The 57,671-nt window shown below is 40.9% G+C and carries 59 protein-coding genes, 1 tRNA gene, 1 pseudogene and 1 other annotated feature (2 of these 62 cut by a window edge); of the genes and pseudogenes, 43 read left to right on the forward strand and 18 right to left on the reverse strand.

The features are described 5' to 3' along the window. From R2B77_RS02625 to R2B77_RS02635, 3 genes are all read left to right on the forward strand, one after another. Nucleotides 1–314: the 3' portion of a YisL family protein gene (locus R2B77_RS02625; protein WP_322555630.1), read on the forward strand. It extends 70 nt beyond the left edge of the window; the window shows 314 of its 384 coding nt (coding positions 71–384); its start codon lies off the left edge, out of view; its stop codon occupies nucleotides 312–314. Between the two features lie 19 nt (nucleotides 315–333). Next, nucleotides 334–462: a hypothetical protein gene (locus tag R2B77_RS02630; protein ID WP_322555631.1), complete on the forward strand. Its 129-nt coding sequence runs from the start codon at nucleotides 334–336 to the stop codon at nucleotides 460–462. A gap of 159 nt (nucleotides 463–621) precedes the next feature. Continuing rightward, entirely contained in the window at nucleotides 622–2,070 is a 1,449-nt protein-coding gene (locus R2B77_RS02635; RefSeq protein WP_203245990.1) for an alpha-amylase family glycosyl hydrolase, read from the forward strand. Nucleotides 2,071–2,127: 57 nt separating this feature from the next. Here R2B77_RS02635 and R2B77_RS02640 read toward each other — a convergent pair whose 3' ends face one another. Next, complete coding sequence (locus R2B77_RS02640; protein WP_203245991.1) at nucleotides 2,128–2,979, reverse strand: DegV family protein; 852 nt, start codon at nucleotides 2,977–2,979, stop codon at nucleotides 2,128–2,130. A 27-nt stretch (nucleotides 2,980–3,006) separates the two neighbouring features. Beyond that, on the reverse strand, nucleotides 3,007–3,816 hold the full coding sequence (locus R2B77_RS02645; RefSeq protein ID WP_203245992.1) for a Cof-type HAD-IIB family hydrolase: 810 nt from the start codon (nucleotides 3,814–3,816) through the stop codon (nucleotides 3,007–3,009). Between the two features lie 145 nt (nucleotides 3,817–3,961). Between R2B77_RS02645 and R2B77_RS02650 the strand changes: the two genes are divergently transcribed. From R2B77_RS02650 to R2B77_RS02660, 3 genes are all read left to right on the forward strand, one after another. Next, nucleotides 3,962–4,732, forward strand: coding sequence for a prolyl oligopeptidase family serine peptidase (locus R2B77_RS02650; RefSeq protein WP_203245993.1), 771 nt, complete (start codon nucleotides 3,962–3,964; stop codon nucleotides 4,730–4,732). Nucleotides 4,733–4,822: 90 nt separating this feature from the next. Then, nucleotides 4,823–5,131 (forward strand): metal-sulfur cluster assembly factor, encoded by a 309-nt coding sequence (locus tag R2B77_RS02655; protein WP_203245994.1) that lies wholly within the window; start codon nucleotides 4,823–4,825, stop codon nucleotides 5,129–5,131. Nucleotides 5,132–5,283: 152 nt separating this feature from the next. After that, a complete protein-coding gene (locus R2B77_RS02660; protein ID WP_203245995.1) occupies nucleotides 5,284–7,032 on the forward strand; it encodes a methyl-accepting chemotaxis protein in 1,749 nt (582 codons plus the stop codon). Nucleotides 7,033–7,137: 105 nt separating this feature from the next. Here R2B77_RS02660 and R2B77_RS02665 read toward each other — a convergent pair whose 3' ends face one another. After that, a complete protein-coding gene (locus R2B77_RS02665; protein WP_203245996.1) occupies nucleotides 7,138–7,323 on the reverse strand; it encodes a YjzD family protein in 186 nt (61 codons plus the stop codon). Between the two features lie 186 nt (nucleotides 7,324–7,509). Between R2B77_RS02665 and R2B77_RS02670 the strand changes: the two genes are divergently transcribed. Continuing rightward, nucleotides 7,510–8,442: a beta-ketoacyl-ACP synthase III gene (locus tag R2B77_RS02670; protein WP_203245997.1), complete on the forward strand. Its 933-nt coding sequence runs from the start codon at nucleotides 7,510–7,512 to the stop codon at nucleotides 8,440–8,442. A gap of 61 nt (nucleotides 8,443–8,503) precedes the next feature. Beyond that, entirely contained in the window at nucleotides 8,504–9,739 is a 1,236-nt protein-coding gene (gene fabF, locus R2B77_RS02675) for a beta-ketoacyl-ACP synthase II (protein ID WP_203245998.1), read from the forward strand. A gap of 1,513 nt (nucleotides 9,740–11,252) precedes the next feature. Here the strand turns inward: fabF and trpS are convergent. Together trpS and R2B77_RS02685 are read right to left on the reverse strand one after the other, a co-directional pair. Further along, the gene (gene trpS / locus R2B77_RS02680; protein WP_203245999.1) at nucleotides 11,253–12,239 is read right to left on the reverse strand and encodes a tryptophan--tRNA ligase; all 987 of its coding nucleotides are present in this window, start codon (nucleotides 12,237–12,239) and stop codon (nucleotides 11,253–11,255) included. Nucleotides 12,240–12,389: 150 nt separating this feature from the next. Beyond that, nucleotides 12,390–12,601: a binding site (T-box leader), on the reverse strand. A 64-nt stretch (nucleotides 12,602–12,665) separates the two neighbouring features. Next, nucleotides 12,666–13,010 carry a DUF3899 domain-containing protein gene (locus tag R2B77_RS02685; RefSeq protein WP_203246000.1) on the reverse strand — a complete coding sequence of 115 codons (345 nt, stop codon included), beginning with the start codon at nucleotides 13,008–13,010 and terminating at the stop codon, nucleotides 12,666–12,668. A 239-nt stretch (nucleotides 13,011–13,249) separates the two neighbouring features. On the opposite strand from R2B77_RS02685, the gene R2B77_RS02690 reads away from it, so the two are divergent. The 11 genes from R2B77_RS02690 to R2B77_RS02740 all read left to right on the forward strand — a co-directional run bounded on the left by R2B77_RS02690 (nucleotide 13,250) and on the right by R2B77_RS02740 (nucleotide 27,278). Continuing rightward, complete coding sequence (locus tag R2B77_RS02690) at nucleotides 13,250–14,956, forward strand: peptide ABC transporter substrate-binding protein (RefSeq protein ID WP_203246001.1); 1,707 nt, start codon at nucleotides 13,250–13,252, stop codon at nucleotides 14,954–14,956. 343 nt (nucleotides 14,957–15,299) lie between these two features. Next, entirely contained in the window at nucleotides 15,300–16,229 is a 930-nt protein-coding gene (gene opp3b / locus R2B77_RS02695; RefSeq protein ID WP_203246002.1) for an oligopeptide ABC transporter permease, read from the forward strand. Continuing rightward, nucleotides 16,229–17,248 (forward strand): oligopeptide ABC transporter permease, encoded by a 1,020-nt coding sequence (gene opp3C, locus R2B77_RS02700; RefSeq protein WP_212391056.1) that lies wholly within the window; start codon nucleotides 16,229–16,231, stop codon nucleotides 17,246–17,248. Before opp3b ends, opp3C begins: the two co-directional genes overlap by 1 nt. Before the next feature lie 14 nt (nucleotides 17,249–17,262). Then, nucleotides 17,263–18,327, forward strand: a complete 1,065-nt coding sequence (locus R2B77_RS02705; protein ID WP_203246003.1) for an ABC transporter ATP-binding protein — start codon at nucleotides 17,263–17,265, stop codon at nucleotides 18,325–18,327. Then, nucleotides 18,327–19,247 (forward strand): ABC transporter ATP-binding protein, encoded by a 921-nt coding sequence (locus tag R2B77_RS02710; RefSeq protein WP_203246004.1) that lies wholly within the window; start codon nucleotides 18,327–18,329, stop codon nucleotides 19,245–19,247. The genes R2B77_RS02705 and R2B77_RS02710 overlap by 1 nt, the downstream gene beginning before the upstream one ends. 304 nt (nucleotides 19,248–19,551) lie before the next feature. Further along, entirely contained in the window at nucleotides 19,552–20,757 is a 1,206-nt protein-coding gene (locus R2B77_RS02715) for a putative glycoside hydrolase (protein WP_212391131.1), read from the forward strand. Nucleotides 20,758–21,162: 405 nt separating this feature from the next. Beyond that, the gene (gene spxA, locus R2B77_RS02720; RefSeq protein ID WP_203246566.1) at nucleotides 21,163–21,558 is read left to right on the forward strand and encodes a transcriptional regulator SpxA; all 396 of its coding nucleotides are present in this window, start codon (nucleotides 21,163–21,165) and stop codon (nucleotides 21,556–21,558) included. Nucleotides 21,559–22,074: 516 nt separating this feature from the next. Then, on the forward strand, nucleotides 22,075–22,737 hold the full coding sequence (gene mecA, locus R2B77_RS02725; RefSeq protein WP_203246007.1) for an adaptor protein MecA: 663 nt from the start codon (nucleotides 22,075–22,077) through the stop codon (nucleotides 22,735–22,737). Between the two features lie 41 nt (nucleotides 22,738–22,778). Further along, a complete protein-coding gene (locus R2B77_RS02730) occupies nucleotides 22,779–23,975 on the forward strand; it encodes a competence protein CoiA (RefSeq protein ID WP_203246008.1) in 1,197 nt (398 codons plus the stop codon). A gap of 51 nt (nucleotides 23,976–24,026) precedes the next feature. Next, nucleotides 24,027–25,847 (forward strand): oligoendopeptidase F, encoded by a 1,821-nt coding sequence (gene pepF, locus R2B77_RS02735; RefSeq protein ID WP_203246009.1) that lies wholly within the window; start codon nucleotides 24,027–24,029, stop codon nucleotides 25,845–25,847. A gap of 552 nt (nucleotides 25,848–26,399) precedes the next feature. Further along, on the forward strand, nucleotides 26,400–27,278 hold the full coding sequence (locus tag R2B77_RS02740) for a nuclease-related domain-containing protein (RefSeq protein ID WP_203246010.1): 879 nt from the start codon (nucleotides 26,400–26,402) through the stop codon (nucleotides 27,276–27,278). Between the two features lie 2,172 nt (nucleotides 27,279–29,450). Here R2B77_RS02740 and R2B77_RS02745 read toward each other — a convergent pair. The 3 genes from R2B77_RS02745 to R2B77_RS02755 form a co-directional block, all read right to left on the reverse strand. Beyond that, nucleotides 29,451–30,257 (reverse strand): DsbA family protein, encoded by an 807-nt coding sequence (locus R2B77_RS02745; protein WP_203246011.1) that lies wholly within the window; start codon nucleotides 30,255–30,257, stop codon nucleotides 29,451–29,453. Beyond that, nucleotides 30,254–30,646: a globin domain-containing protein gene (locus R2B77_RS02750; RefSeq protein ID WP_212391058.1), complete on the reverse strand. Its 393-nt coding sequence runs from the start codon at nucleotides 30,644–30,646 to the stop codon at nucleotides 30,254–30,256. Before R2B77_RS02750 ends, R2B77_RS02745 begins: the two co-directional genes overlap by 4 nt. Before the next feature lie 104 nt (nucleotides 30,647–30,750). Next, the gene (locus R2B77_RS02755; RefSeq protein WP_212391060.1) at nucleotides 30,751–31,428 is read right to left on the reverse strand and encodes a lytic transglycosylase domain-containing protein; all 678 of its coding nucleotides are present in this window, start codon (nucleotides 31,426–31,428) and stop codon (nucleotides 30,751–30,753) included. A gap of 157 nt (nucleotides 31,429–31,585) precedes the next feature. Between R2B77_RS02755 and R2B77_RS02760 the strand changes: the two genes are divergently transcribed. The 4 genes from R2B77_RS02760 to R2B77_RS02775 are packed head-to-tail and all read left to right on the forward strand — an operon-like array spanning nucleotide 31,586 to nucleotide 34,375. Further along, entirely contained in the window at nucleotides 31,586–31,975 is a 390-nt protein-coding gene (locus R2B77_RS02760) for a UPF0738 family protein (protein WP_203246012.1), read from the forward strand. A gap of 18 nt (nucleotides 31,976–31,993) precedes the next feature. Further along, complete coding sequence (locus R2B77_RS02765) at nucleotides 31,994–32,656, forward strand: GTP pyrophosphokinase (protein WP_203246013.1); 663 nt, start codon at nucleotides 31,994–31,996, stop codon at nucleotides 32,654–32,656. 5 nt (nucleotides 32,657–32,661) lie between these two features. Further along, entirely contained in the window at nucleotides 32,662–33,462 is an 801-nt protein-coding gene (locus R2B77_RS02770; protein ID WP_203246014.1) for an NAD kinase, read from the forward strand. 1 nt (nucleotide 33,463) lies between these two features. After that, complete coding sequence (locus tag R2B77_RS02775) at nucleotides 33,464–34,375, forward strand: RluA family pseudouridine synthase (RefSeq protein ID WP_203246015.1); 912 nt, start codon at nucleotides 33,464–33,466, stop codon at nucleotides 34,373–34,375. Here R2B77_RS02775 and prpE read toward each other — a convergent pair. After that, nucleotides 34,359–35,099, reverse strand: coding sequence for a bis(5'-nucleosyl)-tetraphosphatase PrpE (gene prpE / locus R2B77_RS02780; RefSeq protein WP_203246016.1), 741 nt, complete (start codon nucleotides 35,097–35,099; stop codon nucleotides 34,359–34,361). The genes R2B77_RS02775 and prpE overlap by 17 nt on opposite strands. 84 nt (nucleotides 35,100–35,183) lie before the next feature. Between prpE and mgtE the strand changes: the two genes are divergently transcribed. Next, the gene (gene mgtE, locus R2B77_RS02785; RefSeq protein WP_203246017.1) at nucleotides 35,184–36,557 is read left to right on the forward strand and encodes a magnesium transporter; all 1,374 of its coding nucleotides are present in this window, start codon (nucleotides 35,184–35,186) and stop codon (nucleotides 36,555–36,557) included. A gap of 95 nt (nucleotides 36,558–36,652) precedes the next feature. Then, nucleotides 36,653–37,066: a hypothetical protein gene (locus tag R2B77_RS02790; protein WP_203246018.1), complete on the forward strand. Its 414-nt coding sequence runs from the start codon at nucleotides 36,653–36,655 to the stop codon at nucleotides 37,064–37,066. Between the two features lie 258 nt (nucleotides 37,067–37,324). On the opposite strand, the gene R2B77_RS02795 is transcribed toward R2B77_RS02790, so the two are convergent. Then, nucleotides 37,325–37,885 (reverse strand): CotY/CotZ family spore coat protein, encoded by a 561-nt coding sequence (locus tag R2B77_RS02795; RefSeq protein ID WP_203246019.1) that lies wholly within the window; start codon nucleotides 37,883–37,885, stop codon nucleotides 37,325–37,327. Between the two features lie 75 nt (nucleotides 37,886–37,960). Between R2B77_RS02795 and R2B77_RS02800 the strand changes: the two genes are divergently transcribed. From R2B77_RS02800 to R2B77_RS02830, 7 genes are all read left to right on the forward strand, one after another. Continuing rightward, complete coding sequence (locus R2B77_RS02800; RefSeq protein WP_203246020.1) at nucleotides 37,961–38,407, forward strand: hypothetical protein; 447 nt, start codon at nucleotides 37,961–37,963, stop codon at nucleotides 38,405–38,407. Beyond that, nucleotides 38,407–38,862 carry a stage V sporulation protein AC gene (gene spoVAC, locus R2B77_RS02805; RefSeq protein ID WP_203246021.1) on the forward strand — a complete coding sequence of 152 codons (456 nt, stop codon included), beginning with the start codon at nucleotides 38,407–38,409 and terminating at the stop codon, nucleotides 38,860–38,862. The genes R2B77_RS02800 and spoVAC overlap by 1 nt, the downstream gene beginning before the upstream one ends. Then, a complete protein-coding gene (locus R2B77_RS02810) occupies nucleotides 38,856–39,857 on the forward strand; it encodes a hypothetical protein (protein ID WP_203246022.1) in 1,002 nt (333 codons plus the stop codon). Before spoVAC ends, R2B77_RS02810 begins: the two co-directional genes overlap by 7 nt. 9 nt (nucleotides 39,858–39,866) lie before the next feature. Continuing rightward, nucleotides 39,867–40,229, forward strand: coding sequence for a stage V sporulation protein AE (gene spoVAE / locus R2B77_RS02815; RefSeq protein ID WP_203246023.1), 363 nt, complete (start codon nucleotides 39,867–39,869; stop codon nucleotides 40,227–40,229). Between the two features lie 67 nt (nucleotides 40,230–40,296). Next, nucleotides 40,297–40,443, forward strand: coding sequence for a YjcZ family sporulation protein (locus R2B77_RS02820; protein ID WP_203246024.1), 147 nt, complete (start codon nucleotides 40,297–40,299; stop codon nucleotides 40,441–40,443). A gap of 16 nt (nucleotides 40,444–40,459) precedes the next feature. Continuing rightward, on the forward strand, nucleotides 40,460–40,714 hold the full coding sequence (locus tag R2B77_RS02825) for a stage VI sporulation protein F (RefSeq protein ID WP_203246025.1): 255 nt from the start codon (nucleotides 40,460–40,462) through the stop codon (nucleotides 40,712–40,714). A gap of 88 nt (nucleotides 40,715–40,802) precedes the next feature. Next, nucleotides 40,803–41,111 (forward strand): hypothetical protein, encoded by a 309-nt coding sequence (locus R2B77_RS02830; protein ID WP_203246026.1) that lies wholly within the window; start codon nucleotides 40,803–40,805, stop codon nucleotides 41,109–41,111. A 151-nt stretch (nucleotides 41,112–41,262) separates the two neighbouring features. Here the strand turns inward: R2B77_RS02830 and R2B77_RS02835 are convergent, their stop codons facing one another. From R2B77_RS02835 to R2B77_RS02845, 3 genes are all read right to left on the reverse strand, one after another. After that, nucleotides 41,263–41,697, reverse strand: a complete 435-nt coding sequence (locus tag R2B77_RS02835; RefSeq protein WP_203246027.1) for a GNAT family N-acetyltransferase — start codon at nucleotides 41,695–41,697, stop codon at nucleotides 41,263–41,265. Between the two features lie 3 nt (nucleotides 41,698–41,700). Continuing rightward, complete coding sequence (locus tag R2B77_RS02840; RefSeq protein ID WP_203246028.1) at nucleotides 41,701–42,216, reverse strand: YjcG family protein; 516 nt, start codon at nucleotides 42,214–42,216, stop codon at nucleotides 41,701–41,703. Between the two features lie 270 nt (nucleotides 42,217–42,486). Continuing rightward, the gene (locus R2B77_RS02845) at nucleotides 42,487–43,215 is read right to left on the reverse strand and encodes an esterase family protein (RefSeq protein WP_203246029.1); all 729 of its coding nucleotides are present in this window, start codon (nucleotides 43,213–43,215) and stop codon (nucleotides 42,487–42,489) included. Between the two features lie 111 nt (nucleotides 43,216–43,326). On the opposite strand from R2B77_RS02845, the gene R2B77_RS02850 reads away from it, so the two are divergent. The 7 genes from R2B77_RS02850 (at nucleotide 43,327) to R2B77_RS02880 (ending at nucleotide 50,808) form a co-directional block, all read left to right on the forward strand. Then, on the forward strand, nucleotides 43,327–43,911 hold the full coding sequence (locus R2B77_RS02850; protein ID WP_212391062.1) for a phosphatidylglycerophosphatase A family protein: 585 nt from the start codon (nucleotides 43,327–43,329) through the stop codon (nucleotides 43,909–43,911). Between the two features lie 188 nt (nucleotides 43,912–44,099). Continuing rightward, on the forward strand, nucleotides 44,100–45,092 hold the full coding sequence (locus R2B77_RS02855; protein ID WP_203246030.1) for a TAXI family TRAP transporter solute-binding subunit: 993 nt from the start codon (nucleotides 44,100–44,102) through the stop codon (nucleotides 45,090–45,092). Nucleotides 45,093–45,190: 98 nt separating this feature from the next. Beyond that, nucleotides 45,191–45,718: a DUF1850 domain-containing protein gene (locus tag R2B77_RS02860; RefSeq protein ID WP_203246031.1), complete on the forward strand. Its 528-nt coding sequence runs from the start codon at nucleotides 45,191–45,193 to the stop codon at nucleotides 45,716–45,718. Between the two features lie 37 nt (nucleotides 45,719–45,755). Then, entirely contained in the window at nucleotides 45,756–47,735 is a 1,980-nt protein-coding gene (locus R2B77_RS02865; protein ID WP_404830732.1) for a TRAP transporter permease, read from the forward strand. A gap of 327 nt (nucleotides 47,736–48,062) precedes the next feature. Then, nucleotides 48,063–49,409, forward strand: a complete 1,347-nt coding sequence (locus R2B77_RS02870) for a methyl-accepting chemotaxis protein (protein ID WP_203246033.1) — start codon at nucleotides 48,063–48,065, stop codon at nucleotides 49,407–49,409. A gap of 188 nt (nucleotides 49,410–49,597) precedes the next feature. Next, on the forward strand, nucleotides 49,598–50,302 hold the full coding sequence (locus tag R2B77_RS02875; RefSeq protein WP_203246034.1) for a peptidoglycan recognition protein family protein: 705 nt from the start codon (nucleotides 49,598–49,600) through the stop codon (nucleotides 50,300–50,302). A gap of 137 nt (nucleotides 50,303–50,439) precedes the next feature. Further along, nucleotides 50,440–50,808, forward strand: a complete 369-nt coding sequence (locus tag R2B77_RS02880) for a hypothetical protein (protein WP_203246035.1) — start codon at nucleotides 50,440–50,442, stop codon at nucleotides 50,806–50,808. A gap of 101 nt (nucleotides 50,809–50,909) precedes the next feature. Here R2B77_RS02880 and R2B77_RS02885 read toward each other — a convergent pair whose 3' ends face one another. From R2B77_RS02885 to R2B77_RS02895, 3 genes and pseudogenes are all read right to left on the reverse strand, one after another. Further along, nucleotides 50,910–51,158, reverse strand: coding sequence for a GlsB/YeaQ/YmgE family stress response membrane protein (locus tag R2B77_RS02885; protein WP_203246036.1), 249 nt, complete (start codon nucleotides 51,156–51,158; stop codon nucleotides 50,910–50,912). Between the two features lie 365 nt (nucleotides 51,159–51,523). Beyond that, a pseudogene (locus R2B77_RS02890) lies at nucleotides 51,524–51,709 on the reverse strand (ATP-binding protein); the annotation flags it as partial. A 128-nt stretch (nucleotides 51,710–51,837) separates the two neighbouring features. Continuing rightward, nucleotides 51,838–51,910 (reverse strand) — tRNA-Val (locus tag R2B77_RS02895). 109 nt (nucleotides 51,911–52,019) lie between these two features. On the opposite strand from R2B77_RS02895, the gene R2B77_RS02900 reads away from it, so the two are divergent. After that, on the forward strand, nucleotides 52,020–52,880 hold the full coding sequence (locus tag R2B77_RS02900) for a DNA-3-methyladenine glycosylase family protein (protein ID WP_203246037.1): 861 nt from the start codon (nucleotides 52,020–52,022) through the stop codon (nucleotides 52,878–52,880). A gap of 163 nt (nucleotides 52,881–53,043) precedes the next feature. Here the strand turns inward: R2B77_RS02900 and R2B77_RS02905 are convergent, their stop codons facing one another. Then, the gene (locus R2B77_RS02905) at nucleotides 53,044–53,187 is read right to left on the reverse strand and encodes a hypothetical protein (protein WP_203246038.1); all 144 of its coding nucleotides are present in this window, start codon (nucleotides 53,185–53,187) and stop codon (nucleotides 53,044–53,046) included. A gap of 267 nt (nucleotides 53,188–53,454) precedes the next feature. Here R2B77_RS02905 and R2B77_RS02910 point away from each other — a divergent pair, with 267 nt between their 5' ends. Together R2B77_RS02910 and R2B77_RS02915 are read left to right on the forward strand one after the other, a co-directional pair. After that, nucleotides 53,455–54,396 (forward strand): Gfo/Idh/MocA family protein, encoded by a 942-nt coding sequence (locus R2B77_RS02910; RefSeq protein WP_203246039.1) that lies wholly within the window; start codon nucleotides 53,455–53,457, stop codon nucleotides 54,394–54,396. Between the two features lie 24 nt (nucleotides 54,397–54,420). Next, entirely contained in the window at nucleotides 54,421–55,809 is a 1,389-nt protein-coding gene (locus R2B77_RS02915) for an aldehyde dehydrogenase (RefSeq protein WP_203246040.1), read from the forward strand. A 15-nt stretch (nucleotides 55,810–55,824) separates the two neighbouring features. Here R2B77_RS02915 and R2B77_RS02920 read toward each other — a convergent pair whose 3' ends face one another. Then, on the reverse strand, nucleotides 55,825–57,393 hold the full coding sequence (locus R2B77_RS02920; RefSeq protein ID WP_203246041.1) for a PAS domain S-box protein: 1,569 nt from the start codon (nucleotides 57,391–57,393) through the stop codon (nucleotides 55,825–55,827). 103 nt (nucleotides 57,394–57,496) lie between these two features. Between R2B77_RS02920 and R2B77_RS02925 the strand changes: the two genes are divergently transcribed. Further along, nucleotides 57,497–57,671, forward strand: partial view of a M42 family metallopeptidase gene (locus R2B77_RS02925; protein ID WP_203246571.1) — the start only. The gene runs 878 nt beyond the window's last position; only the first 175 of its 1,053 coding nucleotides appear in the window; its start codon is at nucleotides 57,497–57,499; the stop codon falls past the right edge of the window.

The following is a 57,671-nucleotide window of genomic DNA, read 5'->3' on the forward strand; positions in this document are numbered from 1 at the left end:
TTTTCATTGTAACAGCAGGCTTGGAAAAGGGAACAAAAGGTAAGAAAATTGGACATATGATTGCACGCTTGTTTTACGTCTTAATTCTATTTTCAGGTTTTATGTTGTTTATGGAGTACTCTAGTATCGATGCAGCTCTTTACGGCGTTAAGTTCTTACTTGGACTTCTCACAATCGGTATGATGGAAATGGTTCTTGTCCGTTCTGCAAAAGAAAAAAGCGTCAAAGTTTTTTGGATTCTGTTTTTCGTTTTCATGTTAGCAACACTATTCCTTGGATTTGGAATAGGCATTGGGGTTAGTTTCTTATCGTAATAAATAAGGAGGTATGGGGATGGAAACAAGTATCGGACCAATTTTACTTATAGTTGTGTTGATGCTGATGGCACTCTTTGCAATCTCCGTCTTCGTTCTTTCGAGAAGAAATACGCCCATTCAAGATGACGATATGTATGATGAATGAAAAACCTGCTGGCCAATCGTGCCAGTAGGTTTTTCATTTATTCACAATATAGACCTATTTCAAGGGTTAGATTTTCAATTTTAAATTGAAATCATGGTAGTCCTGTGTTTGGTTTGGTAAAGTGAAACGAGAAGGACTTTTTTTGAGGAGGATTTTTTGGTGAGAGTGAAGAAATGGTTTGGACTAGTTGCAACTTCGCTGCTTCTTGTATCTACCCTCTATCCAGCGGGAGTTTTCGCAGAGGAAGATCGAACAATAGATGACGAAAGTATATATGATTTACTCGTTGACCGTTTTAATAATGGGGATGGGCGCAATGATTTTGACGTCAATACGCAAGATCTCAATGCTTTCAATGGTGGAGATTTCACTGGAATTAGCACAAGATTGGAGCATATTGCGGGAATGGGCTTTACAATGATTTCACTAGGCCCGATATTTGCAACGGAATCCTATGATGGAAGTAAAGTGCTCGATTATACAAAGCTCGAGCCGCATTTTGGAACGGAACCTGAATTTAATGACATGATGAATGCTATTCATAAAAGAGAAATCGCTGTTATTGCAGATTTTCCATTTGCGGGCGTTAGCGCTAACCATGTGTGGGCAAAAGAAGGTAAATTTCAAGCGATTCCAGCATCAGATGGAGCAATCGACTGGGATCATTCGAATAAAGCCGTACAACAAGCGCTGAAGGAAGCAGTCGTTAATTTTGTAGAAACGTATAAATTAGATGGTATCCGTTTAACAAAAATCACAAAATACGACACTGCTTTCGTCAATGAAGTCATTGCAGCTGTTAAGGCAGTCAATCCAAAAGCCTATGTATTAACGAATGAAGAAAGTGCTGCAAACTTTGACGCTATGCCAAGTATGGACAAGATGAATGCGTTAAGAAAATCGTTTGTCGTAACGGATGCAGATGTTTCACCTTTATCTTTATTTGCTAATGGAACTGGTAATGGCTTGGTCCAATTCGATGATTTAACGGGACCACGTTACACATATGATATTGTAGAGGCAAGAATGTTCCCTCCGACAAGATGGAAACTGGCGGCCGTAGCGCTGTTTAGTATGCCGGGGACACCTATTATGCCTTATGGAACTGAAATTGCAGTGAATGGTAAGGCGGCTCCAGAAAATCATCAGCTTATGAATTATAAGATTGAACAGGAGTTAATGGAGTATATCGCTGATCTGAATACATTACGTAACCAATCCGAAACGTTCCGAAAGGGAGATTTCGAAATCTTACACAATGAAGATGGCTTTTCAGTTTTTAAACGTTCATCTGATAAAGAAACATGGATTATCGCTATCAATAATACAACGCATACGTCTGATTTTGCCATTCCTAAAGAAATCATTGGAGACAATAAGAAACTACGTGGTGTGTTGGATGGCGATTTAGTGCGAGAAGCTAAAGATGGTGTGTTCCGCGTCGTGCTTGATCGTGAAGTTGCTGAAATTTATATTGCGGATGAGGATAAAGGGTTTAATATACCTTACCTAATCGCATCGATTTTAATTTATGTATTTTTCTTAGGGTTCCTCTTTACCGTTTGGAAAAAAGGGAAGCAAGGTAGAAAAAATAATACAGAGGTATAATATAGAAAACTCCAAGAACGGCAAATTTGCCATTCTTGGAGTTTTTCATTTACTGTTTCACTTTAATTTATTCAAGAAAAAGATAGAGACTGTACCAGAGCCAGTATGGGCACCAATTGTAGAGCCAATCATATGCACTTCAATTTTTTTGGGACGGAATAATTCATCCACTAAACCTTGCAGCTCAAGGGCAATATTTTCATCATCGGCATGGCTAATAGCGATTGTCTGCTCAGATAGATGATCGCCGCGTTCTGCCATTAGCTCCGTCATACGGCGTAGTACTTTCTTACGTCCACGATGTTTTTCAATTGGTACGAGTTTACCAGCTTCGACATGAAGAAGTGGTTTAATATTTAATAATCCGCCGATGAACGCACTTGCTTTCGACACACGTCCACCACGTGCCATATAATCCAAATCTTCTACTGTGAACAAATGCTCCATATGCTCGGCCATAAAACGAACTCTATCTTCAATCGCCTGCAAATTTTCTCCAGCATCACGCAACCGAACGGCTTCTTGTACGAGCAAACCATAACCAAGTGAGGCGCATTTCGAGTCGATGATGACTAGATTCATCGCTGGATTTGTTTCTTGCACTTGATTACGAATCATGACAGCTGTATCATGCGTACCCGATAATTCAGAAGAAAAGGCGATGTACATGCCTTCTTCTCCAGACGCTGCAAGCTCCTCCCACCTTTTCAAAAATAGTTCAGGAGAAACTTGTGATGTTTTTGGATGCTTGCCTTCTCGAATGGCATCGTATACTTCTTTAGGATGAATACCTAAAACATCTTCATATTCATTATCATCAATGAGGACATGCAATGGAAAAAGCGTGACATCGTTTTCTTCGAAAAATGATTTTGGTAAATCACAAGCGCTATCAGCAAAAATTCTCATAAAAATCCCTCCAATGGAAACTTGTTGTTAGTTCAAGTGTAACCTCTCACTAAGCACCTGCGCAATACCATCTTCGTTATTGGTAGCTGTTACCTCATCGGCAATCGACTTTAAACGATCTATTGCGTTGCCCATTGCGACACCAACACCTGCATAATCAATCATTTCAAGATCATTATCTTCGTCACCAAATGCAATAATGCGTTCTTGTGGAATATCCATCCATTTAGCAACATGTGAAATACCGACTGCTTTATGTAAGCCATGTCGAATCACTTCAATGACATGCCAAGGGGCGCCCCAACGTCGATGATCAATCACTTCGGCATGTACTTCGCCAAGGTGGCGGCGAATGGCATCGACGGATTGTTCCTCCGCTTGAATGAGTAAGCTCGTTGGATCCACCTGTAAATGATTGCGGATATCCCCCTCTGTAATCTGTGGATTTCCAAAGTTGAAAATATCGAGTAGCTTTTCATCATGGTAATGCATGTAGACATCATCCATCACTTCTGCCACGATATTTTGAACAGGAAATTGCTGTAGGGCATCTACAACTTCATTGACGACGGGCAAGGAAATTGTTTCATGAATCGTTTTCCAAGATGGATTGTCAGGATGGTGGACGAACGCCCCATTGAAATTAACAATCGGTGTTTGAAGACCAAGCTGGCGGTAATACACTTCACTTGCACGATACGGCCGACCTGTTGCAATCATGACATGGTGACCATGTTCTTCCGCTTTTTTTAGTGTGCGTGCAGTTTTATCGGATATCACTTTCTCGTCTGTTAGCAATGTCCCATCGAGATCAAGGACAATTAGATGTGGTTTCAACAAAACGCCTCCTTCTATATAAAATAGTCTATCGTTAGTTAAGGTTCTAAGTCAAAAAATTCTGTTGAATAAAAACAACCTTTTTGTTTTTTTAGAAAAACTTTGATACGCTTAATAGACTAAATTGAAGTAGGGTGGGTTGCTTGTGTTTGTTCGTGAAGAAAAATGGGGTCATATCCCTTTATTGCATATAGTTGAGGAAGGGCTGCAAGACAAGCAGGTGCCTATTGTCATTTTCCTGCACGGTTTTACGAGTGCGAAAGAGCATAATTTGCATTATGCACATAATATCGCAAAAAAAGGTTTTCGTGTCTTGCTACCAGATGCGCATCTACATGGTGTCCGAGATGAAAGCTTAGATGAGGTCCAACAAAGCCTACGTTTTTGGGAAATTGTTTTGACTTCGATTGAGGAAGTAGGTTTCCTTCGAGAGGAGCTTATGAGACGTAAACTTATCGGAACGGAGAAAATTGGATTAGGTGGTACGTCGATGGGAGGCATTACAACACTTGGTTGTCTGACGGTGTATGACTGGGTTGACGTAGCTTCCGTTATGATGGGGGCACCTAATTTTGTGGAACTATCGACAGCGCAAATGGCTCAATTTGAACGTGGTGGCTTTAAGCTACCAATCACAGATGAGGAAAAGCAAGGATTACTGGATACCTTATCAACATTTGATTTGGCAATACATTCTTCCGCATTGAACAATCGCCCTGTTTATTTTTGGCATGGCAAACAGGATACAGTGGTGCCTTATGAACCAACACGAAAGTTTTATGAGGCTGTGAAAAAAGACTATACAGCGAATCCAGAACGTTTTGTGTTTGTATCGGACGACACGGCGGGGCATGCAGTATCGAGAAAGGGTATGCTTCAAGCAACAGAATGGTTTGCTTCCTATTTGAAAGGTTGAAGCGAACTCTGTTATGATGAAGGTATTAACTTGATGTAGCAGGAAATCTAAATTTCTTGCGTAATTGATTAAACGGAAAGAGGGATAAAGATGGATGAGGCGATGAAAGAGAGCATGATGGGTGCTTTAGAAAACGTCATTGACCCAGAATTAGGTGTAGATATCGTAAACCTAGGTCTCGTTTATGATGTTGAGTTGGACGAGGAAGGTACGTCAAAAGTAACGATGACACTGACGTCTTTAGGCTGTCCAATGGGACCGCAAATCGTTGCGAATATTAAACAAGAACTGATGGAGCTTCCAGAAGTGAAAGATGTGGATGTCAATGTCATTTGGAATCCACCGTGGTCAAGAGATATGATGTCACGCTACGCGAAAATGGCGTTAGGTGTTCGATAAGTAAATAGTAAGATTTAAGCTGTATGACTGATTTTAGGTCGTACAGCTTTTTTATATTCATAAATAAAATTAGAATACTTGACTGGGAGTAAACTATTTTTTTGAGGGTATAACAATAGAAACAACTATTCTATGAACAGGGGTGTAAAATGATGAGAGGAAAGTCCTCACTAAGCCGGCAAATTACTCTCTACATAGCAGGGGCGATGATTGCTGTATTAATTGCGGTCGGAGTAATCTTATATTTAAATACATCTAAAACAGTTACCAAGTCGATCAGTTTACAGGGAGTCAGCACAGCGCAACATATTGCGTCGTTGCTTGATGCAAAAGAGTATGAACAAGTGGCGAGTACGATGACTGAATCTGAATTATATTGGAAACTTCGTGCCGAATTATTGGATCTACAGATAAAAAGTGGAGTACTATTTCTTTATACAATGACAGTCCCAGCATCTTCGGAGGAACCGATACAATTTTTAATTGATGCTGCGGCCCCTGAAGCAACGGACGCGATTGGCATTGGAGAATCACATGAATTCACGACGTACAAAACCGTTGAAGGGGCAGTACAAGGCGAAGGTAACGCAGCGGATATTATCGACGACCCCGATTATGGAAGTTATCTTTCTGCATTCGCTCCAGTCTATAACGATCAGGGGGAAAAGATTGCGATTGTCGGTGTAGACATTGCGGCCGATTCAGTAGGTACGGTTCGTTCTGAAATATTAAAAGCAAACTTGCCGATTTATATTGGTATTATTTTGGTGATTGTTGCAATTGCCATGTTCATCATGCATCGATTTGTCGGACGTGCGCTTTATCCGTTAAATGGAATGGAGCAAGCTGCATTGGAGTTTGCAGAAGGTAATTTGACACAAGCCGAACAGTCGTTAAGGGCTGTCCAAACGATGGGGAAAAATGAAATCACTTCATTTAAAGAATCTTTCACGCGGTCGGTGCTTCAAATGAAACAGATGATGACTAACATGAACAAAACTGCATTCTCGCTTATTGAAGTGAATGGCGAATTGACACAAGTTGTCAATAATGTCCGAGGGTCAACTAGTGAAATTACGAACAGTATTTCCCAAATTGCATTGACTAGCGAGGTGCAAGAAACGAATAATCGTGAGGTGCTAACAGCTGTGGAGGAAATGGCAGTTGGGATACATCGGATTGCACAGTCATCCTCCAGTGTGGCAGAGGCTTCGGACATAATGGAAAACCTTGTTGCATCCAGTGTTACAGATGCACAGCATGTTGTCGGTCAAATTCAGGAAGTAGGGCACTCCGTCCAAAAATCAGAATCGATTATGCATGATCTAGGATCCAACTTTAATTCTATAGAAGAAATGGTTGGTATCATTACAAGCATTGCGGAACAAACAAATCTTCTTGCATTTAATGCAGCAATCGAAGCAGCTCGTGCGGGAGAGGCAGGCAAAGGTTTTGCAGTTGTTGCAGGTGAGGTTCGAAAACTCGCGGAAATGTCACGTCATTCTGCCGAGCAAATTCGAGATGAAATTACTTCATTCCAATCATTGAGCTCTAATGCAATTGCGATGATGGGAACAAGCTCTACAGGTATGGTGGAAGGATTAAAAGCAGTGACAAAAATTGGCAATGATTTAACAACAGTGTTAGATGCTGTGCAGAATGTTAATAATGAAATTCAAGATGTATCGGCCGTGACGGAAGAAATGTCTGCCGGTTCCGAAGAAGTACTCGCTTCAATGGAGGAAGTCATGTCCCTTGCATCGGAAAATGCAGGTCGAACGCAAGCCGTCGCAGCTGCCTCCGATATACAAAATGAATCGATTGAGTCGCTTGTTCATACAATTGAAATGCTGAACAGTTCATCAGCCAATCTTCAAGAAGCGCTTGAAAAGTTCAAGTGAAATAAATCAAACTGAATCGAATTGCTGTTATAGATTCATCCACGAATTCTGCCGAATCAAATAAAAAACCATCTCCGCTTATTGGGAGATGGTTTTTATTGTTGATTAATGGTCTGCAACTTCGCCTTCTGGCAAAGCTTCACCAATGAAGATGACTAATAGCGCGGCAATAACCGCAACGATTAAACCACCTGTAAAATCGAACACAGGAATATTCGCAATTGACCCAGCTACGTAGTTTAACATTGAAACTAAAGCGATTGACCAAAAGAATGTCATGATATATCTCATTGAATTCACCTCTACAATAGTATTTCATCCTTCATCATATCATAGCAAACCGATTGTAGAAACAAATATCCGTGTAAATAGTCACTTTATTTGGCTAAAAAGTGTCGGTGGGTTGTAAAATGAGCGCATTTCTTTTATGATTGATACCAGGTACTAATAATAGATGATAAGAACGGAGATGTTGGCATGAATGCGGGGCTAATAGGCATCGGTAAATTCGTACCGCCACATATTGTGACGAATGCGGATCTTGAAAAGCGTATGGATACGTCGGATGAATGGATTCGGACAATGACGGGTATAGAAGAGCGACATATTGCGGATGATTCAACTGATACATCTGATATGGCATACAATGCAGCACTAGATGCGATTCAAAGTGCAGGTATTAAACCAGAGGAAATCGGTTTAATACTTGTTGCGACAGTTACACCAGATCGACCATTTCCATCTGTGTCGACGATGATACAAGAACGTTTAGGAGCAAAGAATGCCGCGGCAATGGATATTTCTGCAGCGTGTGCGGGCTTTATGTATGGTGTTGTGACGGCGAAGCAGTTTGTCGAGTCGGGTGTCTATGATTATGTACTTGTCGTAGGCGTTGAGAAATTATCGAAAATTACGGACTGGGAAGATCGTAATACAGCTGTTTTGTTTGGTGATGGTGCTGGAGCTGCAATCGTCGGTAAGGTAAGCGAAGGTCGAGGGATCCTGTCATTTGAACTTGGCGCGGATGGCAGTGGCGGTAAACATCTGTACCAAGATAAGTATTTGCATATGAATGGTCGAGAAGTGTTTAAATTCGCTGTTCGCCAAATGGGTGAATCGGCTGTTAACGTTATTGAAAAAGCAGGACTGGCGAAGGAAGATGTCGATTTCTTAATTCCTCATCAGGCAAATATTCGTATTATGGAAGCTTCACGTGAACGACTTGGTTTGCCGGTCGAAAAAATGTCGAAAACGGTTCATAAATATGGCAATACTTCGGCAGCGTCGATTCCAATTTCGCTTGTCGATGATCTTGCTGATGGTAAAGTGAAAGATGATGATATACTTGTTCTTGTTGGATTCGGTGGCGGACTTACATGGGGTGCTCTGTGCATTAAATGGGGAAGATAATAATATGAAGTGAAAAACAGGGAATGGGTTCATTAACTAGATAGAAGGGAAGTATTGTCACATGGGAAAAAGACGTGTAGTCATAACAGGAATCGGAGCAATTTCTCCGGTCGGAAATTCGGCTGAGGAGTCATGGCAGTCGGTTTTAGCAGGGAAATCTGGTGTTGGGCCATTAACTAGGCTCGATAGCGACCAGTTTCCAGTAAAAGTAGCAGCGGAAGTAAAGGATTTTGACATAGAGGAGTATATCCCACGGAAAGACGCACGTAAAATGGACCGTTTCACGCATTACGCGTTAGCAGCTTCTGTCATGGCGATGAAAGATGCAAACCTTGAATTAGAAGGGGAATTGGCACTTCGGACAGGTGTGTGGATTGGTTCTGGAATCGGGGGGATGGAAACGCATGAGCAGCAATTTAAGACATTCCTTGAAAAAGGGTATCGTCGTGTGAGTCCATTTTTCGTTCCGATGATGATTCCTGATATGGCATCAGGTCAAGTATCGATTCATCTTGGTGCAAAAGGCATTAACTCTTGTACGGTAACGGCTTGTGCATCTGGTACAAATTCGATTGGGGATGCATTTGAAGTGATTCGTCGCGGGGATGCAGATGTGATGATTACGGGCGGGGCTGAAGCGCCGATTACAACGATGTCGGTTGCTGGTTTTTGTGCCAATACGGCGTTGTCATTAAATCCAGATCCAGCAACAGCTTCACGTCCGTTCGATGCAGAACGGGATGGCTTTGTTATTGGTGAAGGAGCAGGTATCCTAATTCTTGAAGAGTATGAACATGCGATAGCGCGTGGTGCAAAAATTTACGCTGAGCTAGTTGGCTATGGTTCAACGGGGGATGCACATCATATTACGGCACCAGCTCCGGGTGGAGAAGGCGGCGCACGCGCAATGGCTCAGGCGATTGAACAAAGCGGCATCGCTCCGGATCAAATCGACTACATTAATGCACATGGAACGAGCACGCCGTATAATGATTTATTCGAAACGATGGCAGCTAAAACCGTTTTCGGTGAACATGCGTATAAGCTTGCGATGAGTTCAACGAAATCAATGACTGGTCATTTATTAGGTGCGGCAGGTGGATTGGAAGCTATTTTCACAGTAAAGGCTTTGCAGGAAGGTATTTTGCCACCGACAACTAATTTTGTCAATGCGGATCCTGAATGTGACCTTGATTATGTGACGGAGGGTGCGCGTAAGGCGGAGATCGAGTACGCAATGAGCAACTCACTTGGCTTCGGCGGACATAACGCTTCGCTTGTTTTTAAGAAAATTTAAGATGTATTGGGCGTCCCAGTTAAATGGGGCGTCTTTTTTGATTTGAGTGAGGAGTGGGGTGTTTGTCATTACAGTTCGACATTTTATCCTTACAGTTTGTGCGTTTACACTGACAGTTCTGCGTTTTACTCTTACAGTTTACCTGTTTACACTGACAGTTCCGATTTACTCTTACAGTTCGCTCGCCTACTCTAACAGTTCTCCGTTTTACTCTTACAGAATGCCCGTTTACACTGACAGTTCTGCGTTTTACTCTAACAGTTTACCTGTTTACACTGACAGTTCTGCGTTTTACTCTAACAGTTTACCTGTTTACACTGACAGTTCTGCGTTTTACTCTAACAGTTTACCTGTTTACACTGACAGTTCTGCGTTTTACTCTAACAGTTTACCTGTTTACACTGACAGTTCTGCGTTTTACTCTAACAGTTTACCTGTTTACACTGACAGTTCTGCGTTTTACTCTAACAGTTTACCTGTTTACACTGACAGTTCCGTTTTACTCTTACATTTTACCTGCCTACTCTAACAGTTCTCCGTTTTAATCTTACAGCTTGCACGTTTACACTGACAGTTCCGATTACCTCTTACAGTTTGCCTCCCTACTCTAACAGTTCTGCGTATTCCTCTTACAGTTTGTCCGTTTACTCTGAGAGTTCCGTTTTACTCTTGCAGTTCGCCTGTATAACCTGACAGTTCTCAGTTTTACTCTTACAGTTTGCCTGCCTACTCTAACAGTTCAGCGTTTTCCTCTTACAGTTTGTCCGTTTACTCTGAGAGTTCCGTTTTACTCTTGCAGTTCGCCTGTTTACACTGACAGTTCCGATTTCCTCTTACAGTTTGCCTGCCTACTCTAACAGTTCTGCGTTTTCCTCTTACAGTTTGTCCGTTTACTCTGACAGTTCCGTTTTACTCTTGCAGTTCGCCTGTTTACACTGACAGTTCTCCGTTTTACTCTTACAGTTTGCCTGTTTACACTGACAGTTCCGATTTCCTCTTGCAGTTCGCCTGTTTACACTGACAGTTCCCATTTACTCTTAAAGTTTGCCCGTTTACTCTGACAGTTCCGTTTTACTCTTACAGTTTACCCGTTTACACTGACAGTTCCGATTTACTCTTACAGTTTACCCGTTTACACTGACAGTTCCGTTTTACTCTTACAGTTTACCCGTTTACACTGACAGTTCCCATTTTTCCTCTTAAAGTTCGCCAACCTACACTGACAGTCCATCAATTCACCATAATAGTTCCACCAGTCCTTCAATAATAAAAGCCCCCTTCGTCTAAAAGGGGGCCATGCAGTCATATAATTAAAGAAAATTCAAAGGAAGATGTACAATGACACGCCTATTCCTGTTTCTTATCAGTTATGGACTAATTGTTGTTACCGTATCGAATATGATTTTTTATTTTAATTATCGAGCACTTGGATATGAATGGCAACAGATTTTCTACTATATTTTGCATACTGCCGACTTCATGCTCTTTGTACTAGCCGTGTTGGTACTTATTCTTACCGTCTACGTCCGAGTCCCATCGCGGCTTCCATCTTCCCGAGGGTAACAGATGCAATGGCATGTGCTTTCTCGGCACCTTTGTCTAGAATATCGTCAAGTGCAGGCGATTCGAGCAACTCGTAATATTTATCTTGGATTGGAGAAAGGTGGTTAATGACTGTTTCAGCAACGCCAGCTTTGAATGCTCCGTAGCCAAGACCTTCATATTTAATAACTAAATCGTCGATAGATATGCCGCTTAGTGCTGATTCAATTGTTAACAGGTTGGATACGCCAGGTTTATTTTCCACATCATAAGCCACAACACCGTCTGAATCAGTTACTGCGCTCTTGATTTTTTTCTCGATTTCCTTCGGTGTATCTAGAAGTGAGATCGTTCCTTTTTTATTCGGATCAGATTTACTCATTTTTTTCAAAGGTTCTTGAAGCGATTTAATGCGCGCACCATTTTTAGGGATGCGAATTTCTGGAATTGTCAGTACATCGCCGTAGCGTTTATTAAAGCGCTCAGCCAAATCACGTGTCAATTCAACATGCTGCTTCTGGTCATCACCGACTGGAACGATATCCGTGTTATATAGAAGGATATCGGCAGCCATTAATGGTGGGTATGTCAAAAGTGCGGATGAGACACCTTCTTTACCATCTGATTTATCTTTGAACTGTGTCATGCGCTCTAGTTCTCCGATATACGAAATACATTGCATAATCCATCCAGCTTGTGCGTGCGCTGGAACTTCGGATTGGATGAACAATACCGCTTTTTCTGGATCAATCCCAGTTGCTACATACAGTGCAGCGAGCGAACGAATCGCTTTTGCCAATTCTGTTGGGTCTTGTTGAATAGTGATTGCATGCTGATCAACAATGCAAAATAGGCATTGCTGTTCGTGTTGCAACTCCGTAAATTGTCGGAACGCCCCGATATAGTTGCCAAGCGTCACAATTCCAGTAGGCTGTACACCTGAAAAAATAGTTTTCATAAAAAAATCTCCTCCAATTCTGATAATTGCCGCGGCTAAAGTGCGCGGTATCCTGTCGCAAATGAAGGCAACCAAAGAACGCCGCGTCCTGCGGAAATGGTTGCACACCCACGTCCTGTAGACGAATAAAAAACATCAGCCGTCCCCTGTAAAAGGGACGACTGATGTTTATCAACCGTGGTACCACCCGAATTGCCCGAAGGCCACTCAAATACCCTTAACGCGGGGGACGTGACAAGCTACATAAAATTTCACTTGTCAGGCTCAGGAACCCATTCATTCAATGCCGTTTACCTGTTTGCACCAACCACAGGCTCTCTAGAAAACGACGACTGGACTACTATTTCCCTCATGGCCATTCGCTCAATTGTTTTCAAAATTATAATACAACACTGATTGGTTTGCAATAGACACGCTTCGTTTTACTTAGAAATAATAAATAACAAGCCCAATCCCCATGACGATTAAAATAAGGGCGCCAGTTCCTAAAAATGGGGAAACGGGTGCTGAAAAAATTTCAGAGGGCGTTCGCATGGACATAACATCCTCCATTCGTCTCTTCGGTGTAAGCATTTTTCGCATTGTAACAGTGAATACATCAAAAAAACCAGTAGAAAATACAAAAATAACTAAACCAATAAACGTAATCGTCCCTCCGATAAGAAAAGATGAATTTATATAGGAGAGTAATGTCAGTTCTTTAAAATAGGCAAGCATAATCAAGACAATTACTAGATGTGCAATGAAGAAATTTCGAATCACTTTTTTCATATTCTCACCTCAATTCTGAATAATAATATAGGATTACTACTAAAAAATCAATAAACTGCAGTTTATTCCGAAATCAGAAATATTGGAATATAACGTTATAAACGCTGATACAATCAGTTTTTCAATAAAATATCTGTCGTAGAACACGATGAAATAGAAAAAAGGGATGTACAACTAGAAGAATCATTGTATAATAATATTGTAAGTAGTTTTCAGACAATTTTGAGGAGGTCATTGATTTGAAAAACCACAAATTTATGTGGCTTGTAAGCATTTTGCTTGTACTAAGCGCGTTCCTTGCGGCGTGTGGCGACAAAACAGAAGATGCAGGCACTAAAGATCCAGTCAAAGAAGAAGACAAACCGGTTGCTGAGACTCCGGAAGCAGAACTACCACAAGTATTGAACCTGATTGAATCTGCGGAAATTCCATCCATTGACTCATCAGTTTCAGAAGATGCTGTTGGTTTTAACGTACTAAACAACATCATGGAAGGGCTTTACCGTTTAGACGCAGATAGCCTTCCAACACCTGGTATGGCTGATGGTGAGCCAGAAATTAGTGAAGACGGCTTAACGTATACGTTCAAACTTCGTGATGCACAATGGTCTAACGGTACACCTGTTACTGCACATGACTTCGTCTATGCTTGGCAACGTGCAATCGATCCAGCTACTGGTTCTCCTTATGGACCATACTTGATGGCTGGTATGATTAAAAATGCAACTGAAATCGGCGAAGGTACTGCAGAAATTGCAGATCTTGGTATTACAGCACAAGACGATAAAACACTTGTTGTTGAACTTGAACGTCCGGTTGCTTATTTCTTATCATTAATGTCTTTCGGAACATTCTATCCACTTAACGAAGAATTTGTAACTGCTCAAGGCGATGCATATGCATCTAATTCTGACAGCATGATCTATAACGGCCCATTCTCATTAACTGACTGGGATGGTACGGGTAACTGGAAATATGTTAAAAACGAAAAGTACTGGGATGCTGCAACAGTACAACTTGAAGAGATCGTTGTTGACGTTGTGAAAGAAACTTCAACAGCTGTTCAACTATATGAACAAGGTAAAAAAGACCGTGTAACACTATCTGCTGAATATGCAATGCAATATCAAGATGATCCAAACATCATCAATGAGCTAGAAACAGCAGTATTCTATTTCAAATTGAATCAAGAACGTAATGGTGAAGCTACACCACTTGCAAATGCAGATATTCGTAAAGCGCTTGCACGTGCATTCAATAAAGAAGAAATGGCAGAAGCAGTACTTGCAAACGGTTCTATTGCTGCTAACTTCCTAGTTGCATCAGACTTCACGTTTGATGAAAACGGTAAAGACTTCCGTGATTATAGCGGAGAGCACACTTCTTATAACCCAGAAGAAGCACTTGAATACTGGGAAAAAGGTCTCGCTACACTTGGCGTAGACAGCTTAGAAATTGAAATTCTTGGTGGAGACACTGAAAACGCTAAGAAACAACAAGAATGGTTCAAATCAGAATTCGAAAGAAACCTTCCAGGTTTGACAATCAAACTAAAAGAAGTACCTTTCGCAGTTCGTCTTGAGCTTGATGACACTAGTGATTACGATATTCAATCAGCTGGATGGGGACCTGACTTCCAGGATCCAATCTCATTCATCGAATTGTTTGTAACAACTAGCCCGCAAAACAAAATGAATTACTCTAACCCTGCATATGATGCGCTTGTAGAATCTACAAAAACAACACTTGCGAATGATCCAGTCGCACGTTTTGAAGCATTTGCAGAAGCTGAGAAATTACTTCTAGATGAAGATACAGCTGTTATTCCACAGTACCAACGTGGAAGAATGGTTCTTATGAATCCTAATGTACAAGGTCTTGCTACACACCCATTCGGTGGAGACTACAGCTACAAATGGACATATATGGCTCCAGAAGCGAAGTAAGAATTTGAAAGTTTGAAATCTCATAGAAAAGAGAGTATATGGCCATTGCTGTCCATGTACTCTCTTTTTCACTGAAATCAAACTGTCTCAAAATTCATTGTATTATCCTCGTTCAGCAGAAAACTTCCACTTCTATAAGTGGTGGGGTGAATGTAGTTTGGTCTACTGTTCATCGGTTATCCTGAACGATGATAAAATCTCCGATGGATGTCACGGATTTTTAAGGGAGCTTTTCGAGCGTGTTCGAAAAAATCCGGACGCAATTACGCTTTTGCGTAATTGATTAGACTGTGAGAATTGAAAGTTTTATAGAGTGTATTGAAGATATTCAGGAGGTGCAAACATGGCAAAATATATTACTAAACGTGTAGTTTATATGTTCCTATCACTATTTCTCATAGCGTCATTTACATTTGTGCTTATGAAACTGCTTCCAGGTTCCCCGTTAGCTTCCGCAGCAAAATTATCCATTGAGCAAAGGGAAGTTGTCTATGAAAAGTATGGCTTGAATGATCCAATTCCAGTGCAATATGTTCGGTATATGGGGAACCTAGCTAAAGGCGACTTCGGTGTATCATTCCAATATAAGAGTGCCGATGTAAAGGATTTAATTGTGAAAAAATTGAAATACTCAGCTCTATTAGGTAGCCAAGCACTTATTTTCGGGACGTTAATCGGAATTGTTCTTGGAATGATTGCAGCATTAAAACAAAATACAGTTTGGGATTACGGTAGTACAATTATTGCAATTATTGGTATATCCGTTCCCTCATTTGTTTTCGCAGTACTTTTACAATATGTCTTTGCAGTATGGCTCGAATGGCTGCCTGTAGGATTATGGGAAGGATGGAAGTCAAGTATTCTACCATCTATCGCATTAGCTATGGGACCAGTTGCAATTGCTGCGAGGTTTATCCGTACGGAAATGATCGAGGTATTAAGTTCGGATTATATTTTGTTAGCAAGAGCGAAGGGCGCGAATGGCTTTGAAATCGCTTTCAAACATGCGTTTCGTAACGCGTTGATTCCGCTTATTACGATACTTGGCCCAGTTGCCGCAGGACTATTGACAGGTTCTCTCGTTGTTGAGCAGATTTTCGCAGTACCGGGTATCGGTGAGCAGTTCGTAAAATCTATTAACTCGAATGACTTTGCCGTCATTATGGGGACGACGATATTCTTCTCCATTTTCTTAATTGTGATTATTTTAATCGTGGATATTTTATATGGGGTTATTGACCCGCGTATCCGTTTGTCTGGAGGTTCCAAGTAATGACGAATAATATGGAGAAATTACCGAAAGATTCATTTGAACAGATTACAGTCGATAGTTCACAAGCAGAAAAAATTTCAAAGCCAAGTTTAAGCTTTTGGCAGGATGCTTGGTTACGTATTCGTAAAAATAAAGCTGCGATTGTTAGTATGTTTATCCTCATTTTTATCGTGTTCATGGCTTTCGTTGGACCGTTTATGGTTGAGCATGATCCAGAGAATGTAAGAGTAACACATGCTAATTTACCACCAAAAGTGCCAGGTCTTGAAAAGTTAGGGATTTTTGATGGAGAGGGAAAACTTGGTTCAAAAACACTAGATCTTTATGAGTTGAAAAAAATAGATGAGTACTATTGGTTTGGAACGGACAGCCTTGGACGTGACCTATTTTCACGTATATGGAAAGGGACACAAATTTCCTTGCTTATTGCTTTTGTAGCAGCTGTCATTGACGTTGTGATTGGTGTTATTTACGGTGGGATCTCCGGCTATTATGGAGGAAGAACCGATGACATCATGCAGCGTATTGTTGAAATACTGGTTGGTATCCCAACGTTAGTTATCGTGATTCTCATGATTATGATTATGGAGGCAGGGATATTATCCATCATCATTGCGATAACGATAACCGGATGGATTGGGATGTCGCGGATTGTACGCGGACAAGTGTTGAAATATAAAAATATGGAGTTTGTCCTTGCAGCTAAAACACTAGGCGCAAGTAATACGCGTATTATTAGTAAGCACTTACTGCCGAATTTGATGGCAATCGTTATTATTAATATGATGTTCACGATTCCGACTGCCATTTTCTTTGAGGCATTTTTAAGCTTCATCGGACTTGGACTGCAGGCGCCGCATGCATCACTAGGAACACTTATTAATGACGGGTATAAGTTTATTGCGTATCAGCCATATATGCTATTATTCCCTTCATTGGTATTGAGTTTGCTCATGATTGCGTTCAACTTAATTGGAGACGGATTGCGTGATGCACTCGATCCGAAAATGAAAGATTAAAGGAGGAAAGCAAAATGGAGAAAATTGTTGAAGTGAAAAACCTGGAGCTTTCCTTCCATACTTTTGCAGGTGAAGTGAAAGCAATCCAAGGTGTAAATTTTGAGGTGTTTAAAGGGGAAACGCTTGCCATTGTTGGTGAGTCGGGGTCAGGTAAATCGGTGACAACAAAATCGATTATGCGACTTCTACCAAAATCGAGCACGGAGTATAAAAATGGTGAGATATTATTTGACGGAAAAGATCTGTTGAAAATATCTGAAAGAGATATGCAAAAAGTACGTGGAAAAGATATTTCGATGATTTTCCAAGATCCGATGACTTCACTTAATCCAACGATGCCAATTGGTAAACAGATTATGGAACCACTGTTTAAACACCAAAAGCTTGGAAAAGGAGAAGCATGGAAAAAAGCAGTTGAATTGTTGGGTCTGGTCGGTATGCCACAACCAGAAATGCGTATGAAGCAATACCCTCACCAATTCTCAGGTGGTCAACGTCAACGTATCGTTATCGCTGTTGCATTGGCGTGTAATCCGAAAATCCTTATTGCAGATGAGCCGACAACGGCACTCGACGTGACGATTCAAGCCCAAATCCTTGAATTGATGAAGGATTTACAGAAAAAGATTGATACGTCGATTATCTTTATTACACATGACCTTGGTGTCGTGGCAAACGTTGCGGATCGTGTAGCCGTTATGTATGGTGGGCGGATTGTAGAAGTGGGGACGGTGGATGAAATCTTCTATAACCCACAACACCCGTATACTTGGGGACTGCTAAGCTCAATGCCTTCACTAGATGCAACAGAAGAGAAGTTATATGCGATACCTGGTACGCCTCCGGATTTATTGAATCCACCAAAAGGAGATGCCTTTGCGCTGCGTAGTGAATATGCGATGAAAATCGATATGGAACAAGTGCCGCCGTTATTTAAAGTAAGTGAAACGCATTATGCTGCAACATGGTTACTCCATCCGGATGCGCCGCAAGTGGAACCACCAGTAGCAGTTATCGAACGTATGAAGAGATTCCCGGGTAGCCGCTATTACGAAGGCAATGCAGGAGGTGTTCAGTAATGGCTGAAAAATTACTTGAAATTAAAAACTTAAAGCAGTATTTTAATGTCGGTAAAAAGAATGAAGTACGTGCAGTTGATGACATTACATTTGATATTTATAAAGGTGAAACACTTGGGCTTGTAGGAGAATCAGGCTGTGGAAAATCAACAACAGGTCGAACTATTATCCGTTTGTATAATGCGACGGGTGGGGAAGTTATTTACGACGGTGTTGATGTCCATACAAAGAAATCGAGAACAGAGCTAAAGGCGTTTAATCGGAAAATGCAAATGATTTTCCAAGATCCCTATGCATCATTGAACCCCCGCATGAAAGTGCTGGACATCATTGCAGAAGGGCTTGATATTCACGGCTTGGTGAAAAATCCAAAGGAGCGCACACAGCGTGTCCATGAGCTTCTAGAAACGGTAGGATTGAACCGTGAGCACGCCAATCGTTATCCACATGAGTTTTCGGGCGGTCAACGCCAACGTCTTGGAATTGCACGTGCATTAGCTGTTGAACCAGAATTCATCATTGCGGATGAGCCGATTTCCGCGTTAGATGTTTCCATTCAAGCGCAAGTCGTTAACTTGTTGAAAGAGCTCCAAGAGGAAAAAGGATTGACGTATTTATTCATCGCGCACGATTTGTCGATGGTCAAATATATCTCCGATCGAATCGGTGTGATGTATTACGGAAAACTTGTTGAGCTTGGTCCGGCTGAAACGTTATACACGGCACCGTTACATCCGTACACACAGTCCTTGCTATCCGCAATCCCGTTACCGGACCCTGACTACGAACGCAATCGGGTACGGAAAAGCTACGATCCAAAAGTGCATGAGTATAGTGAGGATGAAGAAGTGATCATGCGTGAAGTGACACCGGGACACTTTGTCCTTTGCTCACAACGCGAATTTGAAACGTTTAACTAAATTCAGCAGAAATAATCCACTTCTATAAGTGATGGGATAATGCTAGATATACCTTCAAATTTAGTGGGGGTTCAAACCCTAGCTGAATAAAGTTAAGCCTCCGGCGGATGTCACAATTTTTGAAGGGAGTTAATTGCGCACGCGCAATTCAAAATTTGGACGCAATTACGCCGAGCCGTAATTGATTAAGAAATAAGCAGTAAGGCGGCCGGTTTTCGACAAGAGAACCGGTCTTTTCATGTTTTTCTCTATTATTCGTCTAGCTGCTTTGTTAGAATGAAAGAATAGGAAGGTCGGTGTGAATATGAAAATAGTCAAGTGGATGTCAGCCGTGCTTCTTACAGCTGGATTGGCAATTCCGATGGTGGCCACTGCTGAAGAGGATCAGCAGATGGAAGATTTTGCACAACGTACATATGGATTTGAAGTGATTGATGAGCAACTGATTGCTGCGTCTCCGCTATTCCGCTTTGATTCTGGACTGACATTTACGTATCCGGATGCTGTTCGTGGTGTTTACGTAACAGGGCACTCAGCAGGGGGACAGCGCTTTGCGTATTTGACAAATTTACTCGATACGACAGATCTGAATGCCATGGTTATAGATATTAAAGATGATTTTGGCAATATTACGTATAAACCTGCGGATGATTCTCCTTTAAAAGCATTGGACATTGGTAAGCCCTACATAAAAGACCCGTATGCAATGTTAAAAACACTTGAAGAAAAAGAGATTTATCCGATTGCACGAATTGTTGTTTTTAAAGATAGTGTACTTGCAGAAAAACGTCCTGAGCTGTCTTTCATGGATGGTAATGAAGTATGGAAAAATGGACGAGGTGAATCCTTCGTTAATCCATTTATGAAGGAAGTATGGGATCATAACATCGCCATAGCAATTGAAGCAGCCAAAATGGGCTTCCAAGAAATTCAGTTCGACTATGTGCGCTTTCCAGAAGGCTTTGAAAAGCGTCATGATGCTTTGAAGTATACATTTGAAACATATGAGGCATCTGAACTTGATGCTGTCCAAAGACGTGTGGAAGCCATTACAGACTTTGTTGCGTATGCTAGAGAGCAATTGCAACCATACGGAGTTAAAGTCTCTGTAGATATCTTCGGCTACGCAGCAACGCTCCCAGAGGCTCCAGGGATTGGTCAAAACTTCTTGAAGATTTCCGGAAATGTGGATGTCATTTCCTCAATGATTTACCCGAGCCACTGGACATCCTATTTTGGTATTGCGAAACCGGATCTTGAGCCATACAAACTTGTGTCAGAATATGCTAAGATTGAAAATGCAAAATTAGCTGAACTCGAAAATCCGCCTGTATCGCGGCCGTGGATTCAAGACTTTAGCGCACCTTGGCTTGGAAAAGGTAATTATTTGAACTATGGTAAAGCAGAAGTTGAAGCACAGATTAAAGGGCTAAAGGATAACGGCATTGATGAGTATTTATTGTGGAACGCAGGAAATCGCTATTCTGAAGGTGTTAATTATAAACCGTAAAAAGAAAGTCCAGAAAAATTCTGGACTTTTTTGAATATAGATGAAACCTTTGCCCATTGATAAACGTATTATATAAGTGTAGGCATCCTAATTATTTTCAATTAGTACTCACCTAAATGAGAAAAGTTTTTATTTGACAAATCAGATGTTTAAATATTCAACTCACTGGGTATAACAGTATAGAGCCGAAATAAGTACGAGATGAAATTGCGATAAAGCCACTAACTATTGTGGAATTGTGACAAACCTATATCGTTTAGCAAATATTTTTCAAAAAGTGTATTCATCAGTAATGAATATGTGTATAATAGGGTTTAGTAATAACCACATTAAAATTATTCTAATTTAATTGTACAAATATAATTTTTACCATTCAATCCTACTGAAAGGAAGTGTCAGCATATGATGGTTACATTATTTACATCTCCAAGCTGTACATCATGTAGAAAAGCCAAAGCATGGTTGGAGGAACATGATATTCCGTATACAGAACGAAATATTTTTTCGGAACCTTTGAATATTGACGAGATAAAAGAAATTCTTCGCATGACAGAAGATGGAACAGATGAGATTATTTCAACGCGTTCGAAGATTTTCCAAAAGCTTAATGTAGATGTAGAAAGCTTACCGCTACAACGTCTATATGAGTTAATCCAAGAACATCCTGGCTTATTGAGAAGACCAATCATTCTCGATGAAAAAAGATTACAGGTAGGATATAATGAAGATGAGATTCGTCGTTTCCTACCGAGAAAAGTTAGAGCCTATCAGCTGCTTGAAGCGCGGCGCATGGTAAACTAATCCGACAATAGTGAAAGCTGATGGGAACTGACATTGAAAAATGCCGTAAACCCGTCAGCTTTTTTATTTTTATTCAGCGGACGATTTAACACGAGCTGAATAAACATAAAGCCTCTGGCGAATGTTACAGATTTTAATCCCTCATTCCTGAAGGGCTCAAGCTCGATTCAAAATCTGGAAGCAATTTCGCCGGGCGTAAATGATTTCTCTTGCTTTCCCGGAGGATGTTTTCTACAATGCTATTACTATCAAAATTATTCATCCTGAGGCAGAACCCTTTCAAATTTGGCAGGATGGTCATATATTAAGTATAAGCATTGCAGGATTTTTACGAACATTGATTGAAGGGGACGGTCAGATCCTGTTTAACTTGAATCAGCAATTTCTTTTGCTGATTCAGGTTAAGCCTCCGGAGGATGTTAGGGATTTTGAGGAGAGTTAATTGTGCTGTGCACACTTCAAAATCCCAACGCAATTACGCAGAGGCGTAAGTGATAGGAAGGGAGAGAATAAGAAATGGAAATAGAGCGCATTAACGAAAATACAGTTAAATTTTTTCTATCATATATTGACATTGAAGAACGCGGTTTTACGCGAGAAGAAGTTTGGTATAATCGCGACAAAAGTGAGGAACTTTTCTGGGAAATGATGGACGAAATCAATGACGAATCTGAGTTCGAAATTGAGGGACCACTGTGGATCCAGGTCCATGCGATGAGCGGTGGAATCGAAGTGACAGTAACTCGAGCGCAGATGTCCGATGATGGCGAAGCGTTAGACTCACCTTTCGGAATGGCTGATCCAAGAAAAATGTTTCCACATGAAAGTGAAATATTCGGCGAAGAGGAAGAAGTCATGCCGGATATGAGTGGTGGTACATTAGAATGGCTCGACAATGTATTTGTCTTCAAAGAATTTGATGACATCATTCCACTCGCTGAACGGATGAGTAGTTATAGCGTTGAGACTTCACTCTATTCATATGATGATCACTACTATTTGCATGTGGCATATGAGGATGAAACGATGGATGAAGGGCGTAAAACAGATTTATACAGTGTCGTATCTGAATTTGGAATGCCATCTAATCTAACAATCCATCGACTCAAGGAATACGGTAAAGTCGTCATGAATTCTGACGTATTTACTACCATTCAACATTATTTTGGAACGAAATAACAAACAAGCAGCTATCTAGGTGTAGGATAGCTGTTTTTTTCTTGCAATTAAATCGGAATATTTGTAAAATTGGGCAAAGGGAGGAGATTAACATACTAACAGCAAAATCGAAAAATGGAGAATTACTTATTCTAACGCCAGAGTTAACAAGGGATCAGTTAAGAAAATGGCGAAACTCACGTACATTCTTATGTCCCCAATGCAATGCACCCGTTAAATTAAAGGTAGGTGACATCGTCATTCCGCATTTTGCCCATAAAAAAGATACAGCCTGTTCGGCTACTTTTTCAGAAGGGGAAACGCCGGAGCATTTAATGGGAAAACAACAACTGTATGGATTGTTAAAAAAACGGGAAAAGCATGTAGAACTCGAACCTTTTTTGCGTATGTTATCACAGCGCCCCGACATTCTCGTGATTACAAAATCTGGTACGATACCTATCGAGTTTCAATGTAGTACGATTCCTATCTCGGAAATGGAGTCGAGATCTAATGGTTATCGAAGTATTGGCATGAAGCCGATTTGGATTTTGCATACCCCAACAAAATTCACTGGATTCGCTTACGGTGTCGGCCTGTTTCATTTTTCCAAGTACCACGAAAGTTTTTTTACCCACGTACACCCTGAAGGCTATACATTACTCACATATAAACCCCAAAAAGAACGCTTCTATTATTTTTCTAATCTTGTTCATGTTGCTGGTAAACGATATATTGGTATCCATCGTTCGTTATCAGTAGACAAGCAAGTATTTCCTTTTGCAAGGCCAAAAACACCAACTAAAGAAGAGCTTAAACAATATATATCTATCTATTTGGCAATGCGCAATGAATTTTTGCAATCTCGTATTTTATTGAGCAGAAGAGGTGTAAATGACCCTTTTTTAAGAATGTGTTATGAAATGCGTATGCACCCAACAAATCTTCCACAGTGGGTTGGGCTCCCAGTTGCTCATAGCGAGTCGTTTCGTGAACATGATTGTGAGTGGCAATTGAGTCTCATTTACTATATGAGACGTAAAGGGATGAGTTTCAAGGAGTTGACGGATGGCCACATTCGACACTTTATAAATAGAATGGAAATTCCAACTATGGGTAAAGAGAAAGCGTGCCAAGTATATCGCGATTTTCTAATCGCAGAAGGCATTGAGTCCTTTCAAAATCACCAAGTTATTGATGAAATGATTATTTTTAGGCTATTTTCTGAAAGATTGCTTGCAAAGCGGTATGAAAATTGAGAAAATAGAACTGATTCGCTTCCCGAAGTAACGGGAGAAGGGGGAATAAAGATGTCAGCAGAAACGAACAACAAAGTATTGACACGTGACGAGGTAATGGTGGAGGAAACTTGGCGTTTAGAGGATATTTTTGCATCAGATGAGGCATGGGAAAAAGCCTACACAGAAGTCGAGGAATTTTCCAACAAAGCAGCAAGTTTTAAAGGGACGCTGCATAATGGAGCAGATGCGCTCTATGCTGCTCTCACTTACCGTGATACGTTATCGGAAAGATTGCGCCGTCTTTATACGTATGCACATTTGAAGTCCGACCAAGATACGACAAACAGCTTCTATCAAGCGATGGATAGCCGTGTGAAAACTTTGTATGTAAAAGTGTCCACAGCCCTATCCTTCTTCTTACCGGAGCTATTGGCGATGGACGAAGCTCAATTGGACAGGCTAGTTGAATCGCATAAAGGATTGGGTCTGTATAAACAAGAATTTGAAGAAATTAATGCACAGAGGCCACATGTCTTGCCAGCTGAACAGGAGGCCCTTTTAGCGCAGCTATCAGAGGTGACTGGAAAATCTTCAGAAACGTTTAGCATGTTGAATAATGCAGATTTAACATTTCCGACAGTGAAAGACGAAAATGGTGAAGAAGTTGAATTATCACACGGTCGTTATATCCGATTTTTGGAAAGTGATGATGCTCGTGTTCGGGAGGATGCCTTCAAAGCAACGTACTCCAAATATGGAGAATTTCAAAATACGTTTGCATCGACATTATCGGGGAATGTGAAGCGTGATAACGTCAATGCAAGTATTCGCAATTATTCCTCAGCACGTCAATCAGCCATGTCGAATAATCATATTCCAGAACAGGTTTATGAAAATCTTGTATCGACCATTAATAAAAACGTGCATTTGCTTCAACGCTATGTAGCATTGCGTAAAAAAGTATTCGGCCTTGAAGAGCTTCATATGTGGGATATGTACGCGCCACTTGTCAAAGATGTGGATATGAAAATCCCGTATGAAGAAGCGGCTCAGACGATGCTTGCCAGCTTCCATCCGCTTGGTGCTGACTATGTTTCGATTGTTCAGGAAGGATTGGATAATCGTTGGGTCGATGTTCGTGAAAATAAAGGCAAACGCTCTGGTGCCTATTCTTCTGGCGCTTACGGTACAAATCCATATATTTTAATGAACTGGCAAGATAACGTCAGCAACTTGTTTACGTTAGCACATGAATTCGGACACAGTGTCCACAGCTATTACTCACGTAAAAGCCAGCCATTCGTTTACAGTGGATATTCCATATTCGTAGCAGAAGTAGCATCGACTGTGAATGAAGCTATTTTGAATGATCACCTGCTGAAAACGATTGACGATGAACAAAAACGTATTTATCTTCTGAACTATTGGTTGGATGGGTTCCGTGGGACGGTCTTCCGTCAAACGATGTTCGCTGAATTTGAGCATTTGATTCATCAGCTGGATCAGCAAGGTGTTGCCTTAACGGCTGACAAGCTAACAGAAGAGTATTATGCGCTAAATAAAAAATACTTTGGTGAAGATCTTGTCGTTGATAAGGAAATTGGTCTTGAATGGGCGCGAATTCCACACTTCTACTATAATTATTATGTCTATCAGTATGCGACAGGTTATAGTGCGGCAGTAGCGCTAAGCAATCAAATTTTGACGGAAGGTGAGCCAGCAGTCGAGCGTTATATTAATAACTTCTTGAAGGCAGGTTCTTCAGATTATCCGATTGAAGTGCTTAAAAAAGCGGGCGTCGACATGACAAGCGCTGCTCCAATTGAAGAAGCTTGTCGTGTCTTTGAAGAAAAGCTAAACGAATTAGAATCACTTCTTTTGAAAAAATAAACTGTTTTGTTTGCCTAGCCTCCTTGTCCTATTCAGTGGATGAGGAGGCTTTTTATTATTTCATAATAATTTTAGTGATCGTAATTGGTAAATTGGAATAGGCTGTTATATAGTAATGATATCTGTTGTATAACTATCAGTGATTGCTTCTTTCGAAAAATTAATTGTGACATTCATGTGAAATCGATTGTGAAAAGTTGCTGTTACTATTATTTTGTGATAAAGTAAGGATGTGAAATAGATCACATACCAAACATACACCCCTTTTGTTTGAACGTGAACATTTCTCCCATTCCCTTTGTAAAAGAGCATTCGCTTCCCCCCAGGAGCTGGATGCTCTTTTTTGTTTAAAGATTTATAAATCTGGTGTAGATAAATCATGCAGCTATTGTCAATTTCTATCCTTTTCAGTATAATTAAATAGAATTATCAGTTTACTAAAAGGAGATGAATCTCATAAGTACTACTATTCACAGAAAAAAACCTATTTTACTTCAAGAAATCCCTCGTTTGATTGCCCGGCTTCCCCCTGAACATCGAAAAGTCCAGTATTTGCAAAAACAACTTTATCGAATTGGTGCCGGCTACTCAGGAGAATGCAATGTCGATTCTTATATTGAACGAACTCAATTTCCACAGGTAATGAAGATCTTTACGGATGTCCATTTGTGTAATTCCCCAAAATTCACATTTCAGATTGATACTTTGATTATTACGGAGCGATACGTCCTAATTATAGAAGTGAAAACTCTGAAGGATTCAGTCCGATTTATACCCAATCCTCCTCACCTTGTGCAAGTACTTGAAACCGGCGACGAAGTGGTTCTCGATTGTCCGGTCTATCAAATTGAATCGAATAAGTCGAATCTCGATGAATGGCTTCGACGACGTGGAATTCATTTAAAAACACTTGGACTCCTTGTTCTCGCAAATCCAAATACAAAAGTGATAGATACCCCAAACGATTTCCCTATCATTTATAAAAAACAAATTCCTTTCTATCTGCAAAAGTTAAGATCGGCTGAAAGAATTCTCACAATTGGTAAAATAGAAGAGTTATCAGAGTTGCTCCACGCTGAACAACAGCAATTCAATCCGTTTCCTTTATGTTCCTATTATCATATTCAACCGGAAGATTTACGAAAAGGACTGTTATGTTCTAATTGTCATGGACAACTCCAACAGAAAAACAGAGAAACCTGGTATTGTCAGCGTTGTTCAAAGAAAGCCGAAGACCCTTATAACGATGGAATTCGGGATTGGTTTAAGCTTGTTAAAAATTCGATGACTAGCAGGGAATGTCGAAGTTTTTTGAATTTAAAAGATGGAAATGCAGCCTATTATATACTTTCAAAATCTACACTAATAAAACAAGGTAAATTCAAGTCTGCATTTTATATTGCGGATAGTCGAATAAATCGTCCGCGATAACAAGTTTAGGACCTTTCATTATTTTAGAAGGGTTCTTTTTAGTGTGGGAAAAAATAAAACTCCGTTATCGACATCGGGCAAAGGTGCTAGGTGAGAAATCTGGCAGGCAATTAGAGAAAGACGATAGACTTTAAGAGAAAGTAGGTAAACTGTAAGAGAAAACTTGCAAGCTGTCAGAGTAACTTGATGAACTATCAGTGAACGAGTGAATTGTAAGAGAAAACCGGCAAGCTGTCAGAGTAACTCGTTGAACTGTCAGTGAACAAGCGAACTGTAAGAGAAAGCGGACAAACTGTAAGAGAAAACCGGCAAGCTGTCAGAGTAACTCGTTGAACTGTCAGTGAACGAGCGGATTGTAAGAGAAAGTAGACAAACTCTAAGAGAAAGTAGACAAACTCTAAGAGAAAACTTGCAAGCTGTCAGAGTAACTTGATGAACTATCAGTGAACGAGCGAATTGTAAGAGAAAGTAGGTAAACTGTAAGAGAAAACTAGTAAACTGTCAGAGTAACTTGTTGAACTATCAGTGAACGAGCGAATTGTAAGGGAAAGTAGACAAACTGTAAGAGAAAACTTGCAAGCTGTCAGAGTAACTCGTTGAACTGTCAGAGAACGAGCGAATTGTAAGAGAAAGTAGACAAACTGTAAGAGAAAGCGGACAAACTGTAAGAGAAAACCGGCAAGCTGTCAGAGTAACTCGTTGAACTGTCAGTGAACAAGCGAACTGTAAGAGAAAGCGGACAAACTGTAAGAGAAAACCGGCAAGCTGTCAGAGTAACTCGTTGAACTGTCAGTGAACAAGCGAACTGTAAGAGAAAGCGGACAAACTGTAAGAGAAAACCGGCAAGCTGTCAGAGTAACTCGTTGAACTGTCAGTGAACAAGCGAACTGTAAGAGAAAGCGGACAAACTGTAAGAGAAAACCGGCAAGCTGTCAGAGTAACTCGTTGAACTGTCAGTGAACAAGCGAACTGTAAGAGAAAGCGGACAAACTGTAAGAGAAAACCGGCAAGCTGTCAGAGTAACTCGTTGAACTGTCAGTGAACAAGCGAACTGTAAGAGAAAGCGGACAAACTGTAAGAGAAAACCGGCAAGCTGTCAGAGTAACTCGTTGAACTGTCAGTGAACAAGCGAACTGTAAGAGAAAGCGGACAAACTGTAAGAGAAAACCGGCAAGCTGTCAGAGTAACTCGTTGAACTGTCAGTGAACGAGCGGATTGTAAGAGAAAGTCGACAAACTGTAAGAGACAGAAGACAAACTGTAAGAGAAAACTTGCAAGCTGTCCGAGTAACTAGATGAACTATCAGTGAACGAGCGACTTGTAAGGGAAAGTAGACAAACTGTAAGAGAAAACTTGCAAGCTGTCCGAGTAACTAGATGAACTATCAGTGAACGAGCGACTTGTAAGGGAAAGTAGACAAACTGTAAGAGAAAACTTGCAAGCTGTCCGAGTAACTAGATGAACTATCAGTGAACGAGCGAAGTGTAAGAGAAAGTAGGTAAACTGTAAGAGAAAACTAGTAAACTGTCAGAGTAACTTGTTGAACTATCAGTGAACGAGCGAAGTGTAAGGGAAAGTAGACAAACTGTAAGAGAAAGCGGACAAACTGTAAGAGAAAACGGGCAAGCTGTCAGAGTAACTCGTTGAACTGTCGGAGAACGAGCGAATTGTAAGAGAAAGTAGGTAAACTGTAAGAGACAACTAGTAAACTGTCAGAGTAACTTGTGGAACTATCAGTGAACGAGCGAGTTGTAAGGGAAAGTAGACAAACTGTAAGAGAAAGCGGACAAACTGTAAGAGAAAACGGGCAAGCTGTCAGAGTAACTCGTTGAACTGTCAGTGAACGAGCGATTTGTAAGGGAAAGTAGACAAACTGTAAGAGAAAGCGGACAAACTGTAAGAGAAAATCGGCAAACTGTTAGAGTAACTCGTTGAACTGTCAGTCAACAAGCGAACTTTAAGAGAAAGCGGACAAACTGTAAGAGAAAATCGGCAAACTGTTAGAGTAACTCGATGAACTGTCAGTGAACAAGCGAACTGTAAGAGAAAGCGGACAAACTGCAAGAGAAAACCGACAAACTGTCAGAGAAACCCCTCCCCTTGTCATCTCTACTAAAAAAACACTCCATCGACCGGTGAGATTCCGGTAAATGGAGTGTTCATATAAGTTCATCAGTGTTGTTTTTTGCGCCATAGGGTAGTGTCTTGGAATGACAGTCGTTCAACATGTTGTTGAAGCAGGCGTTTTTTGAGCTCGCGTTCGGCTGACTTTTCCGAAATGCTATAAATATCGGCAATTTCGTTTGTGGTAAGAGTATCGAAGCGACGGAACAAATCTTCTAGTGGTGGAGGAATATCGGGCATGATCGTCATGCCGATTAATTCCTCTAAAATTTGTTCGTACACATCATAACTGTACAAGCCGCTTACTTTCAATCCTTCATCTTCAATATTTCCATTAAAGAATACGAATGTAGCGGGTTGATCGACTTCCATTTCTTTGGCCATATACAAATCAACCTGTAAGGAGCGTAAGACGTTCTTAGAAGAAAAATCTAGGATAAATTCATCTACGTCTAGCTCCAATTTTTCGGCAATTTCAACGAGTACTGAAAAAGAGGAGACATTTCGAGATTTTAAAAATGAGTACTCAAACAATTTGGACAGGAAGCGCATTCCTGCACGCTTACCTTGGAATTCGGCTGCTTTTACGGCGATACTTGGGAAAGTAGGATGTACTTTGCTACAAGCTAGATCGTCTACTTGTTTTTTTGTGCATTGTAAATTCATCGTTGGTAATGAAGTACGCAAAGCAACTCGCAGTGTGAAGTAACGATCATACTCTAGTTGCAATTTCCGTAGAACAGGCTGAAGGGACCAGCTATCCGCGCACAAAGGATCAATGAAAACATATAATTCGATGGGTCTTGTACATGTAGAAGGAATCACCGAATTTTCCATTAATGTTTGTCGATTCACAGATAATCCTCCCCGCTTCTGTTCACCATATGGTTCGCAGTTAAGGCGAGGCGATTGTAATAGATGTCCCGTAAGTTCCCTTCAAGTCCGACTTCGTCCATTGCTTGGGCCATGCAAGAAAGCCATGCTTCCGCTCGTACTGGTGTGATTGGAAAAGGATTATGACGAGCTTTCATCATTGGATGACCGTGTTCTTCTGTATATAAATTGGGACCGCCTAAATATTGTGTTTGAAATTGTTTCTGTTTACGTGCTGTTTCTGCCCAGTCACCCGGGAAAATAGGGTATAGATCTGGATGAACAGCCACTTTAGCATAAAATAAGTCGATAAGTTCCGACAACTTTTCAGCACCGATCTCCTCATAAGGGATCAAAGGTTTTCGCATCATTATGTCAATCTCCTTTGCTCTGACTGTACTGATATTCTACCAACCCGATGTAATTTTCTCAAATAAATCGTACCGAGCCACATCTCACTACAGTTGGAAACCTGTCATGCTCTAGCATAATCAAGCACTTTTTGAACATATTGCTGTGTTTCCTTGAAAGGTGGAATGCCGTCATATTTCTTTACATTTCCAGGGCCTGCATTATATGCAGCGAGGGCCAATTCAATATTTTCATCGAACTGATTCAGCATTTGTTTTAAATATTTGGCTCCGCCCATAATGTTTTGCACAGGATCAAAACTATCCTTCACGCCGAGGAACTTCGCTGTACCTGGCATTAATTGCATAAGTCCTTCAGCACCAGCGCGACTGACGACGCTATTGTTGAAGTTCGATTCTTGTCTAATGACAGCGTTGATTAAATTTTCAGGTAGTCCGTATTTTTCTGCTGCTTGTCTGACGATGTCACTATATTGCTGAGTATCCATTGAGCGGGCTTGAGACTCCGACTGCTGTGTTGAATTAAGTATGGTTGCTAGTGCGGAAGGCTCAAAAACACGATTATTGCCTGTATAGCGCAAGCTATCTATCTGATTTGTATTGCTGAGTAGTGATGAAGAAAAGGAAGATAAGGAATTGGTGACAGATGATTGGCCTCCTAACTCTTCTAACATTATTTGAAATAGAGAAGTAGAGGAGTTTTGTCCTGCAGTCGATTGAACAGAGCCAAAAGATTGTAAGGCATTGATCTCCATTAATGTACGGATTGCACGTGTATCCATCATGATCTTTCCTTTCTGCTAATAGGGCCGTCATTTTCGAAATAGCACTCTATTAACCAGTATACCAATACTCGAAAGAAAACGCATATTCCAAACTGCAAGGCCGCCCTCTGTATGGTAAACTGAACGTAATGACATATGAAGGGAAGACGAAGTTGTGAGCATACAAATTCAAATTGATAGCGGAATCCAAGACGCAGAAGAAGTCCGCTTTTTATTGGCTACAACGGCTGATGACCTACAAGGAATTCCGTCGGGTAAAATGATAACTGATTCTGAAAACTTATCTTTTGTCTATTTATTGGAAATTGAAGAAGGCTACCGGCAACTCCATTTTACGCAGCCAGTGTGGCCGCTTATGCTGGAAGTGCTGAAGCTGGATGTGGATCCAGTATTAGCATGGCAAGACAAGATTGTGTCACTGAAGGGATTCAAAGATGAACTAAAGATGCTTATTTATAATATTGAGGGAAATGATAACTATGGGGAAGCATTTTCCTTAGCAGTTGAACAAGCATTCTACGATATACTTCACGATGTAGACTAACAGCTGGGAGGGGTCCAGATGAGGCAATGGAAACAATTTCTTGAACCTTATAAGCAAGCGGTAGATGAATTGAAGATAAAATTTAAGGGGTTACGTGCCCAGTATGACTTGGAAGATATACATACACCTGTTGAATTTGTGACAGGTCGGGTGAAGCCACTTGCCAGTATTTATGATCGAACACTTGAAAAAGGGATTCCTTTTGAACCGTCGGCGGAGCTTGCGACGGAATTACCTGATATAGCGGGGCTTCGCATGATGTGCCAGTTTGTCGATGATATTGGTACCGTTGTCGAAACGTTACGCCAACGAAAAGACCTTGAAATCATTGAGGAACGTGACTATATCTCACATAAAAAACCAAGTGGTTATCGATCTTACCATATGATTATTAAATATCCTGTTCAGACCATTCATGGGGAGAAAACGATTTTGGCAGAAATCCAAATCCGCACATTGGCAATGAATTTTTGGGCTTCCATCGAGCACTCCTTGAATTATAAATATGAAGGGGAGATGCCGAATGAAATTCGTTTACGACTTGAAAGAGCAGCCGAGGCAGCCTTTCAATTGGATGAAGAAATGTCCCAAATCCGCGATGAGATTCAAGATGCACAACAGTATTTCAGCGCATTTAAAGAAACAGGGAGCTATGATGAAAAGGATCGAAGAAAGAGGTGAGGAATTTGAAATTTGCAATCCAATCACGCAATGATGAGTTATCGAATCGCCTAATGGAAGAGGCGAAGGGATATTTAACTGATTTCGGACTTGTATTTGATGAGGATGAGCCTGAAATTGTACTATCCATCGGTGGGGATGGGACGCTGCTACATGCATTTCACAAGTATCAGCATCGTTTGCAGGATACGGCTTTTGTTGGGATTCATACAGGGCATTTAGGTTTTTACGCAGACTGGAAACCGAAAGAAATGGAGAAGTTAGTGATTTCGATTGCGCGTACTGAATATGAAGTCATCGAATACCCATTGCTCGAGGTAACGATTAATTATCGTAATTTAGAAAAAAGTGCTACGTATTTGGCGTTAAATGAATCGACGATTAAATCATCTGAAGTAACGCTTGTCGTCGACGTTGAACTGAATGGCGAACATTTTGAACGCTTTAGAGGTGATGGTCTATGTATGTCAACACCATCTGGGTCTACTGCATATAATAAGGCATTGGGCGGGGCAATTATCCACCCTTCGCTTCCGGCTATGCAATTGACGGAAATGGCTTCTATCAACAATCGTGTATTCCGAACAGTTGGTGCACCACTTGTGTTACCCGACCATCATAAATGTATTCTGAAACCTGTGAAAGGTCCAGATTTTATGCTAACGATTGATCATTTGCAGTTATTGCATAAAGATGTCAAGTCGATTGAATATGTTGTCGCGAAGGAAAAAGTACGCTTTGCTAGGTTCCGTCAATTTCCGTTTTGGAAACGGGTGCATGATTCCTTCATCGATAGTGATATTTAATATGTTAAGTAAAGATTTACGTTTTCGACTCGTTTTTCTCGTAGAGGAAGAAGGGATTTTGCTACGCGAATTTCTTCATTCGAAAGGAATTTCGAAAAGAACGCTAACTGCGACGAAATATGAAGGTGGTCATATTACTGTCAATGGGAATGAAAAAAATGTTAGGCATCCCTTGGAAGTTGGGGATGAGGTTGCGATTATTTTTCCACCAGAACAGCCGAGTGAAGGATTACAGCCAGAAAATGGTGTACTTAATATTATTTATGAGGATGAAGCATTGCTTGTTTTGAATAAACCAGCAGGGCAAAGTACAATCCCCTCTCGCGATCATCCAGCAGGCACAGTGGCAAATTTCGTCGCTGGAAAGTTTGTCCGTAATGGTTTACCCGCAACAGTACACGTTGTGACGCGTCTAGACAAAGATACATCGGGCTTAATTTGTATTGCCAAAAATCGACATATTCATCATTTACTTAGTGAACAGATGATTGCTTCCGGTTTTCATCGTCAATATGTGGCAATTGTAGAAGGTTCGGTTCAGGAAGAAAGATTCACAATTGAACAACCGATTGGTAGAAAAGATGGCAGTATCATTGAGAGAATGGTGCGTGAGAATGGACAATTCGCTCGGACAGACGTAGAAGTGCAGCAGTATTTTGAAAAAGATGGACATGAACTCACAACGATTGCATTAGTGCTACATACAGGGCGAACCCACCAAATTCGTGTGCATTTGCAATGGGCAGGTTATCCACTCGCTGGTGACGATTTATACGGTGGCTCGAGGCGCTGGATAGGTCGTCAAGCGCTACATTGTGCGGTGCTTCGTTTCACACACCCGCTGACGGGGACTGATATGCAATTTACAAGTGATTTGCCAGCGGATATGCACCAAATTAGTCGAAAACCGTAAACTTTTCAGGAAGAAACGGTTGTTGTGAGGGTACAGATACAACATCCATTTCTGGGTAGCGTAATGCGGTGAGCTTGCCACCAAAAACACAACCTGTATCGACGTTTACGGTCTGCTGCAAGAAGCGGGCCTCCTTGACGGGTGTGTGGCCGTAAACGATGCAAGCCTGTCCGTTGTACTGCTTTGCCCAATCACGTCGTACTGGCTTACCATTCGGTAATGTTTCTCCTGTAATATCGCCATATAATACAAAAACACGTACTTTTTCTGAGTAAGGAATGCCTATGAGACGCTCGGGAATACCAGCATGTGCAATAAGTAATTTACCGTCATTTAAGGTCTGATATAAGGGTAACGCTTCATAGAATTGGCGGTATCTGTTAAGAAATTGCTTGCGCTGTACTTTGGATAATGCGTTAATTTCAGCCGCGGTCGTTTCCAGTCCATGTGTGACTTGCACATTGCTACCTTTCACAAATCTATAGAGTTTATTGCAATGATTTCCCGGGGAATAATGGAGGGCGTGAGCATCCTGCATATCAAATAATAGCTGCAAAGTCTTGAGTGAGTTGGGTCCCCTGTCCATTGCATCTCCGACAAATGCAAGCTGTCTTCCGTCTGGATGAACGGGAATATCGTTTTTCATTGAATAGCCAAGTTTTTGAATTAAAACAATGAGTTCATCAAAGCAGCCATGAATGTCTCCAATAATATCGAATTTCATCATTTTTACCACCCTTTTATACGAAATATATGCTATTATAATACCCTATTTAGAGGAATATACGCTGGAAAGGAAGGTGTAGCTATGAATGCACATGAAGAATACAAAGAAGAGGTAATTTTGAACAAAGAGAAATTGCTGGAAACGCTTGTTCAAGAAGATATTCAAGCTTTCCGAGATGAGTATCTTCTCCTACACCCTTATGACCGTGCGATTTTCTATGAGGAAGTCGGGATTGAACTTCGGAAGACTATGTACCAGTATTTATCTCCGAAGGAACTTGCCGAAATATTTGAGACAAGCGAAATTGATGAAAATGAATACAAACAGTTCCTTCAGGAGATGGACACGACGTATGCAGCGGACATGATTTCGTACATGTTTGTGGATAACGCGGTAGATGTCCTGAAGGAACTCGATAAATCACAGGCGGTTAGTTATTTAACATTAATGAACAAAATGGCAGCGACGGAAATTAAAGCACTGCTCCATTATGAAGAATATACGGCCGGCTCCATCATGACGACGGAATATGTCACGGTTCCTCAAAACTCGACAGTACGCTCGGCGATGACTATTTTACGTAACGAAGCACCAAAAGCGGAAACCATCTACTATGTATTTGTCGTGGATGATGATAATCGATTGACTGGCGTCGTGTCACTCCGAGATTTAATTATTGCGCATGAAGATACGCTAATTAGCTCCATTATGAGTGAACGCGTTGTCAGTGCTCTAGTGTCCGATGACCAGGAAGAAGTTGCGCGGACCATTAAGGATTATAATTTCCTTGCGATACCTGTCGTTGATTTTCAACAACATATACTGGGGATTATTACAGTCGATGATATTATCGATGTTCTTGATGAAGAAGCATCGGATGATTACGCTAAATTCGCCGGGGTTTCCAATATGGATACCTTTGACAAAAATTCTTTTTCTGCAATGAAGAAAAGATTGCCATGGCTCATTATTTTGCTTGTGCTAGGGATGCTTACTGCAAATTTGATTGATTTGTTTACAGAAACGATTTCGAAAGTGGCGCTTCTTGCAGCATTTATTCCCCTCATTGCGGGGACTGCTGGGAATAGTGGAACGCAAGCACTTGCAGTTGCAGTACGCGGTATTGCGACAGGTGATGTAGAGGATGAAAGTAAATTTAAGCTACTGCTGCGCGAAGCAGGAACAGGGCTTATGACAGGAGGAACTTGTGCAATATTTGTTGTTGGACTCATTTATGTTTGGAAGCATGAATTCCTCATTGGCCTACTGGTGGGGGTAGCGATTTTTGTATCCATTTTTGTCGCAACAATATCTGGCTCGTTCATTCCATTACTCATGCATAAGATGAAAATTGACCCTGCTGTTGCTTCTGGTCCTTTCATCACAACATTGAATGATGTAATTAGTGTAATTATTTATCTTGGTCTTGCAACGATGTTCATCAGCGAATTGTAAATTGCTGATGAACATCTTTTCTTTTTTGGATAAAATTTTCTAATGAACACCCATATTGTGGGCGCATATACTATAGAAAAAAGGATGTGCCAATCATGTTGAACAATGAGCCATTACTGTTTGTTCAGGGACCACCTGTCTATATTAAAGTGGTAAAGAGGCAAGAGGAGAGCACGTCAGTTTTTATATTAAGTGGAGAAGAGCCTGAAATGGTGAGTGCTGACGAGGAAGTTGAGATTGAAATAGAGCAAGAACAGCCGGCAGCTGTAAAAGTGGCGGAGCCTTCCTTAGTGCGGAAAATTATGTACTTAGGAACACCGTTTTCACGACAGGTTTATCGACCATTGCAGTTTGTATTAGAAGATGAAACGTTAACGGGGTCTATTGAAAAAATTGAAGGAGAGACGGTTTTGATTGGGGTCGGGGAGGATGCGAGTGAATTAGTGTCTGTAGAAATGGCAAAAATTGAAGAAATCCTTTGGCGAGGCGATCCTTTTGTTGAGGACTAAATGTTATTGGCAGGGCGGATATATCCGTGCTGCTTTTTTTGTTTAGTTCAAAACAGCTCACTGCTTAAATAAAGCCCGCCTTATCGGTATGAACCGATAGGGCAGGCTGGGCATTGCAGGTTAGTAAATCAATTACGCTCTGGCGTAATTACGTCCAAATTTTGAATTGTGCTTGCACAATTGAACTCCCTGCAAAAGTTGTGACATCCACCGGAGGCTTGATTTACATCAGCAGGGGCTCCTGCTGATGTAAATCAATTAGTCTTCGTCGCAATCGATGAAGACGTCTCTTACACATTGAATTGCACAGAAGCACTTTAAGTCGACTGTGACACATGAACCAGTTGCCTCAAATCGTTCCACTTCACAAATTGCATCAAAATCAAGCTTACCGTGTTTGAATAAATTTACTCTTCTCCCGTTTCTGTTACGTGGTTCGAGAACTTGTAGCGTTGCACAGCAGTTGTCAAATACATTTTGTACCCTAAAGAAGACTGAGAAGCAGCTTTCGCAATCTCTTTCATTTGCTTGTTCATTTGTTAAATTTCTGTCGTTATCACGGCGTCTTCTTCTATGATTGAACATTGCTTTGAATGGATCACCTTCATCGTTCATTAGCATAAATACCCGAGTATTTGCCCGCTGGCGTGAAGGACTGACTAGGCTACCAAGCGGTGTTAAGAAACAATCAGTTCTGCAATCATCACAATCTATGTCATCACGAATATCCTGTATTCGTCGAATCGCACGAACGACCTCGCAAATACAGTTATCATCCCGGCGAATATCCGCCACATCATCATTTCTTCCACATCCCATTAATTCCACCTCCTTCTCTCAATTCTTTATACTTTATGCACTAAAGTCGGCTATGTTAGGGCGGACGAACCGGTTATGAATAAAGTTGAGATGAAAAAGGCATACTGTGAAAAAAATGGAGGGACGCGTATCCGGAAATTTGGCCTAATGATTATTGTGCTTACTCTACTAGCGGGTTGTTCAGAAAACGGAATCCGGATTCACAATGATTCAAGTGAGGATTCCACAAAGGTGGAACAAGTATTTAAGAAAGATCCGCATCTTACTGGGGCAGTTACCGTATTTCATGAAAATAATCTATTGATGGGAGTTACGCTTAAAACATTTTCAAGGTTCAAAAAAGAAAAAATCGAAAAAGACTTGAAAAAACAATTAGAAAAACAATACCCTGAGTTAGACGTTACGGTGTCAGCCGACGGAAAAATATGGATGGAAGCTAACAAGCTTATAAAATCGAGTCATACAAAAGACATGACGGAAAAAATCGATAAGCTAAAACTATTGTTAAAGGAAGAGACGTAATGGATGAAAAAAAATATGCACAATTAGAGCAGCAAACGTCCCCTAAAACACCTTTGCTCCGGAATGTCATATTTGCCTTTTTGACAGGTGGGACGATTTGTTTGATTGGTCAATTTGTCGCACTATTTTATATGGTGTTTTTTGATTTTACAGAACGGACGGCGAGTAATCCGACTGTCGCGACGATGGTGTTTTTCGCCATGCTTTTAACAGGATTTGGTTACTATAAGAATCTTGGTCAATTTGGCGGAGCAGGGAGTGCTGTGCCAATTACGGGGTTCGGCAACGCGGTTATTTCCGCGGCTATCGAGCATAAGTCTGAGGGCTATGTACTTGGAGTAGGAGGAAATATGTTTAAGCTAGCGGGGTCAGTCATACTTTTTGGTGTGTTTTCTGCATTTGCCGTTGCGCTAGTGAAAACGATTCTAGTTAAGTTAGGTATCGTATCATGGTAGCACGCGGTTTATTGACATTCAAAACGACTCCCTCTATTGCGGCTACAGGTGTAACGGCTGGGCCACTGGAAAGGAAAAGCCCCTTTGTTGATCAGTTTGATAAAGTGTACGACGATGAGCGGTGTGGCTTAAAGACCAATGAGCACGCCCATGCCAAGATGATTGAAGACGCCTGCATGATTGCGTTAAGTAAAATGGATCTTGTACCAAGTAATGCTGATTTTTTATTGATCGGCGATCTTGTGAATCAAATGACACCCTCCAATTTTAGTGCCTCTACTTTGGGTATACCATACATCGGTTTGTTTTCAGCATGTGCGACATCGGTGTCCTCTTTGCTGATGGCGGCATTGTTGACGGAAGCAGGTATGTCTACCTGTGCAATTGCTGGCGCGGCAAGCCAGCATAATGCGATTGAGCGACAATTTCGCTATCCTGTTGAGTACGGTGCGCAAAAGGCTGAAACGGCACAATGGACGGTTACAGCCGCAGGAGTGGCGGCTGTAACTCCTTATAAAAAAGGAGTTCCTTCTATTAAATGTGCAACGATCGGATGTGTCACGGATCTTGGCATGACAGACCCACTCAATATGGGAGCTGCAATGGCGCCAGCGGCAGCGGATACATTAACTCGTCATCTTTCAGGTCATGGGAGTAAGGCGAGTGATTATGATTGTATTATGACTGGTGATCTTGGTAAGACAGGATTTGAATTATACAAAATATTGATAGGTAATCAAGGAGTCGAGGTGACCGAAAAGTTCCGAGATGCAGGTGTGGAATTTTACAGTGATGATCCGACATTTTTATCTGGAGCGAGTGGAGCAGGTTGTTCTGCTACGGTTTATTTCACTGAAATTATCGGGAAAATGATGGCGGGTGAGTACAAGCGCGTTTTGCTTATTGCGACGGGTGCGTTGTTGTCGCCCATGTCGTACCAGCAAGGCGATACGATTCCATGCATAGCGCATGCAGTTGAATTAACGATGAAATGAGTGGGCATAATGATTTCAATTTTTATAACATCTTTTATTGTGGGTGGGTTAATTTGTGTCATAGGACAGCTATTATTTGATGTGGCGAAACTGACTCCCGCACATACGTTATGTATATTGGTCGTCGCAGGATCTGTATTAGATGGGTTTGGACTCTATGAGCCACTAATCGATTTTGCGGGTGCTGGTGCAACGATACCAATCACATCTTTTGGTAATTCGTTAACACATGGTGCCATGGCGGAAGCCGAAAAGCATGGTTTCATCGGCGTGCTGACAGGTATGTTTGAAGTGACGAGCTCGGGAATTAGCGCAGCTATTTTATTTGGTTTTATAGCTGCCTTCATTTTTAAAGCAAAGGGAAAAATGTAGGGACATTTTCCCCAACCCTTTCTTTCTTCTCCGCATAGGATATGTGGAAGGGAAGGAGGGGTTTTTCATGTATGGAGGATACAATCCTTATTATGGCGGATACGGCTGCGGTGGATTCGATGGAGGAAGAGGCTATAACTATGGCGGTTCGACATTTGTTTTAATTGTTGTTCTCTTCATCTTGCTCATTATCGTGGGCAAAAGTTTCTTATAGGAGGGGAGGATTATAGATGAATGATTCATTTTTCCGGAAAATCGAATCAAAAACGGGCGTCCCGATGGACGAAGTATTCGCCCTGGCTAATGCAATCCAATTCGCAGACTTCAATGATGAGCGGCAAGTGAGAAAAATTATTCAAAAGGTTGGAAAGCTGGCAAAACGCGAGGTACCTCAGCATACGGAAGATGAGCTCGTTCGGTCAATCATCAAGGATGGAAAGTCTGTTAATATACAAGATATCCAAAATATGATTGGCAGACAATAAAGAATTCAGTGAAGACTAGGTTTTATATACCGATAATAAGGGTATACTAGTAATAGAAGATAGGTATAAGTAGAGAGGGGTGTTAACAATGGGTTATCTATTGCCAATTCAACCAATTCAATCTCAGCAATATGCAAATCGGATGAATATGGAATCGTATAATTTTGCACATATCAATCGGGTGAACAAAGTTAAATTCAATTTCAATTTTTCCGAGGATTCGCATGGTGCATTTCAACAGGAACGGGATAACAAGGAAGAGGAGGTAAAGGATATTGCTCATGTTGCCTCACCATCTTTAGTAGCTAAAGGGTTTATTTACCCAAATCCTGCAAATCTATCACCCGCGATTTCACAAGCGGTTGGTAAAGGCCTTTCGGTTAATGCATATGTTTAACTTGATTCAAGTTAAGCCTCCGGCGGATGATAGGGAGTTTGAGGGGAGTTAATTGTGCTGGGCACAATTCAAAATCCTAACGCAATCACGCCGGAGCGCGATTGATTTAAATAAAAAGGTTCGCTGTGCTTGTATGCATAGCGAACCTTTTTTATTCAGTGATAATCTTTTCCATTGCACGATGAGGAATATCTGCATCCATAAATTCAGGTGATGTAATGACATATCCTAGCTTTTCATAGAAAGGAATCGCATAGCTTTGAGCATTTAAGATGATTTTATTCATCCCGGTCTCTTTGGCATGCTCTTCAAGTGCATTCATGATCAGATTCCCTAAATGCTGGCCTCGGCATTCGGCTAACACACAAACTCGCTCGACTTTACCGATACCTGTACTCGTTTCGCGCAGTCGACCTGCTCCAATTGGTGAAGTCATCGAATAGACAACAAAATGGGCCGCATCTTCATCGTAATCGTCTAGTTCGAGATGGAGTGGTACGCCTTGTTCTTCTACAAAAACTTTTCTTCTGACGGAAAATGCATCTTCCCGCTCGTGGTCAGAAGTGACAATTTTTACTGTAACCAATTGTTAGTTATCCTCGTCGAGGCGGAAAGTCTCGTACACTGTCCAAGAACCGTCCTCGAGCTGATAGAGAAGATGGAGGCGGTCAATTGTTTCTGTGTGGTCCACACCAACCATTTTCAGTTGACCAATAATGTCATCGTGTTCACCGGAAGTGAGCTTTTGTGCAATTGTCACGTGCGGAACAAATGCAAACTCGGGTTCATCGCCAGGAAAATTGTAGTTTAGGTCTTTATGCAATGCTTCTAAATCGTCGTTTAATTCTGCTTTGAAGTAAATGGTATTTGTAATAGGAGCAAATGAGCTGACCTTTGAAACGCTCAATTCAAAGGGTTTATGCTTATTTGTCACTTTTTTTATTGCTTTTGCCACTTCTGCGATTTCTTGATCGTTCGCTTCGAATACACCTTTTACTGTCATATGTGGAGTGATAAGTGCATAATGCGGATCGTATCTTTTACGGTAAGCATTTGCCAGGTCCTGAAGTTTCTTTGAAGGGAATGCAACAACGCCGTATTTCATAATGTTACCTCCTAGTAAGGGTGATTTGGTAAAGGCTTTTATTAGTATTGATTATACCAGAATGTTCGACAAATGTCCGTTTTGTCCGAAATCAATTAACTAAATTCAGCCAAAGTCCCCACGACTAAGGAGAAAGTTCCATTTCTTCTTAGTGATGGGATGAATGCTAGACATGCCTTCAAGCTTAGTGGGGTTCAAGCCCCAGCTGAATAATAGAACTCAGGCTTTAGAACGCCGCAAGTGCCTTGATTTCTGCAAATCTGGCTGCAATCAGTTTGACAAATTGTAAGTTTTTTGAATAGCACGTCGGACATCGGGCTGCCAATACTTCCAAGTATGGTCTCCTTCAAATTCTTCATAGAAGTACGGAAACCCTTTTCTTTCGATTAAATCTTTTAAAACGCGATTAGGAGTGAGAAAATCCCGAACACCGTCGACTGTCGTTTTCACTTCTGTTTCACCCTGTCCGATGACATGATAAATCGATAAATGTGAAGGGTTTTGTGCAGTTTCAACAGCTTCCAGTACGTGTTCATCGACAAGAGGTGAATGAAGGATGACTTGTCCGAAGCTGTTTGGATATTTTAGTGCGGTTAGTAAAGAAACGGTTGCTGCGAGAGAGTCGCCAATGAGTCCACGACCGGCACCAATCTGATAGGTCGGGTAATTATCATCCATATAAGGAACAAGCTCATGTGCTAGGAAGCGAATATAAGCCTCGAGGCGATCCCCCTCAGGATGGTACATGCGTCTCCGTTCCGAAACACTTTTATAAGGGACACCAACGACAATGACGTTTTCAATGTCTCCAGCATCCATTAGCTCATCGACAACGCGTCCAATTCGTCCGTACTGAAAATAATCTTTGCCGTCCGATGCGATAAGCACTGAGTATTTATATAAGGGAGAATAGTTATGCGGCAAGTGAATGAGTAGCTGCATCTCCTCGTCAAGTTCTTTACTGTAAATCGTGACATCTTCAATTTTCCCGTATTTCATTTTGAAAGACCTCCTAGAAGAGTATGTGTACTGAAAGTGTAACATATCGTTAACTATAGGTATAATGGTTATATTGCATTTTTAAAAATTTAAAAAAGGAGTTGAACGGAATTGTTTAATAACCAAAAGAGTGTCCATTCAAAAGTAGTGACGGAAGCGACGAAAGCAGCGCTGGAGAGACGCGGAGTAACAATAGAGGCGGTAGCTGAAATCGTTTTTGAATTACAACAACCATATAATAAAGGACTCGAAATGGCGCATTGCATTGAGTCCGTTGAAGGTGTGCTACGCAAACGAGAATTACAGCACGCAATATTGGTTGGTATTGAGTTAGATGAGCTTGCAGAGCAAGGGAAGCTATCAGCTCCGTTGCAGCAAATTGTGGATTCTGATGAGGGATTGTTTGGGGTGGATGAAACGATTGCACTTGGTGCTGTGTTTACATATGGCTCTATTGCGGTAACGACATTTGGTCATTTGGATAAAAATAAAACCGGTATCATTCATGAGCTTGATACGAAAGCGGGAAGCGGGGTCCATACATTCCTTGATGATCTTGTGGCAAGTATCGCGGCATGTGCGGCATCACGTATAGCGCATAGAACTCGTGACTTAGAAGAAGCAGGAGAAACGTTTGAAGATATTACACCGGATAATACGATGCCTGAAACGAAAGTGAAAGGCGCACAAATCTGAATCGAATGTAAGTATATATTGACACGAGCAGCGGAGGATTCTATTTCGGGCTGCTTTTTTTGTTATCAAAACAGTTGAATGCGCTTGCAAAAAACTGAGTAATCATAAAAGTGGTAGCTAAAGGTCTTGTATTCATGATAGAATGAGTTTTAAGTTTACTTTTAATCTAAAAAGGGGGAAGAAATGAAATGAAAAAGACAAAATTACGCTTACTAGGTTTTGTAACATTAATGGCGCTACTTGTACTTGCAGCATGTAATACTAGCGATTCAGGTAGCTCTGGGAAAGGTTCTGAATCTGGCAAGACAAAAGAGGATTACGATTTTTTAAGTATTTTAACAGGTGGGACGCAGGGGACGTACTACCCATTAGGTGGATCATTTGCAGATTTCATCACAGAAGCTACGGGCATTAAGACAACAGCGGAATCTTCACAAGCATCGGCTGCAAACATGACAGCTCTTCATGATGGAGATGCTGATATTGCTTTCGTTCAAACAGATATTGCTTATTATGCTTCAAAAGGTGAATTGATGTTTGACGGTGAAGTCATTGATGGTGTGTCTGCTATTGGTGCACTTTATCCTGAAACTGTTCAATTGATTACACTTGAGAAGAACGGAATTAAAACATATGCAGATTTGAAAGGGAAGAAAATTTCTGTTGGTGCACCTGGATCAGGAACATACGCAAATGCAGAGCAACTTCTTGAAATCCATGGATTGACAATGGATGATATTAAACCACAAAATCTCGATTTTGGTGAGTCACAAGAAAGCTTGCAGTCTGGTCAAATTGACGCTGCATTCATCACAGCAGGTACTCCGACGGGTGCTGTTGAAGGGTTGAACGCAGTTGCAAATGTCTACGTCGTTCCGGTTGAAGATGCAAAAGCTGATGAATTGATTAAAAAATATCCATATTATGCAAAAGAAATAATTCCGGCAGGAACTTATGGACTGGCTGAGGACACGCCAGCAGTTTCTGTAGGTGCTATGCTCGTTATTCAAAATGAGGTTCCCGAAGATTTGGGCTATGAAATTACGAAAGCGATTTACGATAATGCTTCAAAAATTCAGCATGCTAAAGGAAAACTAATCAAAGCTGAAACAGGACTTGATGGAATTGGAATTCCAGTTCACCCTGGAGCACAGAAATACTTTGATGAAGTAAATAAATAATACATTGTAATCTAAGCGGGGCGGTGAGGCGTTAGGCTTCGCCGCCCTATTCTTTTTTATTTTGGTTAGCTGAATGATTGTAAGGAAGGAAGAGGCGGATGAAATATAAAGTAATAGTTCCGCTTTTTCTTTTTGGTGTCGTGGTAATCTTTTTTCTACCTTTTAAACAAGCGTTTACGTTCACTGAGCATAGAACGGAAAATCCAAAGCTCTACTATCTTCCAATAAAAAGCGATAATAGCTTTCGAATTCGGTATGTCCATTCCATTCATCTAACTGATGTTATCGAGTCTTATGAAATAACCGCAGATCAAAAAATCCGACTCGTTTCAATGCAATATGAAGATTTGGCTATCGGTTTACCTGGCTATGCGGAAGAAGGAGAAACATTGTCGGTGAATGACGGTGTGTACACGCTTACATATGATGATAATGTCATTGACTCTTTTGTTATGCTAATTGGTAATGTAGATGCGGAATTAGCTTTTCAATATGTTGGAACTGAATTGAACTTAAAAAAGCAGCTAGTTAGGGGAAAGTCATACACATTTCACGTGAAAAAACTATCCGCCTATCAAATGCTGAAGGGGGTTAATATGAATGGGAAAAGAGATAAAGCAAAATGATTCAGAAGTTCTAGAATCAGAGCAAGAAGAGTTTAAAATGCTATCAGAAGAGGAACAGCTAGAAATACTTCAAAAATATGATCCTGAATCGAACACCCGAAATGTTACCGGGATTTTTAAGAAAATTGTCTTTTTTGGTTTACTTGCCTTTTCTATTTTCCAATTGTATACATCGATTGGTACGCCTTTCACCGCCTATATTCAACGCTCGATTCACTTAGGATTTGCACTGGCACTTATTTTTATCCTATTCCCCGCTAGAAAAAAAGTTGGCGTTAAAAGGAATAAAGTACCTTTTTACGATATAATCCTGTCACTTCTTGCAATAGGAGTTGGCTTGTATTGGCCATTACTTATTGACGAACTTGTGCTACGGGTTGGTCGTGTTTCGCCACTAGATATGGTTGTAGGTGTAATTGCTATTCTACTTACTTTGGAGGCAGCAAGGCGTGCGGTAGGATTACCGATTACAATTATTTCGGTGACGTTTTTAGTCTATGCATTTTTGGGACCCTATTTCCCTGGTTTTCTTGCACACCGTGGGCAAGATTTGAAAAGTGTTGTTCAACTGATGTTCTATACGACGGATGGAATTTTAGGTACACCGATTAGTGTATCGGCAACCTTTATTTTTGTGTTCTTGTTATTTGGAGCATTCCTAGTGAAGACAGGTGTTGGAGCTTATTTCAACGACCTTGCTGTGGTCTTGGCAGGACGATTAGTTGGGGGACCCGCAAAGGTCGCTATTTTCTCAAGTGCTTTACAAGGTACAATTTCAGGTAGCTCGGTAGCCAACGTTGTAGGCTCGGGCTCGTATACCATTCCAATGATGAAAAAGCTTGGCTATCGAAAAGAATTTGCAGGCGGTGTTGAGGCAGCTGCTTCGACGGGTGGTCAAATTATGCCACCGATTATGGGGGCAGCCGCATTTCTGATGGTTGAATTTATCGGCGGTGTTACGTACTGGCAAATTGCCAAAGCTGCAGCGATTCCGGCCCTTCTTTATTTCACAGGTGTTTGGATCATGACACATTTTGAAGCGAAGCGGGTAGGTTTACAGGGAATGGCTGAAGATCAGATTCCTGATCGAAAAGAAACATTAAAGAAAATCTACTTGCTGTTACCGATTATTGGAATTATTGTATTCTTATTAGCCGGTATTGCAACAATGAAAGCAGCTCTTCTCGGAATTGTTTTAACAATTGTTGTGAGTGCGTTCGACAAGTCGACACGTCTTGGATTGAAGGATATGATTCATGCACTCGTTGATGGTGCACGTACAGCTCTTGCCGTTGCCGCAGCAACAGCTTGTGCGGGTATTATAGTAGGGGTCGTTGTAAAGACTGGCCTAGGCTTGAGCCTTGCGACAGGACTTATTTCAGCCGCGGGAGGAAACATTTTCCTCACGTTATTCTTTACGATGCTCGCAGCTATCGTTTTGGGGATGGGTTCCCCGACGACTGCAAACTATGTCATAACATCGACAATCGCGGCTCCAGCGATTATTACGCTATTGATGCTGGATAATCCTGATGCAGCAGTTCCACTCGTTGTCGCTATTTCTGCGCATCTATTCGTGTTCTATTTTGGGATTATTGCAGATATAACACCTCCGGTTGCACTTGCTGCATTTGCAGCAGCTGGGATTTCAGGTGGAGATCCTATTAAAACCGGTGTTACATCAGCGAAGCTTGCCGTTGCAGCATTTATCATCCCATATATGTTTGTCTTCAATCCGGCTATGCTGATGATCGGTGCCTCGATTCCTGAAATTGTCTGGGTCGTTGCCACTGCAATTATTGGGATGATTGCCATTGGTGCAGGGATGATTGGTTATTGGTACCGGAAATGTAATTGGATTGAGCGTATTATTGCGATTGGTACAGGATTACTCCTTATTTATCCTGAAACAATAACGGATATTGTCGGTTTGGTTCTCTTCGCAGTAATGTTTGTAATTCAATGGTTGTCTAGGAATAAAGACGAGGACAATAATAAAGTTGCGGCTGTTTCTTAAATAAAATGATAGAACTCCTTTCGCTATTTTATAGTGGAGGAGTTCTAATTGTCTTGGGAGTTAATAAATCTTTTAATAAAGTAAATTAGCGTTAACGTGTAAGGAAGTTTGATTATCGTATTAGTCGAATACTTTTGAAAAAAATGTTTTAATATTCTATAAAGTTTGGTATGCTTCTAATATAATAAATCCCAGTTATGACTCTAGTCATATAGATTTCACATAAATTACCCTTTATTCACTTGCAATCAGACCGATATAAATATATAGTCGAGGTTCAGCGTGTAATACTTTAGACATAATGAAAGATGGGAAGAGGGATGGTAAATGCAGAAGAAGCAGAGAAAACCAAAGATGCAAAAGAAACCAAAGTTCCAAGCAAAGCAAAAAGAACAAAAGAGACAAAGTGCTGCAAGTAAAATTTCATTCAAATTATGGATGCTCACTGTCTTGTTAAACGCGATAATTGGTTCTGTAATCGGTATAACAAGCTACCAATTCGCTAAAAAGGACATAGTGCTGATTGGGAAATTTGATATAGTACTACTAATTTTGGTCGTAGTTGGTATTGGTTCTGCTATTTTCTATGGTGTCACAAGGAAAAAGATTGCCTTATTAAGTGAGATTTCACAAAACTCTTCGCTAATTGCGAATGGGGATTTAACAGTTAAGCAGCTCCCGGAATCGTCTGATGAGATTGGTAAAATTGGTGTATCCTTCAATCAAATGACGACTAATCTGCGCGCGTTACTGAAAGATGTACAAGCAACGAGTGAATTATTAGTGACTTCGGCCAGTGAGCTGTCTGCAGTGTCTGAAGAAACGTCTGCAAGTAGCGATGAGATTGGCGCTGCGATGCTGGAAATTACGACTGGTGCAGTCGGACAAGCGACTAATCTAGAGGATACAAATAAAAGCCTAGGTCTTTTAACGGCTTCAGTTGATAAAATGAACGATCAAAATCAGCATATTAAAGAAATTAGTGCGGTTTCTGAAGATGCAACAGCAAAAGGACAAGATATTGTTGCGGTTCTAAAAAAATCAAATGATGAATCGACGCTAGCAGCTGACCAAATCAGTGTCGGGATTACTAATCTGTATACGAAGTTAAAGGATATTTCGACGATTACAGATGCAATTACTAACGTATCTTCACAGACAAATTTATTGGCATTAAACGCTAGTATCGAAGCAGCGCGAGCAGGGGAGCACGGTAAGGGCTTTGCGGTTGTTGCTGAGGAAGTAAGAAAATTAGCTGAACAATCAAGTGTCTCAACGAACCAAATTCAACAAATGATCATTGGGATTGAAAAAGAGGTAGAAGACACTGTGATGGCAATGATGACAACAACAACTATTTCCAGTCAATTGAACACAGCTGTTAAGGATACAGAAGAAGAGTTCAATAAAATTGCAGCCTCAGTTCAAGAAACTTCAGCAGCAATGGAACAGTTGAATGTTGAAATTCAGCAAGTAACGGAACAGAGTAAAGTGATCACTGATGCTATTCAAAATGTTTCTGCAATTGCAGAACAAACTGCTGCATCGGCAGAAGAGGTAACAGCATCTGTGGATGAACAATCACAAGCAATTGGTAGTGTGACAATGCTTGCACAAGGGTTAACGGATCTAAGCGAAAAAGTCAGTGAAATCATTCGAAAATATCAGTTATAACAGGAATTGAAGTGCGATAATATCTCCTACTACCAGAAATGGGTGTGGGAGATATTTTTTTATGGTTATGTAGCATTGTCATAGGGGTTGTCTACGTTATGCCATATGCTACTAAACAAGGTGCTGTTACCCGTGCATGGTAATACGTGCATGGTAATAGGATCTTAGTAGGGAAGGTGGTGAAGCATATGGCATATACTGACATCAATCATTTTATTCCGACATCGCTCTATCCGCTCAAGGCGCCATACGTCATGACGCCGGAAACCATTACAATCCATAATACCGCCAACGATGCTACGGCCATTAACGAAATCGCCTATATGACGCGCAATAAGAATGCCACATCATTTCACGTCGCGATTGACGATAAGCACGCTGTACATGGAATTCCATTCAATCGTAATGGGTGGCATGCTGGGGATGGAAATGGGGACGGCAACCGCAAATCCATTGGGATTGAAATATGTTTCTCGAAATCAGGTAGTGCTGCCTATAAAGCTGCGGAAGCGAATGCCATTGAATACATTGCTCGTTTACTTAAACAATTTGGCTGGGACGTGAATCGAGTTAAATGGCATCGTGATTGGAGTGGTAAACAATGCCCGCACCGTATCATTGCGGAAGGTCGTATGACTACTGTTCATAATGCGATTGCAAAACGCTTGGCTGAATTGAACACAATTACATCTATAGGAGAAAAGGAGGGGGTGCGCATGTTTAGTCCAAGTTCTGCCACGTTGAAAATGGCCTTTGAGCAACACTTAGCCGAGGCGGTTAAGGATGGCTTATTGACGGAGAAATGGCTAACGGATTTTAAGGCTGGGAAGCTGTCACTCGATGATGCGCTAGCGTTGACAGTCATTATTGACCAGCGTGGGAAAAAAAGTTAATTGCTATTCAGTAAAAAATATATGCGTTTGAGAACATTTTAATTTACTAGTACTAAATACTGTTGTATACTCTTTTAATGATACTAATAGACTGTTTTATACGGAGTGGTAAAAATAGTCGTAAAGGAGCTTAAGCAATGGAGATACAAGAATTATTAGTTAAAATTAATCAGAGCATCGAAAAACTTGACCTCATCTCGGCAAGAACGTACATCGAAAAAAATATGGAACTATTACGCAAAAACAAACACCATCTTTCTAGAAATGCAAGAGAGTTACTTGATTTCCTTCAAAGTGAGTCGAACTCTACGACAAACAATTATAACCGCCGTGAACTCCACATGATTAACACCATCAACACTTATGCCACTCGATTTGATGTACGGGGCCTCAGACTATCAGTCAAAAACAATCCTGATTTACTGATGAAAAAAGACATTCGTCTCTATTTAAATGCAGATGCCAAGATTTTATTAGAGGGTATGAAAGTGATCCAGGTAAGCTAAGCATCCAATGTTACAATCAGAAGGCAGTATTGAAAAAGTGACCACTCCATGCGGAAGGTCACTTTTTTCTGTATATACTTTTTTGAACATAGTATTAATTTTCACTTTTTCAAGGTCTTTAAAATAAAGCTGACAATTAGAACAAAGATAATGGCGCCGATTAATGTAGGAATAACGAAAAAGCCGCCTATTTCTGGTCCCCATGAACCTAGCAGGATAGAACCTAACCATCCGCCAATCAAACCTGCAATAATGTTTCCAATAATTCCTCCGGGTATATCTCTACCGATAATCATTCCTGCGAACCACCCGAGTACACCGCCGACAATTAAAGTCCATAGTAAACTCATTTATTCATCACTCCCAATTTGTGTATATAACTCTATTCCCCGTATCCAATAATTAAAACAAAACAAGAGAATTTACTAGTTTTTGATATTACTTGGGAGATTAAGCTTAGCAAAGATCTATACATGGTATACTAAAAAATAACAAAAAAACCAATTTAGGGAGTAGTGATATCTAATGTGGGAATTGTGGAAGGAACCTTATATCATATTAGGGACATTTATAGGTTTTGAAGTAATCATGTCTTTTTCTTCTAAGGAAAAAAGATCATTAAAAAAGTCACTTCTAAATATTATTTTATCTAGTTTAATAGTTTTTCTGGTTTCTATCATAGGTTATACCATATTTAATTAACCACTTGTAAGCGTCAAGTAGAAATGAACACTGTTCGCTGCTTCATACGATGACTATACTCATCTATTTTGACAACCTCCACACGGTGAAGTAAACGATTGAATATGGCTGTTGTAATTCCTTCGTCACCCATCAATTCAGCCCTCTGATCCGGGCTTTTATTCGATGTAAGAATAATAGAGCTATGCTCGTAAAGATGAATTTAAAAATGAAACTGAAAATAATTCGGCACATTTTCGGCACACGAGGATATAAAAACAAAAAAACATCCTCCAATTTAGGAAGATGTTTTCTTGTAAACCATTGGTACATATGACGTTCTAAGTATGGTCCCAGACGGGCTCGAACCGCCGACCCCTACCTTGTCGAGGTAGTGCTCTCCCAGCTGAGCTATGGAACCTGGGAAGTTATCGTGTGCACTTGCTTACTGCACAAGTTCTATTATAGCTAATCTGTAAAAGAAGTCAACACCTTTTCTAAATAAACTATATCGGAGTATAATAAACGGTATGGGGGTGTTTCTAATCGAAAGACAAATGGAATTACCATTCGTTTATGATTTTGATCGTGCATTGGATAGACTTGCAACTAGTCCTGTCAATGCAGTTGATAGCGCGGAGCGACTAATCCGAATTCCGATGGATGAAGGGAATGTTGTGACGCTTCGAGGAACAGGGACAACAGTGAAACCTGCTTTCACAATGCAAGGATTACTCAATGATACCCAATTTGAAGAGGTTAAAGCGATTTTTCACTTCGACAGGCCGCTTGACGGTATCCAAGCGCATTTTGTCGGGACGGATTTGGAGCCGCTTTTTATGGAACATGCAGGGACACCACTCATAAAAAGCTTTTCATTATATGGAGACCTTATGACGAGTATTATTCATCAGCAGTTAAATCTATCATTTGCCCACACCTTGACACAGCGATTTGTAGAATCATACGGAGAACAAGTGGAGGGCGTTTGGCGCTATCCATCACCTGAACGTGTTGCCTTGCTGGATGTCTCGGAATTGCGTGATAGGCAGTTCAGCACGCGGAAGGCGGAATATATCATTGGTTTGTCGCAGTCGATTGCGGAAGGAACGCTGGACCTTGAGCAATTTAAGCGAATGGATGATGCGGAGGTAGTAGCTAGGCTCGTAGCATTTAGGGGTGTTGGACCTTGGACAGCTCAAAACTTTTTGATGTTTGGGCTAGGACGCCCGAATTTATTCCCATTGGCGGATATTGGCTTGCAAAATGCTTTGAAAAAACTATGGGGAATGGATCGTAAGCCGACTAAAGAGGAAATGCTAGACCGCTTTCCAGTTTGGTCGCCCTATTTAAGCTATGCTGCTTTATATCTATGGCGCAGCATTGAGTAAAGTTATACAGTTTCAATCAATTGCGCCTTGTGTAATTGCATCTGGATTCGGTGGGGGGTTTGATGCATTTAGATAAAAAAACAGCTTTCCCATTATCGTATGGAAAAGCTGTTTTAGGGTTCGCTTGAAGTGGGGGGCATCGGCAAAGTCCATTCGCTTACTATCAGTGTGGTAGCTCCTGTACTTGTTCTTCATCGTTAAAGTAAAGAAAATTTTCTTCCTCTAGTTCGCTGAGCCGCTCTTTATTAATACCTAATGACAGGTCGCCTTCAAAAATTGTTTCCCACCAAGTTTCAGTTGTTGTCATGTCTATTTCCTCCTTAATAGTCTTTGTTGTTTGAACATTCTTTTCCCTTGAATGGTATAATTTAAAACATAGAATGTGAAAAGGAATCGTAAGGCCTATCCTTTTCAACTTGATACAGCAGTGGTTCAAACCCCGGCTGTATCAAGTTGAAGCCTCTGGCGGATGTCACGGATTTTGAAGGGAGTTAATTGAGCAAGCTCTATTCAAAATCTGGACGCAAACACGCCTCGGCGTGTTTGATTTTAAATTGAAAAAGGGGTTAATTACGTGAAAAAAGTTACATTTGCCATTGTTGGCACGGGACTAGTTGGTGAACGTATCATTAAACAAGTAATACAAAATACCGAAGCGACGATTGTTGCTTTGTTTGATGAAAATGGGAAGCGTTTGCAAGAAATGGCGGATACATATGGACTGTATGCGGCATCCTCCTATGAGGAGGTCCTTGCGCTTCAACCGGACTGGGTCTACGTCGGAACGCCTCCAGTTTCTCATGCAATGCTCAGCGAAAAAGCGATTGCTCAAGGATTAAATATTCTTTGTGAGAAGCCGCTGGCACATGACGTGGCAGATGGATTGGTGATGTCTACGGCAGCTGCAAACAATAGCAATATCCAGACGGCGATGCATTTTCCACTCCTTTATAATCCGGCAGTTCGACATATGATGCAGCTTGTCGATGAAGGTACGATTGGAGAAATACTTCGAGTCGAACTACAAGCGTATTTCCCACATTGGCCGCGCGCCTGGCAACAAAATCCTTGGATTGCTTCACGTGAACAAGGCGGCTTCACGCGCGAAATTTTCCCACATTATTTTCAGCTTATGTACAGGATGTTCGGTCAATTGTCGATCACTTCCCATGAAACCGTTTATCCTGAAGATGAAACGCTTGCGGAAATGGGTGTCCTAGCAATCGGAAAAACAAAGAGTGACATTCCTTTCCTGGTAAACGGCATTACAGGAATTGGTCAACAAGAAGAACTGTCCTATACAGTATATGGAGTAGAAGGCGTTCTGAAACTGCGTAATTGGTCGGAACTTAGCAGCGCACAAAAAGACAGTCCTTTTGAAATATTGACTTCCTTCGATACTGTAAATTCGCTAACAGAAGAATGTGTTTTAGCTGTTAATGGTGAAAAAGCGCTACTTGTATCATTTGATGAAGGACTTGAAGTGCAAAGGTTGATCGATCAATTGTTAGATTAAATAGGAATGAGTGGAGGAAGCGACATGAATGTTACTGCACAAGATGTTGAGGTAATGATTGCGAGCCAACGAAACTTTTATTTTACAGGGGAAACGCGAAGTGTGGCCTTTCGAATTGCGATGCTGTCGAAGCTAAAGGAAGCAATTCAGTTACATGAGGCTGCAATTTTAGAAGCACTTCATTTAGATTTGCGAAAAAGTCCATTTGAATCGTATGTAACAGAAATAGGTTTTGTCCTCTCAAGCATATCGCATATGATTAAAAATCTGGAACAGTGGATGGAGCCGGAAGTGGTCAAGACGCCAATTCATTTGCAACCAGCGAAAAGTTTCATCGTGCGTGAGCCGTACGGATCTGTGCTTATTATTGGACCATTCAATTATCCATTTCAGCTAGTGATGGAGCCACTTGTCGGTGCGATTGCAGGAGGCAACTGTGCGATCGTCAAACCTTCTGAGACTACGATTCATACAGGTGCAATTGTGAAGGAGATTTTGACAGCTATCTTTCCGCCGGAGTTTGTTCGTGTTGTTGAAGGCGAGCAGAAGGAAACTTCGGCACTTATTCATGCATCTTTTGACTATATTTTCTTTACAGGAAGTGTAGCTGTTGGCAAAGTGGTCATGAAAGCAGCATCAGAACGCTTGACGCCGATTACGCTTGAGCTAGGTGGAAAAAGTCCAGCGCTTGTCGACCAGACAGCGGATATACCAAAAGCGGCTGAGCGAATTATATGGGGGAAATTCGTCAACAATGGACAGACCTGTGTTGCACCCGACTATGTACTGGTGCATCATACTGTAAAAGAAAAGCTCGTCAAAGCGATGTGTGTCGCGATTCGAAAGTTTTACGGAGAGAAGGCTTCGGAAAGCTTAGATTACGGTAGGATCGTCAATGATAAGCATTTTAGTCGTTTACTCACGATTCTTGAGAAGGATCGTTCACATATCGTTTACGGTGGTAATTTCAATCGTGAGGATTTATTTATTGAACCGACAATTCTTGACAATGTATCATGGAATAATGCTTCGATGGAAGATGAAATATTTGGCCCGATTTTGCCGATTTTGACATACGATAATCTTGGAGAAGCGGTGCATCGCATTCGACAACTTCCAAAGCCGCTTGCTGCTTATATGTTCACGGAAAACGAACAGGCCTCCGAATACTTTACCGACAATTTACCGTTTGGCGGCGGATGCATTAATGACACGATTACACATGTCGGCAATGGAAACCTACCGTTTGGCGGGATCGGCCCATCAGGGATGAATGCTTATCATGGAAAATATAGCTTTGAAGCATTTACACATGCCAAAGCGATGATGAAAAAAAGTACAACTTTCCCGATGAATATAGCTTTTCCTCCATATGGTCAAAAACTAAAAGTAGTAAAACCGCTTCTCCGTTAAGGATAGCGGTTTTACTTATATTATCGGTAACGTAATAACGGTTTCAGTACCTTCACCGACAATGCTGGAAACGGTCATTGTCCCACCTTGGTCAGCAATGATTTTTTTCGAAATCATCATACCAAGCCCAGTACCTTCAAGCTTCGTTGTAAAGAAGGGTTTGTAAAGATTATCCATTGTCATTTGATCCATACCAGGTCCATTATCCAGAATGGAGATTGAAATGCTGTCTATCTGACGAGTCAATGTGATGGTTATATCACCATTTTTGCCAATTGCCTCAGAGGAATTTTTCAATACGTTAATGAAAACTTGCTTCATCCCATCTTCATTGCTATTAATTGTTACAGTGTTGGCAGGAATATTAGGACTGCAAACAATGGACCGTTGCGTAAACTCAGGCTCGAACATAACGATGACATCCCGTAGTGTTTGCTCAATGAAAAACGCAGTGGATTTCTTCAAATTCGGTTTGGACAGCACTAGAAATTCACTAACAATCAAATCGATACGATTGATTTCACTATATATAACATCTGTGTACGTACGATAGGGGTTGGCAGAATCATTATTTATAATTTGAATAAAACCTGAAATTGACGTCAATGGATTGCGTACTTCATGGGCAACGCTTGCTGCAATTTCACCGATAGCTTTAACCTTTTCGGTATCAATTAATAGTTGTTCAGCTTGAAGTCTCAGTGTAATATCTCGTGAGATAAATGTCATGGCAACAATTTCGTGTTGCTTATTATAAACGGGGGTAATGGTCAGTTCTGCATCAAATACGACCCCGCCTTTTCGCATTTCTTTTGTGCGAAGTAGGTGAAAGCTTTGCCCTTGTAACACGTACTTCGTTCGTTCCTCGACCTTCGCATCTTCGGAGGGAGGAAATAATCTTGGTGATTGTCCAATGCATTCAATTTCTTTCCAACCATAGATTTTTTCAAATGCGGGATTGACTTTAATAATTTTTTGGTCTAATCCAAAGACGACAATGGCGTCTTCTGAATGCTCAAAAAAAAGATCGAGATAGCCTTCCTTTGACATTAGAATAGTATCCATTCTTTTGTTTTCGCTAAACATGTTATTCCATTGAGGGGAAATTTTAAAGGTATACAACAAGCAGAGAAACGCGATCATGATGCAAATGGATATAACATGAAAAATTCCTATTGCACCGCCACCAGAAAGATAGCTAGCGTGGTGGAAGGAAAAAAGAATACCTAGTTGTGCACAAGTAATAGCAGTTATAATTACGTTGATACGGGAAACGTTGTAGATGGTCGTTAGGAGCATTGGGAATATCAAGTAAAGTAAGTTCGATAAATCAGGTAAGAATAAGTTGATGAAAAAAATATATAAGTTGTAGGTAATAATAATGACTAGACGCAAGGATAGGGGATTCATGTCCAGGCGTTGCATGATTACGAGTGTAGCGATAGATGCAACACCGAATAGTGCTGTGCTTGTTTCGTAGAAATCGTGTAAAAAGGGTACAAAAATCATATGAATAATGACGCCAACAATGAAAAAAAGTATGATAAACTTGTTACGTGAATGGATGACGGTTGACTGTTCCATTGGGCACCTCGACTAAAATTCAATTCTTTATGCTAATATCATACACGATTTCGCGGCTACATAAAATGACAATCATTTGAAGTGGAGGAGAGGGAAAATGGAAATGATGATGAAATTGAATGAGAGACGTACGGTTGAACTACTGAAAGAACTGGTGGAGACACCTAGCCCGTCCGGTTACACGGAGAAAGTGATGGAACTTATTTCACGACAATTCGATGAAATTGGTATTGCCTATAAAAAAACGAATAAAGGGGCAATTATTGCTACGATTGAGG

The organism is Sporosarcina beigongshangi (genome assembly GCF_033485195.1).
GTDB classification, from domain to species: Bacteria; Bacillota; Bacilli; order Bacillales_A; family Planococcaceae; genus Sporosarcina; species Sporosarcina beigongshangi.

What these genes read in the sequence shown, in the direction of transcription:
- trpS (WP_203245999.1), bottom strand. Translation starts at nt 12,239, where the DNA reads ATGAAAACTATTTTTTCAGGTGTACAGCCTACTGGAATTGTGACGCTT.
- R2B77_RS02630 (WP_322555631.1), top strand. Translation starts at nt 334, where the DNA reads ATGGAAACAAGTATCGGACCAATTTTACTTATAGTTGTGTTGATGCTG.
- R2B77_RS02765 (WP_203246013.1), top strand. Translation starts at nt 31,994, where the DNA reads ATGAGGCAATGGAAACAATTTCTTGAACCTTATAAGCAAGCGGTAGAT.
- prpE (WP_203246016.1), bottom strand. Translation starts at nt 35,099, where the DNA reads ATGAAATTCGATATTATTGGAGACATTCATGGCTGCTTTGATGAACTC.
- R2B77_RS02755 (WP_212391060.1), bottom strand. Translation starts at nt 31,428, where the DNA reads ATGGATACACGTGCAATCCGTACATTAATGGAGATCAATGCCTTACAA.
- spoVAE (WP_203246023.1), top strand. Translation starts at nt 39,867, where the DNA reads ATGATTTCAATTTTTATAACATCTTTTATTGTGGGTGGGTTAATTTGT.
- mecA (WP_203246007.1), top strand. Translation starts at nt 22,075, where the DNA reads ATGGAAATAGAGCGCATTAACGAAAATACAGTTAAATTTTTTCTATCA.
- R2B77_RS02865 (WP_404830732.1), top strand. Translation starts at nt 45,756, where the DNA reads ATGCTATCAGAAGAGGAACAGCTAGAAATACTTCAAAAATATGATCCT.
- R2B77_RS02885 (WP_203246036.1), bottom strand. Translation starts at nt 51,158, where the DNA reads ATGAGTTTACTATGGACTTTAATTGTCGGCGGTGTACTCGGGTGGTTC.
- mgtE (WP_203246017.1), top strand. Translation starts at nt 35,184, where the DNA reads ATGAATGCACATGAAGAATACAAAGAAGAGGTAATTTTGAACAAAGAG.
- R2B77_RS02750 (WP_212391058.1), bottom strand. Translation starts at nt 30,646, where the DNA reads ATGATGCGAAAACCTTTGATCCCTTATGAGGAGATCGGTGCTGAAAAG.
- R2B77_RS02705 (WP_203246003.1), top strand. Translation starts at nt 17,263, where the DNA reads ATGGAGAAAATTGTTGAAGTGAAAAACCTGGAGCTTTCCTTCCATACT.
- spoVAC (WP_203246021.1), top strand. Translation starts at nt 38,407, where the DNA reads ATGGATGAAAAAAAATATGCACAATTAGAGCAGCAAACGTCCCCTAAA.
- pepF (WP_203246009.1), top strand. Translation starts at nt 24,027, where the DNA reads ATGTCAGCAGAAACGAACAACAAAGTATTGACACGTGACGAGGTAATG.
- R2B77_RS02795 (WP_203246019.1), bottom strand. Translation starts at nt 37,885, where the DNA reads ATGGGATGTGGAAGAAATGATGATGTGGCGGATATTCGCCGGGATGAT.
- R2B77_RS02875 (WP_203246034.1), top strand. Translation starts at nt 49,598, where the DNA reads ATGGCATATACTGACATCAATCATTTTATTCCGACATCGCTCTATCCG.
- R2B77_RS02790 (WP_203246018.1), top strand. Translation starts at nt 36,653, where the DNA reads ATGTTGAACAATGAGCCATTACTGTTTGTTCAGGGACCACCTGTCTAT.
- R2B77_RS02810 (WP_203246022.1), top strand. Translation starts at nt 38,856, where the DNA reads ATGGTAGCACGCGGTTTATTGACATTCAAAACGACTCCCTCTATTGCG.
- R2B77_RS02845 (WP_203246029.1), bottom strand. Translation starts at nt 43,215, where the DNA reads ATGAAATACGGGAAAATTGAAGATGTCACGATTTACAGTAAAGAACTT.
- R2B77_RS02775 (WP_203246015.1), top strand. Translation starts at nt 33,464, where the DNA reads ATGTTAAGTAAAGATTTACGTTTTCGACTCGTTTTTCTCGTAGAGGAA.
- R2B77_RS02915 (WP_203246040.1), top strand. Translation starts at nt 54,421, where the DNA reads ATGAATGTTACTGCACAAGATGTTGAGGTAATGATTGCGAGCCAACGA.
- R2B77_RS02655 (WP_203245994.1), top strand. Translation starts at nt 4,823, where the DNA reads ATGGATGAGGCGATGAAAGAGAGCATGATGGGTGCTTTAGAAAACGTC.
- R2B77_RS02715 (WP_212391131.1), top strand. Translation starts at nt 19,552, where the DNA reads ATGAAAATAGTCAAGTGGATGTCAGCCGTGCTTCTTACAGCTGGATTG.
- R2B77_RS02665 (WP_203245996.1), bottom strand. Translation starts at nt 7,323, where the DNA reads ATGAGATATATCATGACATTCTTTTGGTCAATCGCTTTAGTTTCAATG.
- R2B77_RS02830 (WP_203246026.1), top strand. Translation starts at nt 40,803, where the DNA reads ATGGGTTATCTATTGCCAATTCAACCAATTCAATCTCAGCAATATGCA.
- fabF (WP_203245998.1), top strand. Translation starts at nt 8,504, where the DNA reads ATGGGAAAAAGACGTGTAGTCATAACAGGAATCGGAGCAATTTCTCCG.
- spxA (WP_203246566.1), top strand. Translation starts at nt 21,163, where the DNA reads ATGGTTACATTATTTACATCTCCAAGCTGTACATCATGTAGAAAAGCC.
- R2B77_RS02900 (WP_203246037.1), top strand. Translation starts at nt 52,020, where the DNA reads ATGGGGGTGTTTCTAATCGAAAGACAAATGGAATTACCATTCGTTTAT.
- R2B77_RS02870 (WP_203246033.1), top strand. Translation starts at nt 48,063, where the DNA reads ATGCAGAAGAAGCAGAGAAAACCAAAGATGCAAAAGAAACCAAAGTTC.
- R2B77_RS02905 (WP_203246038.1), bottom strand. Translation starts at nt 53,187, where the DNA reads ATGACAACAACTGAAACTTGGTGGGAAACAATTTTTGAAGGCGACCTG.
- opp3b (WP_203246002.1), top strand. Translation starts at nt 15,300, where the DNA reads ATGGCAAAATATATTACTAAACGTGTAGTTTATATGTTCCTATCACTA.
- R2B77_RS02820 (WP_203246024.1), top strand. Translation starts at nt 40,297, where the DNA reads ATGTATGGAGGATACAATCCTTATTATGGCGGATACGGCTGCGGTGGA.
- R2B77_RS02800 (WP_203246020.1), top strand. Translation starts at nt 37,961, where the DNA reads ATGAATAAAGTTGAGATGAAAAAGGCATACTGTGAAAAAAATGGAGGG.
- R2B77_RS02660 (WP_203245995.1), top strand. Translation starts at nt 5,284, where the DNA reads ATGAGAGGAAAGTCCTCACTAAGCCGGCAAATTACTCTCTACATAGCA.
- R2B77_RS02710 (WP_203246004.1), top strand. Translation starts at nt 18,327, where the DNA reads ATGGCTGAAAAATTACTTGAAATTAAAAACTTAAAGCAGTATTTTAAT.
- R2B77_RS02840 (WP_203246028.1), bottom strand. Translation starts at nt 42,216, where the DNA reads ATGAAATACGGCGTTGTTGCATTCCCTTCAAAGAAACTTCAGGACCTG.
- R2B77_RS02880 (WP_203246035.1), top strand. Translation starts at nt 50,440, where the DNA reads ATGGAGATACAAGAATTATTAGTTAAAATTAATCAGAGCATCGAAAAA.
- R2B77_RS02920 (WP_203246041.1), bottom strand. Translation starts at nt 57,393, where the DNA reads ATGGAACAGTCAACCGTCATCCATTCACGTAACAAGTTTATCATACTT.
- R2B77_RS02685 (WP_203246000.1), bottom strand. Translation starts at nt 13,010, where the DNA reads ATGAAAAAAGTGATTCGAAATTTCTTCATTGCACATCTAGTAATTGTC.
- R2B77_RS02670 (WP_203245997.1), top strand. Translation starts at nt 7,510, where the DNA reads ATGAATGCGGGGCTAATAGGCATCGGTAAATTCGTACCGCCACATATT.
- R2B77_RS02640 (WP_203245991.1), bottom strand. Translation starts at nt 2,979, where the DNA reads ATGAGAATTTTTGCTGATAGCGCTTGTGATTTACCAAAATCATTTTTC.
- R2B77_RS02825 (WP_203246025.1), top strand. Translation starts at nt 40,460, where the DNA reads ATGAATGATTCATTTTTCCGGAAAATCGAATCAAAAACGGGCGTCCCG.
- R2B77_RS02855 (WP_203246030.1), top strand. Translation starts at nt 44,100, where the DNA reads ATGAAAAAGACAAAATTACGCTTACTAGGTTTTGTAACATTAATGGCG.
- R2B77_RS02860 (WP_203246031.1), top strand. Translation starts at nt 45,191, where the DNA reads ATGAAATATAAAGTAATAGTTCCGCTTTTTCTTTTTGGTGTCGTGGTA.
- opp3C (WP_212391056.1), top strand. Translation starts at nt 16,229, where the DNA reads ATGACGAATAATATGGAGAAATTACCGAAAGATTCATTTGAACAGATT.